Genomic DNA, 44,565 nt, shown 5'->3' on the forward strand with positions numbered 1-44,565 from the left:
GGGCTTTTCCCTTCGGTCTTGCGTTTCCGACTCTATCAGACTCTTTCGTGTCCGATTCCCGGTCGAAGCGGGGTCGCTTTCCAGTTCTTCGCTTTTGCGTTTCCCTTTCCGGCGGTTCCAACCTTACCAGACTTCATTTCCGTTCCGTTTCCGGTCCGAATTTGAATTCCGGTGGCCTTTGGAGTGGCCTTTGCCTTTCGGCTGACTCGACTTTACCAGAAGCATTCAGCTGATTTGATCGGCTGCGTGATTCGGAATCAGAGAATCAATGGCTCTGCGGAAATCCAGTTTCCGGTGAGAGCGAGGAAGACGTTAACCGTTGGGATCGGACCTGTCCAGTCCGACGCAACCGTTAAAATCTACCTCCCCTGGCCGACCATGTCAACGGTCTTTCGGGGCGAAGAGGAGACTAGCAGGTCAGCGGGGTCGTACGCACATCAGGCAGCGACCGGGAGCTCGGCGCTGCGCTCCGTGGCATCGACGTCGCCCCGGTCGCCTGCTCGCGCTGCTCGGCCGCCCAGGATGTAGACGTACGCGAGGAAGGCCAGCTCGGCCGCAATGCCGATGGTGATGCGCCCCCAGGTCGGGAGATCGGAGGGGGTGACGAAGCCTTCGATGACGCCCGAGACGAACAGGACCAGTGCGAGGCCGATGGCCATGCCGATCGCGGCCCGGCCCTGTTGGGCGAGGGCTGAGCGGCGGGTGCGCGGGCCCGGGTCGATGACCGTCCAGCCCAGGCGCAGGCCCGTACCCGCTGCGACAAAGACGGCAGTGAGTTCGAGCAGGCCGTGTGGGAGAACCAGCCCCAGGAAGGTGTCGAGCCGGCCGGCTGAGGACATCAGGCCGAGGCCGACGCCAAGGTTGAGCACGTTGACGAAGAGGATCCAGATCACCGGGATGCCGAGGAACGCTCCCAGGACCAGGCACATGGCTGCGGCCTGGGCGTTGTTCGTCCATACCTGGGCGGCGAACGATGCGGCCGGGTGGCTGGAGTAGTAGGTCTCGTACTCCCCGCCCGGGCTGGTCAGGCGGCGGAGGTCGTCCGGAGCCGCGATGGCCGACTGGACTTCTGGATGCGTGCCGATCCACCAGCCGATGACTGCGGCCAACAGCGTGGAGAGGACGGCCGTGGGTATCCACCAGTGCCTGGACCGGTAGACGGCGGCGGGGAAGCCGGCCGTCAGGAAGCGTGTGGCGTCTCGCCAGGAGGCGCGGCGGGTGCCTGTGACCGTGGATCGGGCACGGGCCACGAGCTGGGTGAGGCGCGCGGTGAGCATCGGGTCCGGGGCGCTGGACTGGAGGAGGGAGAGATGGGTGGCCGTGCGCTGGTAGAGCTCGACGAGTTCGTCGGCTTCCGCACCGGTGAGCCGGCGCCCGCGGTGCAGGAGATGGTCCAGGCGGTCCCACTCGGTGCGGTGGGCGGTCACGAAAACGTCGAGGTCCATGGTCGGCTGCTGCTCCAGGCATGGGTGCGTACGGGTTCGTACTACGGGCGGCGCGCTGCGGGTCAGCTTGGCAGACTGAGGTCCCCAGGGGCAGGGAAGATCGGCGAAGGATGGGGCGGCGATGAGTGAGCTCGTGACCGGGGACGCGGTCGTACTGGGGTTGCGTCCGGCGAAATTGCCCAGCCGAGCGCTGGCGCTGGCCATCGATCTTGCCGTGGTGGGGGCGGCGTTCGTTCTGATGTCGATCGGTTTGGCCATCGCGACGGCGACGCTGGATGACGCGGCACTCGCGGCCGTATCCGTCGCGTCCTTTCTGCTGGTGCTGGTGGGCGGGCCGATCGCGGTGGAGACGCTCAGCCATGGGCGTTCACTGGGGAAGCTGGCGTGCGGGCTGCGGGTGGTCCGGGACGACGGGGGGCCGATCCGTTTTCGGCATGCGCTGGTGCGCGGGGCCATGGGGGTCGTCGAGATTCTGATGACGCTCGGGGTTGTCGCCTGTATCGCCTCGCTGGTGTCGGCCCGGGGGCGGCGGCTCGGGGACGTGTTCGCGGGGACGCTTGTTGTACGGGAGCGTGTGTCGGCGGGACGAGTTGCTGCTGTGCCACCTCCGCCGCCGTGGCTGGTCGGGCGGTTCACGGGGCTGGATCTGTCAGCGGTGCCGGACGGTCTGTGGCTGGCGATACGCCAGTACCTGACGCGGATGCATCAGCTCGACGCGCAGGTGGGCCTGTCCATGGCTGAGCAGCTGGCTGTTCAGCTGGCGACGAGGACCGGGGTTCCGGTGCCCGAGGGGGTGCCCGCCGGGGCGTACCTGGCGGCGGTGGTGAACGAGCGGCAGGCGCGGGATGCGCGGCGGGTGTTCGTCGCTGCGCAGACGGGGAGCGGAGTACAGACGGGGAGCGGAGTACAGGCGGGTGGGGCTATTGCTTCCGTGCCGGTGGGGTCCGGGCCGTCCACGGGAGGTGCGGCAGCGGGTGTTCCCGTGGTCCCGGCAGCGGAGGCGGGCGGAACAGCACCCGCTGCAACGGGGTTCGCGCCGCCTGCCTAGCGGGGCGAGGGCGGGGACTCCAGGTCTTCGAGCTCGATCCCGGGGGCCGACAGGACCACGTCGCCGGCAATGTGAATGGTGTGCTGCTCGCCGGTGTCCAGGGCGCTGACCTGGTATTCGTCCACCGTCAGAGGGCCGTTGTCAGTGGCGTGCGCTTCACTGTTGACCAGGGCCCAGGACTGGTCGACGGTGCGGGGAGCGAGGACCGGGTCCGTGAAGGCGACCAGGCGGACGCGGGTCGCGGGGGAATCGGGGGTGAGGCGCAGCAGTCGTGAGGTCGCGATGAGGAATGCGGGGGATGTGCCGGTGAAGGCGTGGGCGCGCACATTGCCTTCGGTGGCATGAGTGCCGGTCGGGTCGGTACGGACCCAGGTGACGCCTTCGAGGGCGGCGCCGCGGACCTGCCAGCTCGCGGCGTGGAGTTCGAGCCGGATGGGGCGGCCCAGTTCGTCGAGGGTGAGGTCGACGGAGCCGAGGTGGTCGCCGGAAGGGGCGGTGGTCCGGGAGACGTAGCGCCAACCGGAGGGGCCGGGGGCGCACTGGAAGTGTTCTTCGCCGAGGAAGGTGTGATCGTGAAGATCATGGAGCGAATATCGGCCGCGGGGCATGGGGTCCTTCGAGGTTCCTCGGGCGGAGCGGGTGCGGTACGGGGCAGGCCCCCGACACGGGGGTGCGGGGGCCTGCGCTCGTAGCTGCTGCTGAGGCTGTTCCGTCTGCCAGCGGCCGGTCGTCACTGACCGGTGGTGACGTGCGTGGTCGCTGGCGGGGGGGATCAGTAGCGGTAGTGGTCGGGCTTGTACGGGCCTTCGACCTCGACGCCGATGTAGGCGGCCTGCTCCGGGCGGAGTGTCGTGAGCTTCACGCCGAGCGCGTCGAGGTGGAGACGGGCGACCTTCTCGTCGAGGTGCTTGGGCAGCACGTAGACGTCGGTCGGGTACTCCTCGGGCTTGGTGAACAGCTCGATCTGGGCCAGGGTCTGGTCCGCGAACGAGTTGGACATCACGAACGAGGGGTGGCCGGTGGCGTTGCCCAGGTTCAGCAGACGGCCCTCGGACAGCACGATGAGGACCTTGCCGTCGGGGAACGTCCAGGTGTGGACCTGCGGCTTGACTTCGTCCTTGACGATGCCGTCGATCTTCGCCAGGCCGGCCATGTCGATCTCGTTGTCGAAGTGGCCGATGTTCCCGACGATGGCCTGGTGCTTCATCTTGGCCATGTCGGCGGCCATGATGATGTCCTTGTTGCCCGTCGTGGTGACGAAGATGTCGGCCTGGGCCACGACGTCGTCGAGCGTGGCGACCTGGTAGCCGTCCATCGCCGCCTGCAAGGCGCAGATGGGGTCGATCTCGGTGATGATGACGCGGGCGCCCTGGCCGCGCAGGGACTCCGCGCAGCCCTTGCCCACGTCGCCGTAGCCACAGACGACGGCGGTCTTGCCGCCGATGAGCACGTCAGTCGCACGGTTGATGCCGTCGATCAGGGAGTGGCGGCAGCCGTACTTGTTGTCGAACTTGGACTTGGTGACGGCGTCGTTGACGTTGATCGCCGGGAAGAGGAGGGTGCCGTCGCGGTGCATCTCGTACAGCCGGTGCACACCGGTCGTGGTCTCTTCGGTGACGCCGCGGATCTCGGACGCCAGCTGGGTCCACTTCTGCGGGGACTCGCCGAGCGTACGGTTCAGCAGGGTGAGGATGTGGCCGTACTCCTCGCTGTCCGCGGTCGACGGGTCCGGGGCCGCGCCGGCCTTCTCGAACTCGACGCCCTTGTGCACGAGGAGGGTGGCGTCACCACCGTCGTCGAGGATCATGTTCGGGCCGCCGGTGGGGGTGTTCGGCCAGGTCAGTGCCTGCTCCGTGCACCACCAGTACTCTTCGAGCGTCTCGCCCTTCCAGGCGAAGACCGGGACGCCCGCGGGGGCGTCCGGGGTGCCGTTCGGGCCGACGGCGATGGCCGCGGCGGCGTGGTCCTGGGTGGAGAAGATGTTGCAGGAGGCCCAGCGGACCTCTGCGCCGAGGGCGACCAGGGTCTCGATCAGCACGGCCGTCTGCACGGTCATGTGCAGCGAACCGGTGATGCGGGCGCCGGCCAGCGGCTGCGCGGCGGCGTACTCCTTGCGGATCGACATCAGGCCGGGCATCTCGTGCTCGGCGAGGGTGATCTCCTTGCGGCCGAACGCCGCGAGGGAGAGGTCTGCGACCTTGAAGTCCTGTCGATTGGCGACCGTCGTCATAACGGGCTGCTCCTCGTGATGGGTGTCGAGGTGGGCACGGCTGGCTCTGCGGCGGCGGGCACACGAATGCCCGGGCGCTCGCAGCGCAGTCCGTCGGAGGCCCTCTCTCCCTCGGCCGGTCCCCGTATGAGGACCGATCGACCGCCATCAGCAGCGACGTCTGACACTGCCATCGAATCTACACCGACCGGCCCAGTCGCTCCCAGCCCGCCCTGGACGGTCACTGGCCGGAAGGGCGATGCCGGGAGCGCGCGGGAGGGCCTGTCGGAGGTGGCTGGGAGGTGTAGGCGGGTTGGTCAGTGGCCGGAATCCGTCGAGGTGTCCGGAGTTCCGTCGGGGGTCGCGCGGGGAGCGTTGTCGGGCGCTCCACCTGGGGCCTTGCCGGGGTTGGTGCCGGCTGCGGCGGCGGCCTCGCTGTAGATGTCCGGTTCCAGATAGATGACCCGGGCGATCGGGACGGCTGCGCGGATGCGGGTCTCGGCGGCGTTGATGGCGTTGGCCACTTCGGTGGCCGTGTCGTCGTGCTGCACTGCGATCTTGGCGGCGACCAGCAGCTCTTCCGGGCCGAGGTGGAGCGTACGCATGTGGATGACCGCGGTGACCGTGTCGCCGTCGACGACCGCGGCCTTGATCTTCTCGACCTGATCGGCGCCGGCGGCCTCGCCGAGCAGCAGGGACTTCGTCTCGGCGGCGAGCACGATCGCGATGACGATCAGCAGGACACCGATGCAGAGGGTGCCGATTCCGTCCCAGACGCCGTTGCCGGTCCCGAGGGCCAGGCCGACACCTGCGAGGGCGAGGACCAGACCGATCAGCGCGCCGAAGTCCTCCAGGAGGACGACGGGGAGCTCGGGGGCCTTCGCGCGGCGGATGAACTCCCTCCAGGAGAGCGATCCGCGGGTCTCGTTGGACTCCTTGATGGCCGTACGGAAGGAGAAACCCTCGGCGATGATCGCGAAGATCAGCACACCGACCGGCCAGTACCAGGCCTCGATCTCGTGCGGGTGCTTGATCTTCTCGTAGCCCTCGTACACCGCGAACATGCCACCGACCGAGAACAGCACGATAGAAACGAGGAAGGCGTAGATGTAGCGCTCGCGGCCGTAGCCGAAGGGGTGCTGGGGGGTGGCCTCGCGCTGGGCCTTCTTGCCGCCGAGCAGCAGCAGGCCCTGGTTGCCCGAGTCTGCGAGCGAGTGGACGCTCTCCGCGAGCATCGACGACGAGCCACTGAACAGGAACGCCACGAATTTGGCCACTGCGATCGCGAGGTTGGCGCCGAGTGCCGCCACGATCGCCTTGGTTCCGCCTGACGCACTCATGGGTGCCTGGTGTCCCTTCTTCGGTGCTGCGGCCCTGGCGCCGCGGTACGGCCGGACATTGTTGCAGTCGCTGATGGGGACGTTACGTCAGGCCACCACAGTGGCGCGGAACAGGGTTCCCGTACCGGACACTTCGACCTTCTCGCCGGAGGGTACGAAGACCGAGGCCCCGGGGGTGAGACCGACCGTGCCCGCCTTCGGCGCGCCCGCGGTGCAGAGCAGGATCTGCGGGGTGTCCCTGGTCAGCTCCACGGAGTCGGCGCCGGGCGACAGGTCGAAGCGCGAGAGCCGGAATTCGTCCACGGGCGTCTCGTACAGCTCCTCGCCGGACGGGGACGCCTCGGGGCGCAGGACGCCGGGGTCGGTCGCCTCGAAGCGGACGATGCGCAGGAGTTCTGGCACGTCGATGTGCTTGGGCGTGAGTCCGCAGCGCAGCACATTGTCCGAGTTGGCCATGATCTCGACGCCGAGGCCGTCGAGGTAGGCGTGCGGAACACCCGCACCGAGGAACAGGGCTTCGCCGGGCTGGAGTTCTACGTAGTTCAGCAGCATCGCCGCGATGACACCGGGGTCGCCGGGGAAGTGGTGGGCGATCCGGGCGTACGGGGCGTGGGCGCCGCCGAGGCGTTCGGCGGCAGCCGCCGCCAGGTTCACCGTTTCGGCCATCTCCGTCGGGTCGGCGCTGAGGATCGCGGTGAGGACCTCGCGCAGGGCTGCCTCTTCGGGGTGGGCGCCGAGGAGGTCGACGTACGGCTTGAGGGAGTCGACGCCGAGTGCCGCCATCGCCTCGGCGGCCTCGGTGGGCCTGCGGAAGCCGCACAGGCCGGCGAAGGGGGTGAGCGCGCAGATCAGCTCGGGCTTGTGGCTGGCGTCCTTGTACGTGCGATGGGGTGCGTCGATCGGGACGGATCGGCGCTCCTCGTCCTCGTAACCCTGCTCGGCCTGTGCGAGGTCGGGGTGGACCTGGAGGGAGAGTGGGGCGCCTGCGGCGAGCAGTTTGAGGAGAAAGGGCAGGCGGGGGCCGAACCTCTCGACGGTGGCCCGGCCCAGTTCGCGCTCCGGGTCAGCGGCGATGACCTCGGTGAGAGGCTGCTCGGGGCCGGTCTCTCCGGTGCCGGTTGCACGGGTGAGGCGGGAGGGGGCTCCGGGGTGGGCGCCCATCCACATCTCGGCCTGGGGTTCGCCGGTGGGGGCGATGCCGAGCAGCGCGGGAATGGCGGTGGTGGAGCCCCAGGCGTAAGGGCGCACGGTGTTGGAGAGCCGGTCCATGAGTTCGTCCTTGTGAGATGCGTGGATCGGGAGGTGTGCAGGTCGGCCCGGGCGGTCAGGCGCGAGCTGCCGAGGCGAGTGCCAGGTAGACGGCGGCGAAGTCGGTGACCGCGAGGAGTTCGGCGAGGGCTTCGAGCTCGGTGCCCTCGTCCGGTTCGAGTTCGCTGATCGCCGTGTCGTGGCCGAGGGCCAGTTCGCGGGCGGCTGGCCCGGCGCTCAGGCCGCCGGTGGGTCGGTCGCGGAGCAGTACGACGCGGGCGTGCAGGGGCTCCGGCTCGTCGACCCGGTCGCGGAAGAAGTCGTCGGGGTCGGCGCCGGCGGCGAATGTGCCCGCCAGCAGTGCGCCGTGAGCGGGAAGCGCCTCGGGGAGTTCGGCGGCGAGGGCCGGGCGGCCTGACAGCTCGGCCAGGACGGCGGCGAATCTGCGGCCGACCGGGGCCGCGGCTTCGCCCTCCGTCCAGATGAGGGGCAGGCTGTCGGCGAGTTCGGCAGCGAGGGTCTTGGCCGGGTTGCTGTACGTGGCGATGGCGGGACCGCAGCGTTCCGCGGTGCGGTCGAGGCGGTCGGCGACACCCTGCAGCGCCTCGGCGGGCGCGGTGACCAGGCCGACCCGGTCGAGCAGCGCGAGTAGCGGGGTGAACAGGGCCCAGAGCGTGCCGGGGCCCGCGGCCGACGTCTCGGCGTCGTACTCGCCGTGCGGGGCGGAGGCCATCGGTACCACGAGTCCGTGCGCCCCGTCGATCGCCTCGCGCAGCGGTGACTGGCGGGGGGCGACGGCCACGACGCTGCAGCCGCGGCGGTACGCCTGTTCGGCGAGAAGGGAGAGGCCCGGCTCGGAACCGTCGGCCGTGACGATGAGCAGCAGGTCCACGGAGCCGGCCCAGCCGGGCAGCGTCCAGCGCATCGCGCCCGCGGCGGGGGCGACCCCGGAGGGGTGGATACGGGTGACTGGCGCGGAGGCGCCTGCCAGGGCGGTGATCAGGTCGGCGACGCCGGACGCGGCGGTGCCGGAGCCCGCGACGAGTACGGCGCGGGGACGGCCTTCCGGGTTCAGTGCGGCGATCCCGGCCTCCGCCGCGTGCCGGGCGGCGGTACGGACCCGGGCCCCGGCCTCGGCGGCGCCGCGGAGCAGGCCGCGGCGGTCGGCTCGGGCCAGGGCTTCCGGGGCGTCGAGCAGCGACTCGTCGAGCATGGGGACGGTCCTCCGATCACGTGCTGATCACCGTGCGGGGCGCGGGGCGCGGATGCCGTTACGCGGGGCGGCGGGCCTCGTCGACGAGGAGGACCGGGATGCCGTCCCGTACCGGGTAGGCCAGACCGCAATCCGTGCCGGTGCAGACCAGCTCGGGGCTGTCGGCTGCCGACCGGTCGTCGAGCGGAGAGTGACAGGCCGGGCAGGCGAGGATCTCCAGAAGGCCGGCTTCGAGCGGCATGGGGTGAGTCCCTTCAAGCATTCGAACAAGCGGTTCGGGTTCGCGCGGATCGGGCGACGTCAGCCTACCGCCGGGGTGCGGGGGATGCGGCCCGGGCCGGGGGCGGGGTGGGCGCCTGCGGCCGGCCGTTCCCCTGCCTGCTCCTTCCCGAACCGGCCCGGGCCGGTTCCCGCTCCTCAAACGCCGGGGAGGCCGGCATTGCCGGGCGGGCCGGAATCGCCGGACAGGGCGGAACCGCCGGGCTCGCCCTACGAGGCCCGTTCCCGGACCAGTGCCAGCACCTCGTCCCGTACCGCCGTCATCGTCTGCTCGTCCCGGGCCTCGACGTTCAGGCGCAGCAGGGGTTCCGTGTTGGAGGCTCGGAGGTTGAACCACCAGTCCGGTCCCGTGACCGTCAGGCCGTCCAGGTCGTCGGTCGTGACACCGTCGCGGGGTGCGAAGGATTCACGTACCGCTGCTGTGCGGCCCGGCTGGTCGGCGACCGTGGAGTTGATCTCGCCGGATCCGGTGTAGCGGTCGTACTGGGCCACCAGTTCCGACAGCGTGCCGTCCTGGCCGCCCAGCGCGGCCAGGACGTGGAGCGCGGCGAGCATGCCCGTATCGGCGTTCCAGAAGTCACGGAAGTAGTAGTGCGCGGAGTGTTCGCCGCCGAAGATCGCGCCGTGCTCGGCCATCTCCGCCTTGATGAAGGAGTGGCCCACGCGGGTACGGACCGGGGTTCCGCCGTTCTCGCGGACGACCTCGGGGACCGAGAGGGACGTGATCAGGTTGTGAATGACGGTGCCCTTGCCGCCGTTACGGGCGAGTTCGCGGGCCGCGACCAGGGCGGTGATCGCGGACGGGGAGACGCCCGCGCCCCGCTCGTCGACGACGAAGCAGCGGTCGGCGTCGCCGTCGAAGGCGAGGCCCAGGTCGGCGCCCTCGGCCACGACGCGGGCCTGGAGGTCGACGAGGTTCTTCGGGTCGAGGGGGTTGGCCTCGTGATTGGGGAACGTGCCGTCGAGCTCGAAGTACATCGGCACGAGGTCGACGGGGAGCTCCGCGAAGACGGTGGGGACGGTGTGGCCGCCCATGCCGTTGCCCGCGTCGACGACGACCTTCAGCGGGCGGATCGATGCGAGGTCGACCAGGGACAGCAGGTGCGCGGCGTAGTCGGGGAGCGTCTCGCGCTCGGTGACGGTGCCGGGGGTGGCGGCCGGTTGCGGTGTGCCGGTCTCGGACCACTTCTCGACCAGGGCGCGGATCTCGGAGAGTCCGGTGTCCTGGCCCACGGGTGCGGCGCCCGCCCGGCAGAGCTTGATGCCGTTGTACTGCGCCGGATTGTGCGAGGCGGTGAACATCGCGCCGGGAAGGCCGAGGCTGCCGGAGGCGAAGTACAGCTGGTCGGTCGAGCAGAGGCCGATCAGTGTGACGTCCGCGCCGCGCACCGCGGCGCCGCGCGCGAAGGCTCCCGAGAGACCGGGCGACGAGGGCCGCATGTCGTGGCCGATCACGATCGCGTCCGCGCCCGTCACCTCGACGAACGCCGCCCCGAACTGCTCGGCCAGCGATTCGTCCCACTGGTCGGGCACCACTCCGCGCACGTCGTACGCCTTGACGATCTGCGACAGATCAGCAGCCACGGGCCGGTCCTCCTGAGATTTCTGCGGACCGCCCAAACTACCCGGCGGCTGTTCGGGCGGGCCGTGGGGTCTTGCGGCTGTGCGGTTGCCCGGCTGTGCCCACGGTGACCGGGGCGGCGGTTGCCGCTTTGTCCTCATTGCCAGGCGGGGTTGAGTGCCGTGCCGCTCAAGGCAGCATCCAGCCCAGCGCCGCCGTGCTCTGTGCCAGCACGATCAGGCACATCACAAGCAGCAGTCCCAGGCTCCACGGCAGCACCTTGCGCAGCAGGGAATCGGCTACGGGTTCGAGTTGCTGGACAAACACGCAGACCTCCCCGGATTCCGTGATGCGGAAAGCTGCTTTTCATGAGAGAGGGAATAGCCGTGTCCACGACAAGCTTCGGTCAATGACTCGTACGCGAAAACTTGAACGGGACATCATGGGCGGGACGCGCCGAACGACACGGCGTGCTCAGGAGTCCGGTGAGCGCAGCACCCGCAGATGGCCACGGCGACCGACCTCCATCGGGTCCGCGGCCTGCGGGCCGCCGCCCCTGCCGTCGGTTCCGCGGTCGTGCGGCCGCGCCGCTTCCCGTACGGCGTTGGCAAGCGCTTCGAGGTCGTCGCCGCTGGGGCGCGTGGGAGCGGAGGGGTCGGAGAGCCTGACGACCTCCCAGCCACGTGGTGCGGTCAGCCGCTCACTGTGCTCGGCACAGAGGTCGTAGCAGTGGGGCTCGGCGTAGGTGGCGAGCGGGCCGAGGACCGCAGTCGAGTCGGCATAGACGTACGTCAGTGTCGCGACGGCAGGGCGGCCGCACGCGGTGCGCGAACAGCGACGTACAGGGCTCACGATGTTGGACGGTACCGCACTCTTGAGCGGGCTGCGACGACTCTCCCTCAGGTCACCCCACCGTGTCGCCCTGTGACCTCCGGCACAACCGCCTTCCGGACAGTCCTCCTGACCTGCGGAGGAACCCGGAGGCGCAGACCGTATCGGCAACGATTCCGGTCACCACTCGACACAAAAGCTGTCATTCAGCAGGAGATCAATGGTCAGGAGCTGGGCCTGAAACGGCCTCCCGTCTGGCCGGATTGTTCAGGATTGGACATGCCGACGCCCCGTCAGGGAGCAGCGATCCACCTGCGCCGCAGAGAGTTACCCTGCGTCAGTGATGGACAGTCCCGTACCTCCCCACCAGTCCGAGCCGCGCCCCCGCCGTCGTGACCGCCATGGCCGCGGCATGCGCGGGCCCGTCGCCCCGCCCCAGGTGCCGCTCTCGGCCAGCAGGGCGGAGAACTTCCGTGATCTCGTGCAGGATTCGGTGGAACGGCTGGAGCGGCGCTGGCCGCAGCTGGCCGATGTCGACTTCATGGTGCTCGATGTGCCGGGGACTCAGGAGGAGACCGTACCGCTGGGGCGTGCGGTCTCGGCGGAGAAGGACCAGCCCGCACAGGTCATCATCTACCGGCGGCCCGTCGAGATCCGCACCAAGAGCCGCGACGAGCGCGCCCTGCTGGTGCACGAGGTCGTGGTGGAGCAAGTCGCGGACCTGCTCGGTCTTTCGCCGGAGTCGGTCGATCCGCGGTACGGGCAGGAGTAGGAGCGGCGGTACGAGCGGGCCCGGCGCCCGGTCCCACCCGTACCGCCCGCTCAGTCGTCCAGGACCGACAGGTCCTGCTCGACCGCGGGCACCTCGACCGTTCCGCCGTCGTCCGGCAGGGTCTGCACGGTGAACATCTGGATGCCGTCCTGCGGCAGGGCGAGCGTGCGTGCGGCATGGACCGGGCCGCCCGACTGTGTCTCCACCGTCAGCGCGTAGCTGCCCTTGAGCCCGGACGGTACGGGCGGGGTGACCGCGAGCGTCGTACCGCCCTTGACCGTGTACGTCTTGACGGCCGGTTCGCCGCCCCCGCTGCCGGCGGAGGCGGTGACCTTCACGGTGGCGGTGGCGCCCGGCGCGGTGAGCGAGAGGGTGGAGCCCTTGGCCCGGTTGTCGGCCGCGGTCGCCTGTGCGCCCACCGGGCCGGTCGCCGGGATGTAGCCGACCTCCTGTGCGTCGCCCTTGCCGCGGACCACACGCAGCGCGGCCACCACCGGGGTGCCCTTTCCGCCCCGGGCCGGGGTGAGCAGCAGGGAGCCGGCTTCGCCCCTGGTGACGTCCTTCAGGTCGACGCCCGCGGTCATCCTCGACTTGACGTGGAGTTCCTCGTGTCCGGCCGGGGAGATCGCGCCGTTCTTGGCGAGCAGTTTCACCTTCAGATCGGCGTCGTCGTCGCCGGATGCAAAGACCACCAGGCGGACCGAGGTGGCGTCCGCCGGGATACCGGGGAGCACCAAGGTGCCCGTCGGGTCGGCCGAGGCGGCCAGCCAGTCGCTGCCGACCTCTTCGTCCGCGGCCCTGACGACCGCGCCGACGCGTCCGGTACGGGTGGTGACGTGGACGGTCACGTCCTCGGCCACCTTGCTGGTCAGCGTGGAGATCAGGACCGGGACGCTGGACCGGGCGGGCACCGTGATGCCCTCGCCCACATCGGACTTGAGGGTGCCGTCCGGTCCGTACAGCTCGATGTCGGCGACGGCCGCGGTGTCGTCGGGGTTGGTGAGGTGGACGTAGTCCTCGCGGGACTTCGCGGTGCTCGCGGCCGGGAACCAGAAGTCCGTGTCGGGTCCGGTGCAGCTGACGCCGAGCAGGCCGCGGGCGCCGCCCGCCTCGACCGTGGTGGTCTGCTGGGTGGTCCAGCCGGGGGCCAGGCGGCCGGTGGCGGTGCCGACCAGCGCGGGGGCGTCGGAGCCGGACTCGTCGGCGGTGGCCGGCTTGCCGGGCTCCTTGAGGGAGACGACCGGCTTTCCGGGATCCGCCTTCGCCTTGTCCTTCTTGTCCTTGTTCCCGTCCTTGTCCGTGGCGTCGCCGGCCGTCGTGGACGTGGACTGCTCCAGTTCGGCCGTACCGGCCTCCCCGCCGCTGCCGCCCGCCGGGGTGAACGACGTGTATGTCGTCTCCGCGAGGTCCGAGAGACCGGGCGCCGGGCAGAGCAGGCTGGACCGTTCCACCGGCAGCCGGGTGGCGGCCTTCGTCTCCGTCGTGCCCCCGTCGCCGGGCGCGGTGAACGCGGCGAAGCCGGTGACGGCGGCGAGGGCGACGGTGCCCGCGATGAGGGACAGGCTGGTGGACTTCACTCGGACTCGCCTCGCGATGCGTTACCGGTCGGCCACGGGTTCTGGCCCGGGGCGGGGTTCTCGTCGGGGTTCTGCGGGTCGTACTGGCCCTGTTGGCCGTAGTGGGCCTGGGGGTCGTACGGAGCCTGCGGGTCGTACTGCGGGGGTTGGGGGGCGTACTGGGCCTGCGGGTCGTACTGCTGTTGCTGCTGCGCGTAGCCGTACGGGTCGTAGGCGTTCTGCTGGTACGGGTCGGCGGTCGCCTGGTGCTCCTGCTGCGTGCCGTACTGGCCGTCCTGGTACTGCTCGCCCTGGTACTGCTGGTAGTCGGCGCCCTGGTACTGCTGCGCGTCCCATTCGCCGTACTGCTGCTGCGGCACCGCCGGGTACTGGCCGCTGTCGGCCTGCGTGGCGAACACTTCCTGGTCGTCGGTCTGCTGCGGATGCGGTTCGGCCGTCTGCTGTGCGGGGATGTACTCCCCCGCCTCCGCCTCGGCGCCCCCGCCCGGCTCCGACTCGGCCTCCGCCTCCGCCTGGGCGGCCGCGCGCAGCCTGCGTGCCCGGCGCCCCTCGCCCGCGACCGGCTCCGCGGCGACCGCCACGTCCTCCTCGGGCAGGTCGTCGTCGATCTCCCGGCGGCGGCCGGGCAGGGCGAGGACCACCAGGACCACGGCCAGCGCGGCCTGGGCCCAGATCCAGGCGGTGTGGGTGAGCGGGGTGTTGTACGTGAGGTCCAGGGTGCCGCCCTCGGCGGGAAGCTCGAAGCCCTGGGCCCAGCCGTCGACGGTCTTCCGGGTCAGGGCGCGCCCGTTGAGCGTGGCCTCCCAGCCGGGGTCGGCGGCATCGGCGATCCGCAGCACCCGGCCGGAGCCGCCTGCCGGAATCTTTGTGTGCGCCTCGACGGGGAGGGAGCCCACGGGCAGCGGTTCCTCGTCGGCGCCGGACGGGATGATCATGACGCGGGCGACCTGCCGGTCGACCCGCCACAGCGCACTCCCGTCCAGCTGGCTCAGCCGACTGAGGCCCGGGGTCGCGTCGAGGACCCGGCTCATCTCCTTCGGAGCGCCGTCCCGTACCAGTATGTAACGGATCGCGAATCCGCTGAGCTGGCTGCCCTGGTCGGCGCCGGAGCCCGCGACCAGATTGGCGACGACCTTGTCGAGGTGGCTGTTGCTGCCGCCCGCCTCGACCAATTCTGCGTCACCGAGCCGCGCGCCGGAGCCGCGTACCAGGGTGTACGAGACGGCAGCGGGCGATGTGCCGCCGAGGACCAGGGTGCGCGGCTGGTCGCGGGTGGTGCTCTCCTCCGCGACGAACGCGGGCACCTGCACCGGGTCGCGGCGCTCCAGCGGGCCCGCGGCGCCGCCGATCATCCAGCCGGCGGCGGCCAGCACCGGGGCGAGGCCCGCGGCGAGAGCGATCAGTGCGGCGACGGGCTGGCGCCAGCCGAAGCTGAGCTCGGCGACGCGTACCCGGGCGCCGTCCGCGCCGACCAGCGCGGCGACGATCAGCGCGATGCCATAGACGAGGGTGGCGGGGCCCGCCCAGCCCGAGCCGTTGGCGAGAGCGGCGAAGACCAGTGCCACGAGCGCGACCGCCCACGCGGTGCGTACCGCGAACTGCCGCTCCCCGCGCAGCAGCGCCGCCAGCGCGGCGAACACGATGCCGAGCAGCAGCACACCGCCCGCGGCCTTGGGGCCGCCGGGGCTGATGCCGAGCAGGTCGAGTGCGGAGGCCGTGCCCGTACCGATCTCCGGGCCCGCCTCCTTCAGGAAGCCGGACGGGCTGGTGAGGAGCGAGAGCGACCAGGGCGCGAGAACCAGCAGCGGGGTGCCGATCGCGGCGAGGAAGCGGAGCCCGTACGCGGCGATGTCGTCGCGGCGCAGTGCGAGCACCCCGATGCCGAGGACCACGGCGAGCGGCCAGACGATGGGCGTGAAGGCCATCGCGAAGGTGAGGAGCAGCGTGTACGCCCAGGTGGCGCGCCAGCTGCCGCGGGCGTCGCCGACGGCGCGCATGCCGTGCGCGGAGACGGCGGCGCGGGCGATCAGTGGGAGCAGGACGGCCAGTACGGCGGTGCCGAGGCGCCCCGTCGCCAGTGCGCCGGTCGCGGCGGGCAGGAAGGCGTACGCAATGCTCGCCCAGGCCCGCAGCAGTCTTGATTCGAGCAGCGGCCGGGAGACGAAGTACGCGGTGAGCCCGGCGAGCGGGACCGAGCAGACCAGCAGCAGCGTGAGCGCGAAGCCGGTCGAGCCGAGGAACAGCGCGGACAGGGCCGAGATGACGGCGAGGTAGGGCGGTGCGGTCTGCGTGCCGCCGGTACCGACCGTGTGCCAGCCGTCCGCGTACCTGCCCCACAGGTCGGAGACGTCGGCGGGCGCGGGCAGCAGTGCGCCGCCCGCCAGCGCTCCGCCACCGAGCAGGCTGCGGCAGGCGACGAGCGAGACGAACAGCAGAAGGACGAAGAGCACCGGGCCCGGCTTGCGCCCGATCCGCTTCAGCCGCGCGAACTGCTCGATCTCCAGGAAGTCGGCGTCGTCGCCACCGGGACCGGACTCCACGGCGCCGTGCCGTGAGCCGCCCGCGTCGGCATCGGAACCGCCGCCGAAGTTTCCTGCGACCTGCTCGACGGTGGCGCGGACGGTGGCTCCGGGCGGCGGGAAGAGGCCGCGCAGTTCGGCCTGGTCGACGGCGCCCTTGCCGCGGCTGCGCCTGGCCGAGAGGATCCGCCCGGGGCGCAGCAGGGTGCCGAAGAGCCCGGCGACCTCGTCGAGGGCCTGGCCGGGCACCTTGCCGACGAGATAGGCGAGGGTACGCAGCAGGGTGCCGAGGACGAGCCGGAGCATCACCCAGGGCAGGGCCTTGGCGCGTGCGTTGACCAGCATCGTGTAGACGGCGCCTGCCTTGTCGACACGGTGCGGTGAGGCGACCGAGCGTCCTGCGCAGTCGATGGGGCGGCGCTCGCGGGCGGAGGCCTCGGCGTGCCTGAGGATGGCGTCGGGGGCGACGAGCACCCGGTGTCCGGCGGTGTGCGCGCGCCAGCACAGGTCGACGTCGTCACGCATCAGCGGGAGCCCGCGGTCGAACCCGCCGAGCTCCTCCCAGATGTCACGGCGGATCAGCATGCCCGCGGTGGAGACGGAGAGCACGGTACGGACCTGGTCGTGCTGGCCCTGGTCCTGCTCGCGCCGGTCGAGTCCGGTCCAGCGGCGACCGCTGTTGGCGATGGAGACGCCGACTTCGAGCAGCTGTTTGCGGTCGTACCAGCCGCGGAGCTTGGGGCCGACGATCGCGGCGTGCGGGTCGGTATCGACGACGCGCAGCATCTCGGCGAGCGCGTCGGGTTCGGGTGCGCAGTCGTCGTGGAGCAGCCAGAGCCACTGCACCGGTTCGCCGTGCGGCAGTTCGGGCAGGTCGTACGCGTCGTCGCGCCAGGACCTGCTGACGGGGTCCCAGCTGCTGGGGCGCTTCAGGTACGGCAGGTCCTCGGCGGTGAGGACGCCGGCCGTGCGGGTCGCCTCGTCGACGGCGGTGCCGAAGCTCGTACGGCGCGCGAGGTGCAGGACGCGTTCGGCGCCGAGGGCCTCGGTGACCAGCCGCGCGGAGTCGTCGGCACTGCCGGTGTCGGCGGCGACGACGTTCTGTACGGGGCGTTCCTGCCCGAGCAGCCCGGCGAGCGCGTCGGGCAGCCAGCGCGCGCCGTCGTGGGAGACGAGCACGGCGGTGACGACATGCCGGGGGAACTCTGGGGCGGCGGCAGCCGCGTACGGCGCCGTCGATTGGCTGTGCACGGACATCGAGGTACGGGCCCTCCGGCCGGGTCCGGGGGGCGTCCCCCCGGGGGCTGCATCGGTGTACACGCGCGCTCCGTCGGGGCGTTGGCGCGTCTCGGACGGGGCCCCACACTAACGGTACGGACAGCCGCGGTGCCGCCGAGCGGTTGAACGAGGACGGTGGTGGAGCGGTGGTGGGCACAGCAATGGCCCGTCGCCTGCGGGGGGAGTGCAGGCGACGGGCCGTGATCGGTCGCGGTCCGGTGGGCGGCCGGTGCGCGCTTCGTACGCGGTGCTCAGTTGTTCCGGTGGTCCGCGGTCAGACGGCGGCCTTCTTCAGGCGGCGCCGTTCACGTTCCGAAAGGCCGCCCCAGATTCCGAACCGTTCATCATTGGAAAGCGCGTACTCAAGGCATTCGGACCGGACTTCACAGGCGAGACAGACCTTCTTGGCCTCGCGGGTGGATCCGCCCTTCTCGGGGAAGAAGGACTCGGGATCGGTCTGGGCGCACAGTGCGCGCTCCTGCCAGCCGAGTTCCTCGTCCGCGTCCTCGACCAGCAGTTGCTGGAACAGCTCGGTCATGTGCGCCCCTCGTCTGTCTCTTGCGTCCCCGTGATGCAGCCGTTGCTGATTGCGGCCGAACGACACGAGTGAAATTACAAGTGTGTAGCTCCAGGCCAGTCAAGCGAAGATCTGCTATTGGCCCCGGTATTCACTCTGCGGAACCAAGGGTATGCGGAAAGTGTGCAAATCACCAAAAACCTGACATATGCCACGGGGCTCACCGCGCCCCCTCTCTCACCGAGTGAGACGACCGGGGCCACCCTCATGTTTCGATTCGATCACCGAAGCGATCAAGATCACAGTCGGGTCACGAGGCCCCAACGACGTTTGGGGACGCGGTTGATGCGCCACATCTCCGCCGTGACGGCCGCACAAACCTTTCCCTGTCCGCAGTAACCGGATGAGGTGAAACATTACCCCCAAATCGGGCATTGGGTTGACAGCGGAGGATCGAGCCGGTCTCCTTGACTGCATGCCAGCGACCGCAGCGATGTACGCCACCCACATCCGTGGGTTCCGCACCGCTGTCCAGGCGCGCTGTTGCTGTTCCAGCTGTCACAGCTGTTGATGCCGTAGGGCACCCGCTCTGATCCAGCTCCTCCCTTGCAGAGCTTCTCCGTAGAGCTTTCTCTCTGCGCCTCCGCGGCTCTCCGGTCTCCGAGACACCCCGCACATGCACCCCCATGCCGAGGAACCACCGCTTCCATGAACAGCGACAGCGACCTTCAGATCGCCGGCGACATCCTTGAGGTCCAGCACCTCCTCCAGCCGCCCCGCGAGCACCCCTCCACCGTGGCCGAGTTCGTCGGACTCGCCCGCAGCATCGCCGCCGACCGCGCGCTGTGGGCCCCGCTCGTCCGGTACGACACCACCACCCGCTGGTACCGCCGGCTGCGCACAGTTCCCCAAGCTCTCGGCCCCGCTCGAGCAGGGGAGACCCCACTCGGTTACGAGGTCTGGCTGCTGAGCTGGGTGCCCGGCCAGGGCAGCGGGCGCCACGACCACGGTCCGTCCTCCGGCGTACTGACCATCCTGGACGGTCAGTTGACCGAGCAGACCGAGCGCGGGACGCGGGCGCTGGACTCGGGCGCGCAGCGCGTCTTCGCACCCGGCTATGTGCACGAAGTGGTCAACGACTCTCTCGAACCGGCCGTCAGTCTGCACATCTACTACCCGGGTCTGACCGAGATGCCGATGCACGCGGCACAATGCGCCCCGGCGGCCATGGATGTCGTACCCGCCTGACAAACTGCTGTACATGCGCATTGTGGTTCTGGCCGGCGGTATCGGTGGTGCTCGTTTTCTGCGTGGCCTCAAGCAGGCCGCGCCCGACGCGGACATCACGGTGATCGGCAACACCGGTGACGACATCCATCTGTTCGGGCTGAAGGTCTGCCCCGACCTCGACACCGTGATGTACACCCTCGGCGGTGGCATCAACGAGGAGCAGGGCTGGGGGCGTACGGACGAGAGCTTCCAGGTCAAGGAGGAGCTCGCGGCCTACGGCGTGGGGCCCGAATGGTTCGGGCTCGGCGACCGCGACTTCGCGACGCATATCGTCCGTACCCAGATGCTGGGCGCGGGCTATCCGCTGAGCGCCGTCACCGAGGCGCTCTGTGCGCGCTGGAAGCCGGGGGTCCGGCTGCTGCCGATGTCCGACGACCGGGTCGAGACGCATGTGGCGGTCGACATCGACGGCGAGCGCAGGGCGATCCACTTCCAGGAGTACTGGGTGAAGCTGCGCGCCTCGGTCGAGGCGCAGGCGATCGTGCCGGTCGGCGCCGAGCAGGCCAAGCCGGCGCCTGGCGTACTGGAGGCCATCGCCGAGGCCGACGTCATCCTCTTCCCGCCGTCCAACCCCGTCGTGTCCGTGGGGACGATTCTTGCCGTACCCGGCATCCGGGAGGCGATCGCCGAGGCCGGGGTGCCGGTCGTCGGCCTCTCCCCCATCGTCGGGGACGCGCCCGTGCGCGGTATGGCGGACAAGGTGCTCGCCGCGGTGGGCGTCGAGTCGACGGCTTCGGCCGTGGCCACGCACTACGGTTCCGGGCTGCTCGACGGGTGGCTCGTCGACACGGTGGACGCCGGGGCGGTCGACGAGGTGGAGGCCGCGGGCATCCGCTGCCGTTCCGTGCCGCTGATGATGACCGATGTCGACGCGACGGCGGAGATGGCCCGGCAGGCGTTGGTGCTGGCCGAGGAGGTACGGGCGTGAGCGCCGAGTCCTCCGGTTCTTCCCCGGCGCCGTCCTACCGGGTCTGGGCGCTGCCCGGGATGCCCGAGGTGCGGGCCGGGGACGATCTGGCGAAGCTGATCGCCGCCACCGAGCCGGGGCTGGCCGACGGCGACGTCCTGCTGGTCACCTCGAAGATCGTCTCCAAGGCGGAGGGCCGGATCGTCGAGGCCACCGACCGGGAGGCGGCGATCGACGCCGAGACGGTACGGGTGGTGGCGCGGCGCGGCACGCTGCGGATCGTCGAGAACCGGCAGGGTCTCGTCATGGCCGCGGCCGGGGTCGATGCCTCGAACACCCCCGCCGGAACAGTGCTGTTGCTGCCCGAGGACCCGGACGCTTCGGCGCGCGCCATCCGGGACGGGCTGCGGGACGCCCTCGGCGTCGAGGTCGGGGTCGTTGTCACGGACACCTTCGGGCGCCCATGGCGCAACGGGCTGACCGATGTCGCGATCGGGGCGGCCGGGGTCCTGGTGCTGGACGATCTGCGCGGCGGTACGGATGCGTACGGCAATCCGCTGAGCGCGACCGTGGTCGCCACCGCCGATGAGCTGGCCTCGGCCGGTGATCTGGTCAAGGGCAAGGCTTCAGGGCTGCCGGTCGCCGTGGTACGGGGGCTCGGCCATGTCGTGGACCCGACGGACTCCGCGGGCGGTGCCCGGGCGATGGTGCGGGTCGCGGCCGACGACATGTTCCGGCTCGGTACGTCGGAAGCGGTACGGGAAGCGGTGACCCTGCGGCGTACGGTGCGCGAGTTCACCGACGATCCGGTGGACCCTGGGGCGGTGCGGCGGGCCGTGGCCGCGGCGGTGACGGCACCGGCGCCGCACCACACGACGCCGTGGCGGTTCGTCCTGCTGGAGTCCGAGGAGTCGCGGACCCGGCTTCTCGACGCGATGCGGAACGCCTGGATCGCGGATCTTCGCCGGGACGGCCGGAACGAGGAGTCGATCGCGAAGCGGGTGCGGCGGGGCGATGTGCTGCGCCGGGCGCCGTATCTGGTGGTGCCGTGTCTGGTGATGGACGGCTCCCACACATACGGGGACGAGCGGCGGGACACCGCGGAGCGCGAGATGTTCGTGGTCGCCGCGGGTGCGGGTATCCAGAACTTCCTGGTGGCGCTGGCGGGCGAGCGGCTCGGCTCGGCGTGGGTGTCGTCGACGATGTTCTGCCGCGATGTGGTGCGTGAGGTGCTGGATCTGCCGGGGTCGTGGGATCCGTTGGGGGCGGTCGCGGTGGGGCGGGCGGCCGCCCAGCCTGTGGCTCGGGTGGGGCGGGACGCGGAGGGGTTTGTCGCGGTGCGGTGAGGTGACCCGATGGAGATGCCGCGCCGGATGAAGATGCCGGACGGGGCGACGGGGCCTCTGCCGTTACAGGCGCGCGATGTCGCCTCGAGTCATTCGAGGGGCCCGGCGGGGCGGGGTGTGACCCGACAGGAGGATGAGGCGGGTGGCTCGGTGGCGTTGGCCCTCGTAGGGGGTGAGGAGGGCCAGCATCTCTTCGTCGTCGGCGTTTCTGTTGCCTGCCAGGGCGTGGCCGACGATGCCGGGGAGGTGGAGATCGCCGACCGTGACCGCATCCGCCGCGCCGTTTGACCGTTGGAGGGTCTCGGCCGAGGTCCAGGGGCCGATGCCGGGGATCAGTTCCAGGCGGGCCATGGCCTCCGGGAGTTCCATGGCGGCCGCCTCCTCCAAGCGGCGGGCCACGCGTACGGCGCGCAGGATCGTGGCCGAGCGTTTGGCGTCGACGCCTGCACGGTGCCATTCCCAGGACGGGATCAGGGACCAGGTGCGGGCGTCCGGCATGACGTGCAGGCCGAGAGCGGTGAACGCGGCGTGGTTCGTGGGGCCGGGCGCCGGGGTGCCGTGCTTGCGGACCAGGTAGCGCCAGGCGCGGTAGGCCTCGTCCGTGGTGACCTTCTGTTCGAGGACCGATGGGATCAGGGACTCCATGACCAGGCCGGTGCGCAGCAGGCGCAGGCCGGGGCGGCCGTGCCGGGTCAGGGCGAGCAGCCGGTGGCGCGGGCGGAAGGCGTCCGGGTCGTCCGTCGCGCCGAGCAGTGCCGGGAGCTGGTCCAGCAGCCAGGGTGCGCCCGGTCCCCAGGCCGCCGCCTCGATCCGGCCGTCCCGGGCCGTGACGCGGAGGGTTCCGGGGCCCGCGGGTGTGCGGCCGGCCCGCCAGACCGCGCCGTCCCGGGTCATCCGGAAGGTGGGGTCGGCGGGGCCGCGGCGCAGCGGGCCCAGGACCAGGCGCAGGTCGAGCGGGCCGGGCGGGGTCCAGTCGCGGGTCAGCGCGTCCGTCGCCGGAGCCGCCGCCTGGTGGGGGACGGCCGCGCGAGGGGCACTGCGGGGTGCGAATCGTCCTGCCACGATGAGGTCCTCAGTCGTCGGGGGTGCCTGTCGAGGGTAAGCGCAGTGGCGGGTGCCCGGTTATTCGTCGGACGAGAAGCGCACCGCGGCGTCCGGCAGGACAGCCCCGCACCAGATGCGGATGCCGTCGCGCAGTTCGTTGTCGGCGCCGACCCGGGCCCCGTCCCCGATGACCGCGCCGGTCAGCACCGTACGGCTGCCGATCCTGGCACCGGCTCCGACCAGCGAGTCCGTGATCACGGCTCCCGGTTCGACGACCGCGCCGGCCAGGACCGCGGAGCCGTCGATCCGGGCTCCTTCGCCGATCAGGGCGCCCTCTCCGATGACCGTACCGCCGCTGAGTTTGGCATCGGAGGCGACGGAGGCCGTCGGCAGGACGAGCTGGTCGCCGCAGCGGCCGGGGACGGCCGGGGAGGGTGCGCGGCCCAGGACCAGGTCGGCGGAGCCGCGTACGAAGGCCTGCGGGGTACCGAGGTCCAGCCAGTACGTGGAGTCGACCATTCCTTGAAGGTGTGCGCCGGAGGCGAGCAGTCCGGGGAAGGTCTCGCGCTCGACGGAGACCGGGCGGCCGGCCGGGATGGTGTCGATGACCGACCGGCGGAAGATGTACGCCCCCGCGTTGATCTGGTCGGTGACTATCTCCTCGGGCGTCTCGGGCTTCTCCAGGAACGCGGTGACCCTGCCGCTGCCGTCCGTCGGTACGAGACCGAACGCGCGCGGGTCCTCGACCCGGGTGAGGTGGAGGGAGACATCCGCTCCGGATGTGGTGTGGGAGGCGACCAGCGTCCGGATGTCGAGGCCGGTGAGGATGTCGCCGTTGAAGATGAGCACCGGTTCGTCGGGGCCTGCGGTGAGCCGGGACGCGACGTTGCGTATCGCTCCGCCGGTGCCGAGCGGTTCGCGTTCGGTGACGTACTCGATGTGGAGACCGAGCGACGAACCGTCCCCGAAGTACGGTTCGAAGACCTCCGCCAGATATGACGTCGCGAGCACGATGTGCTCGACCCCGGCGGCCCGGGCGCGCGCCAGTTGGTGCGTGAGGAACGGGACGCCCGCCGCCGGAACCATGGGCTTGGGAGTGTGCACCGTGAGCGGGCGCAGCCTGGTTCCCTTGCCGCCGACCAGGAGGATCGCTTCTCTTGCCTCTGTCACAGCACTGACTCTGCTTCCTGGTGGGGCCTGGCCTGGTTTCGGCTGGCCAGTGTATGCAGACCGGTCCGGTCGTCCCCGGTCAGCAGCTCGCAGCGGTCCGCAGCAGCCTTCCGCGGTGTTCCGTTCAGCGGCCCTGCAGATGGGCGGAGCTGGTCCGGGCCGAGCCGAGCTTCTTGTAGAGACGCGCTCCGGGACATTCGGTTGCGAAGGCGTCCCGATGGCCGGAGATGACGTTGAGTTCGGCCTTCTTTCCCTTCTTGAACTTGTTCCCGCCGCCCGAGACGAGTGTGGTCCTGCCCCGCGGGTCGGCTCCGAACAGGCCGAGCTTCCATGCGGTGAGCTTCGCGATGGCGTTCACCGCGGCGGCGGGCGGGTTCGAACCGGTGAAGGTTCCGAGCACTGCGATGCCCGTGCTGTTGCTGTTGAAGCCGCGCGTGTGCGCGCCCAGGACGGCCTTCGTCACGCCTCCGGCACGTGCTTCGTAGATGTTTCCGCACTTGTCGACGGCGAAGTTGTAGCCGATGTCGCGCCAGCCGGCGCTCTTGACGTGGTAGCGGTAGACGCCTCGCAGGACGGCGGGCGCCTGGGTGCACTTGTAGTTGTTGCCCGTGGCGCTGTGGTGGATGAACGCGGCCTTGACGCTCTTGGTGTACACGAAGCCGCGCTCCCTGAGCTTCTCGTCGGCTCCCCAGCCCTTACGGGTGATGATGCGCGGCCGGGGTCCGATGTACGGCTGGGCGCCGGGCGCGAGTCCGGCCTCCGCCTCGCTGCGTGCCTCGGTCTCCGCCTTGCTCAGGGCGGGGAGCACGCTTCCGTCGAGCGGTGTGGTTCGGCCGTCGCCGGTGTCCCCGGCCCCGGCGCCCGCCGCGGGGAGTGGCTGCGGGTCCTTGCCGGGGTCGACGAGTTCGAGGCGCAGACCGGTGGGCAGCGGCACGGCGGGGGCATTCCGGTCCTGCGGGTCGGTGGATTCCGGGCGTACGCGGACCGCGACGCCGTCCGAGTCGCCCACCCAGAGCGGGGCGGTGGAGCCCCGGACGGTCCCGGACTCACGCTCGGCGCTCCCGGGGTCCGCGGCGTGCTCGGCGTTGTGCGTCTCCAGGTCCTGCCAGTCCGACCAGCGGGTGGTGCCGATGGCACGGGTGCGGACCTGGACGGTGCCGTGGAGCTCGGTGTCCACGTCGTCCCAGACGACGCCGACCAGGGAGAAGGGGCGGACCTCGTGCTCGGACAGCCCCTGTTCGGCGGCCTCGGCGGTCCGGGTGGATTCGCCGGTGGCCCGGCCGGACGGTGCCGGCAGCGGCGACAGCGGCAGGGACTGCGTCGAGCCCGGCACATCGGGGGGCTCGACGGACTCGGCGGGGGCGGTGTCGGGGACGGCGCCCGCGGGCACGGCCGACGGCAGTGCGAGAAAGACCGCACAGGTGACACCGATCGAGGATGCAATGAAGGCACGCATACAAACGATCCTGGGCACATTCCGACAACTCCGGCTACCGGGGTATCTCTGCACAATTGACGGGCCGTCTGCCGAACCGGTGTACCCGGCGCCCGTCGGCCCCACTGGGCCCGGCACCGCCGCGTACCCTTGCGCGGATGAACGCCACCGACCGCACCCCCGCCGACCTGCTGCGTTCCGCGCTTGCCGCGGACCCGGCCCGCCCCCTGGTCACTTTCTACGACGACGCCACCGGAGAACGCGTCGAACTGTCGGTGGCCACCTTCGCCAATTGGGTGGCCAAGACCGCCAACCTTCTGCAGGGCGACCTCGCCGCGGAACCCGGCGACCGGCTCGCCCTTCTGCTGCCCGCGCACTGGCAGTCCGCGGTCTGGCTGCTCGCCTGTTCCTCGGTCGGCGTGATCGCCGACGTGCAGGGCGACCCGGCCGGCGCCGACCTCGTCGTCAGCGGTCCGGACACGTTGGAGGCCGCGCGCGCCTGCCGCGGCGAGCGGGTCGCCCTGGCACTGCGTCCGCTGGGCGGCAGGTTCCCACAGGCACCCGAGGGTTTTGCGGACTACGCGGTCGAGGTGCCGAGCCAGGGCGACCGGTTCACCCCGTTCGCACCCGTGGACCCGGACGCCCCCGCGCTGACGGTGGGCGGTGTCGAGCTGACGGCGGCGCAACTGCTCGCGCGGGCCCGCGAGGATGCGGCCGGTCTCGGCCTGACCGCCGGGTCGCGACTGCTGACGGGACGTACGTACGACACCTGGGAAGGCCTGAGTGCGGGGCTGTTCGCGCCGCTGGCGGCCGGGGGGTCCGTGGTCCTGTGCCGGCATCTGGGGCAGCTGGGCGAGGACGGACTGGCGAAGCGCGTCGAGAGCGAACGGGTCACCGACACCGCTGCATGACAAGCGCCCTGAGGACCACTCGTCCGGCCCATACCGGGTCGAGCCCTCAGGGCTGCGCTTCAACTCCGGTACATGATCGGCGGTACAGACCACTCGGGACACAACCAAGCGTGAGGTTCAGCCGTCTACTTCTGCGACCGGCGGCCCAGCGCGCCGCCGAACGTGAAGGATGGACGCAGACGTGAGCGAAAGCGCCGGCCCGCCGGACGAATCCGACGACTCGGCTGTGGGCGAGGGCACGTCGCAGGCCGGGGACGGCTCCGGCGCCGTCCCGGAGCCCCTCGCCGGGCACAGGCGCCACTGGCTGCGCTGGACCGCGCTCGGCGTCTCGTTCGTGGTCCTGGCCTCCGCGGGCGTCGGCTGGTGGCTGTACAGGAAGCTCGACGGAAACATCAGGACCGACACCTCGGCAGCCGCCGAACTGAAGGTGTACGAGCGGGAGCGGCCCGCCTCCGTGGTGCACGACGCGGAGAACATTCTGCTCATCGGCTCCGACAGCCGGGCCGGTGACAACCGCAAGTACGGTCGTGACGACGGCGGCAGCCAGCGCTCGGACACCACGATCCTGCTGCACCTCGCCGCGGACCGGAAGAGCGTCACAGCGATGTCCCTGCCGCGCGATCTGATGGTGGAGATCCCGGTCTGCCACAAACCGGACGGCACGGCCACGAAGAAACAATTCGCCCAATTCAACTGGGCCTTCGAGTTCGGTGGCACCGCCTGCACGACCCGTACGGTCGAGAAGCTGACCGGCGTCCGGATCGACCACCAGATGGTCGTCGACTTCAACGGCTTCAAGGACATGGTCGACGCCGTGCACGGTGTCGAGGTCTGCCTCAAGAAGCCGGTCGATGACGCCGACGCCCATCTGAAGCTCCCCGCCGGGCGCCAGAAGCTCAACGGCGAGCAGGCGCTGGGGTACGTACGGGCCCGCAAGTCCATCGGCAACGGCAGCGACACCGACCGGATGGACCGCCAGCAGCAGTTCCTGGGCGCGCTGGTGAACAAGGTGCAGAGCAACGGCGTCCTGCTCAATCCGACCCGTCTCTACCCGGTGCTGGACGCGGCCACCAAGGCGCTGACCACGGACCCGGGCCTGGACAGCCTCAAGGACCTGTACGAGCTGGTGCGCGGCCTGCGCGAGGTACCGACCGACAAGGTGCAGTTCCTGACCGTGCCCCGGCAGCCGTACGTTGCCGACCCGAACCGGGACGAACTCGTCCAGCCCGACGCGAAACGTCTTTTCAAGCGGCTGCGCGAGGACACTCCGGTCGCCGTGGTCCCGGCGGACCGGCTCAAGGGTGACGACGGGAAGAACAACGGGAAAAACAATGCCGCGACCGATACGCCGGACGCTGCGGGCCCGAGTCCCACACCGACCTATTCGGGCAACAACGCGGCGGCCGACCTGTGCAAGCAGTAAAGCAATTCCCAAGCAGAAGCCGGTGATCGGCGTGTAATGGGCAGAATGACCAGTTGTAAGGACCGTGGAATTTGTCACGCTCGTCGCTCGACGCCGAACCGGGCCGATAGTGTGACGCGATCCGGTGCTTCCGGCCGCCAGGCCGCGCACTTCTGGAGCGAAAGATCGAGCGCCTGATCGGGGGAGGCGCCTCGCGTGGCACCGACGGAGGACACAAGAAACCGTGGATGCGCAAAGCCGTGGGCGGGCGGATGAATTCGACCCCGCAGACCAGTGGGTCCTCAACCCGCACACCGGCGATTACGAACTGCGACTGAATAATTCCGGAGCGGATTCGGCCGGCGCTTCCCAGGCGTCGGGCCCGCGCATCCCCCGTCGCAGAGAACCGGTCCGCGACGGTGGCGACGAGCGCGGAGCCACGACTCGTGACGGCGATGGTGAGCGCCGGGGTCCGGCCCGTGACAGGCACGGGTCCGCTCCGCGCCGCGAGGTGCCGGGGCAGCGCAGCCGTCGTTCGGCCAATGGCCCGCGCGGCCAGGAGGGTTCGGGCCCCGGCGAGAGCACGGGCCGCCGCAGCCGCAAAGCCCCCAAGGCGCGCCGCAAGAAGGCGTTGCTGTGGACGGGCGGCACGATGGCCTTCGTACTGGTCGGCCTGTCGGTGGGCGGATACGCGCTCTACCAGCACTTCAACGGCAACCTGAACACCGTCGACATCGGCGGCGCCGGCAACAAGAACGTCTTCGACAACGACGCCCCGGTCAACATATTGATCATCGGGACCGACAAGCGCACCGGTAAGGGCAACGAGGGATACGGCGACAAGGGCAGCGTGGGCCACGCCGACACCAACATCCTCTTCCACGTCTCCAAGGACCGCACCAACGCGACGGCGCTCAGCATCCCCCGCGACCTGATCACCGACATCCCGGACTGCACCGCCGTGCAGCCGGACGGCTCGAAGAAGATCATTCCGGGTACGCAGAACGTCCGCTTCAACGTCAGCCTCGGCCAGGACGGCCGCGACCCGGGCTGCACCATGCGTACGGTCGAGGAGATCACCGGCCTGAAGCCCGACCACTTCATGATGGTCGACTTCAACGCGGTGAAGGAGCTGTCCACCGCGGTTGGCGGGGTCAAGGTCTGCCTGGCACATCCGGTCAAGGACAAGGACTCGCACCTGGACCTGCCGGAGGGTGAGAGCAAGATCCAGGGCGAGGACGCGCTGGCGTTCGTACGGACCCGGCACAGCTTCGGCAATAAGAGCGACCTGGACCGGATCAAGGTGCAGCAGCAGTTCATCGGCTCGATGATCCGGCAGATGCAGTCGGACGACACCCTGACCAGCCCGACGAAGCTGTACAAGCTGGCGGACGCGGCGACCAAGGCCCTCACGGTCGACAAGGCCATCGGCACAGGGACGAAGCTGGTGTCGCTGGCCACGGAGCTCAGCAAGGTCGACACGAAGAACATCACCTTCGTGACGGTCCCGGTGATAGACAACCCGGCCGAGCCGAAGCCCATCACGGTGGTGCTGCATCCGGAGAAGGCGGACCAGCTCTTCGCGATGATGCGCGAGGACACCTCGCTGACCGAGGTGAAGTCGCAGAAGAAGGACGCGAAGAGCAAGCAGAACGCGCTCCTCAAGGGCCCCAAGGCCGCCGCAGCCGATGTACGTGTCGATGTGTTCAACGGCGGCAAGATCGCCGGTGGCGCGCAGAAGACGGTCACCTGGCTGCAGACCGAGCAGGGCGTGCTCAAGTCCACGAACAAGGCCAACGCCCCGGCGAAGATCGACAAGACGACCCTGGAGTACGCGCCGAACCAGGCGGACCAGGCCCGTGCGCTGGCCGCCATGATGGGCCTGCCCGGCTCCGCCATGAAGAAGGGCACCACGGACGCCGAGGGGCTCCAGGCGATGGTGCTGACGCTGGGCGCCGACTTCGAGGGCCCGGGCGTTCCCATCACGGGACCGGCAAAGGTGCCGACGGACATTCAGCAAGCAAACGCCGACAAGGCAGAGTGCGCCAAGTGACACCGGGTCACTGCGCCAAACCACGAGTCTGAGCAGCAGGGGGGTCCTGGTGGGACGGAGCAGTACACCCGGGGAGGGGACGCGACCACGCGTCCGGCACGCCGGCCAACTCGGCTGGGACGACGGGCTCTATGAGGACGCCCCGGAGAAGGGTCCGGACTCCGGCGCGTCCGGCGGACGGTCCGCCCTGGCGGACAGCGGCCATCGGCGCGGCGGTTCCAAACGGCGTGGCAAGAAGGGCAAGCGCAGAGTACTGCGCTGGGTCGCCGCGGTTCTCGCGCTGTTCATACTCGGCGGCGCGGGCGCCGGATACCTCTATTACGAGCACCTCAACGGGAACCTCAAGAAAGAGGACCTGAACATCGGCGACAAGAAGATGGCCGAACACAAGGCCAATGCCGCCGGTCAGACCCCGCTGAACATCCTGCTCATCGGCTCGGACGCGCGGGACTCCAAGGAGAACCAGAAGCTCGGAGGGGCCAAGGACACCTTCGGGGCGCCGCCGCTGGCCGATGTGCAGATGCTGCTCCATCTCTCCGCCGACCGCAGCAACATGTCGGTGATCAGCATGCCGCGCGACACACTGCTGAAGATCCCGAAGTGCACCGACCCGAAGACGAAGCACGTCTACCCCGCGACCACGGGCCTGGCGATGACCAACGAGACGCTCGGCCGCGGCGGTCCCGGCTGCACCGTGGCCACCTGGTACGAGCTCACCGGCATCACCATCGACCACTTCATGATGATCGACTTCGCCGGTGTGGTCTCGATGGCCGACGCGATCGGCGGCGTCCCGGTCTGCGTCAAGGGCAACGTCTACTCCCACACGCGCGCCGGCAAGGGCTCCGGGCTGAAGCTGGAGAAGGGCACCACCAAGGTCAAGGGCAAGCAGGCCCTTCAGTGGCTGCGCACCCGCTACGGCTTCGAGGACGGCACCGACCTCGGCCGCACCCACGCCCAGCACATGTACATGAACTCGATGGTCCGTGAGCTGCGCAAGGGCACCAAGCTCACCGACCCGGGCAAGCTGACGGACCTCGCCGAGGCGGCGACCAACGCGCTGACGGTCGACAAGGGCGACAAGGGCCTCGGCAGCGTCACGAAGCTGTACAACCTCGCGGAGGAGCTCAAGAAGCCGCCCACCAAGCGCATCACGATGACGACGATGCCGAACGTCTACGGAACGGGCGTGAACAAGGGCCGGGTGCTCCCCAAGCCCGTCGAAGCCGATCAGCTGTTCCAGATGGTCCGCGACGACATCCCGCTCGACGGCAAGGCATCCAAGCGCAAGGCCCCGGCCGCCAAGAAGCCCACGTCGCCCGTCGCCGAGATCCCGGTCAGCATCCGCAACGGAACCCGCACCGACACCGAGTACCCGGTCAAGGGCCGCGCGACAGCGGTCAAGGAGCTGCTGACCGGAAAGGGCTTCGTCCAGACCACGGTCGACACGCAGAACACCGCGGCGGCGGCGCGCACCGGGGTGCTCTTCCCCAGCGTGGACATGGAGGGCAATGCCCAGGCCGTCGCCAAGGCGCTCGGCATCCCGCTGACGGCGGTGAAGAAGTCGACCGACGTCTCGGGCATCACGCTGACCGTGGGGGCCGACTGGCGCGAGAACGGGGACTACCCCGCGTCCAGCGCCAAGGAGAAGACTCCGGAGAGCGCCCGCGCCCTGAACGGCGACGACGAAACGGCCTGCATGGACATCCAGCCGGGCTTCGGCTGGTAGCTCGGGACCGGGCACAACGCACTGTGGGGGCCTTCCGGCACATCGGAAGGCCCCCACACCGCGTCGGCGGCTGTCCCTACACCGTGACGGCCGGGCGCCGGCTGGCGATGACCTTCTTCGCCAGCGAGCGCGGGCTGGTCAGGAAGCCGTACCCCCACGACATGTGCATGGTCGCGAGGGCCACCGGGATCTGTGCCCGCGCCTTCAGCGACAGGCCCTTGCCCGCCGGGACGGACCCGGCGACGATCGCCGCGGCATACCCGGCGGGGACGACGAACGCCCACGGGGTGACGGCCGCACCGACCACGATGCCCGCCGCGATCGCGCAGACGGCGGTGGGCGGCGCCAGGTAGCGCAGATTGATCGAGCCGGAGTGGTAACGGGCGACGACATGCCGCCAGCGCCCGTAGTCCTTGTACTGCTTGGCGAGCGCCTTGGTGGAGGGCCGCGGCCGGTACTGCACCTTCAGCTCGGGCGAGAACCAGATCAGACCGCCCGCCTCGCGGATGCGGAAGTTCAGCTCCCAGTCCTGGGCGCGGATGAACTCCACGTTGTAGCCGTCCGCCTTCTCCAGGGCCTCACGGCGGAACACACCAAGATATACGGTCTCCGCAGGGCCTGCCTGGCCGCCGGTGTGGAAGGCCGCGTTGCCGACGCCGATCTTCGACGTCATGGCCGCGGCCACGGCGTCCTCCCAGGCGTTCTCGCCCTCGGCGTGCATGATGCCGCCGACGTTCTGCGCACCGGTCTCCTCCAGGAGGCGGACCGCGGTCGCGATGTAGTTCGGCGAGAGCATGCCGTGACCGTCGACCCGCACGACTATGGGGTGGCGGGAGGCCTTGATCGCGGCGTTGAGGGCGGCGGGAGTGCGGCCGGTCGGGTTCGGGACGGTGTGGACCCGGGGGTCCTCGCGTACCAGCTCCGCGGCGATCTCGTCCGTACGGTCCGTGGAGGGGCCCAGCGCGATCACCACCTCCATCTCACCCGCGTACTCCTGCTCCAGGATGTGCCGGACGGAGTTCCTGAGATGGCGTTCCTCATTGAGCACCGGCATGATCACGGAGACGGCGGGGTGCTGCGCGGCAGACATGGTGATCCTCGGGTGATCCTCGGGGGCGCCGGGGGTTCGCACCCCACCAGGCGGCGTTATTCGGCCGCCACGTTACCGCGAATGGGGGACACCGGCGCGCGCCACCGGGTCGCTTCGCGGGCTGCAGATCGTATGGGCCTACTGTGCGAACGGTCCCCCTTGCACCGCGGAGGTTCCCCCCGTGCCCACGCCGCACCCCTCCCCCCGTTCGCCGCGCTCCCGCCCGGTTCCGCCGCGGCGCAGGTCCAGAAAGCGGGACGGACGGCCGCACTGGGGCATGCGGGTGGTGACCGGTATTTCCGTGCTGGTGCTCGGGGCCGGCGGCATCGGCCATGCGGTGGTGACCAGCCTGGAGACCGGGATCGACCGGATCGACCCGTTCAAGGACATGAAGAACCGGCCCCGGGCCGGCTATGGCACGAATCTGCTGCTCGTGGGCACCGACGGCCGCGACAAGATCACCCGGGAGGAGAAGGAGAAGTACCGGCTGGGCGGTGTGCCCTGCAACTGCACCGACACGGTCATGCTGGTGCATCTGTCGGCGGACAAGGAGCGCGCGAGCGTCGTCTCGCTGCCGCGGGACAGCTATGCCGAGATCCCCGCGCACAAGGACCGGACCACCGGCCGGATCCACACCGCCCACCCGGTGAAGCTGAACGCCGCCTACGCCGAGGGCGGGCCCGGTCTGACCGTGCGGACCGTCGAGCACATGACCGGCATCAAGATCGACCACTACCTGGAGGTCGACTTCACCAGCTTCATGAAGACGGTGGACGCCCTGGGCGGGGTGCAGATCTGCACGGCCCGGCCACTGAAGGACTCGTACACCGGCCTCGTTCTCCCCGCGGGCACCCATCATCTGGACGGCGGACAGGCGCTCCAGTACGTGCGCTCCCGGCATATCGACGGGGCCGCCGACCTGGGCCGGATGCAGCGCCAGCAGAAGTTCCTCGCCTCGCTGATCAAACAGGCGACCGGCAGCGGTGTGCTGCTGAATCCGGTGAAGTTCCGGGACATCGCCTCGACGATGCTGAGGTCGGTCCGGGCCGACAAGGGGTTCGATACGGAGCAGATGCTGGAGCTCGGCCAGGCGATGCGCGGCTTCTCCCCCGCCTCGTCCGAGTTCGCCTCCGTACCGGTGGGGAACGTCGCCTACCCGGTCAAGGGCGTCGGCACCACGGTCAAATGGGACGAGCGGAAGTCGAAGAAGCTCTTCCAGGCACTGCGCGACGACCGTCCGCTCGCCCCGGTGCGGCCCGAGCAGCCGAAGGACGCGACGAAGGTCGGTGTCGCCCCGCGGCAGATCCGCGTCCAGGTCTACAACGGGACCTCGAAGGACGGGCTCGGCAAGACGGTCGACGACGCACTGCACGCCACCGGTTTCGACACCACGCGGGCCCCGCTGAACGGGGAGCCGCAGGATCTCAAGCGCACCCTGATCACCTACGACCCGCGCTGGGACCTGTCCGCGAAGTCCCTGGCCGTGGCATTGCCCGGGGCCGAGCTACGGGCGGTGCAGGGGCAGGGCCCCACGATGAAGGTGACGGCGGGCCCGGACTTCGAGAAGGTGAAGCGGGTGCGGGCCGAGGAGACGAACCGGGGCGAGTTCGGCACGGTCACGGGCGATCAGGAGGTCTGCCCGTGACCGCGGGTACGTCGGGACTCAGTCCTCGATGCCGTCCGCCGCGCGCTTCTCACGCAGTTCCTTGATCGCGCGGCGCCTGGCGAGGCGGTGGGTGCGCCGGATCTGCGCCTCCTGGTAGCGCCGCTTGTCGCGCTCCGTCTCCGGGATCACGTGCGGTACGGGGCGCGGCTTGCCGTCCGCGTCGACCGCGGCGAACACCAGATACGCGCTGCCGACCTGCTGGGCGGGGGTGGATTCGTTCCACCGCTCGGCCATGACCCGGACGCCGACCTCCATCGAGGAGCGGCCCGTCCAGTTCACCTGGGCTCGGACGTGAACAAGGTCACCCACGCGGACCGGCTCCAGGAAGACCATCTCGTCCATCGAGGCCGTCACCGCGGGTCCGCCGGAGTGCCGGCCGGCCACGGCGCCCGCCGCGTCGTCGACCAGCTTCATGATCACTCCACCGTGCACCGTGCCCAGCAGATTCGTGTCGCTGCCGGTCATGATGTGGCTGAGGGTGGTCCGGGAAGCGGCGGTCGGCTTGCCCGGAATGTCGCCCTCCGGGCGCGGGGCCTGATCTGTCATACCGTCCACCTTATGCGGGGGCTTCCGCCCGGCAGCAATGCATCAGCTTCGCAACAGCCCTGATGCGATTTCCCGCACCCCCTGTAATAGCAGGGCGCCCGGCCTGCACACTGGACCGCATGAACGATTGGCCCGAGGGCTGGACCGACGACAACCGCAGCGGCAACCGCTACGGACAGGGAAGCAACAGTGACCGGCCCGAGGGCGCCCGCGTGATGCCGCATGTCCAGCGGCGTCCCGCACCGCCGCAGCAGCGCCCCGCACCGCCCCGGCAGCGGCAGCCGGAGCCGCCGCAGTACGCCGGCGGCTACGACGACAGCGCAGCGTACGACAACGGTTACAACACGGGCCAGGTCTATGGCGGCGGTGGCAACGGCGGGGGCCGGGGCAACGGCCACGGCGGCGGCCGGGGTGACGGCGGTTATGTACAAGGGCGCCCGGCGCCCAACTGGGGCCGCCGAATAAAGATAGGCACGCTGTCCCTGGTCGTCGTGGTGCTCGCGGTCTCCATCGGCACCTACTTCTGGGCCGACTCCAAGCTCAAGCGCGAGGTGGACCTCTCCAAGGTCATCGAGCGGCCGAAGAGCGGCGACGGCACCAACTACCTGATCGTCGGCTCCGACAGCCGCGCGGGCATGACCGCCGAGGACAAGAAAAAGCTCCACACGGGCTCCGCGGAGGGCAAGCGGACCGACTCGATGATGATCCTGCACGACGGGTCGAACGGGCCGACGCTGGTCTCCCTGCCGCGTGACTCGAACGTCGAGATCCCCTCGTACAAGGGCTCCGATTCCGGCAAGCTCTACCCGGCCCGCGGCCGGTTCACCAAGCTGAACGCCGCGTACGCCGAGGACGGTCCCGAACTCCTCGTCCGTACCGTCGAGTTCAACACCGGGCTGCACATCGACCACTACGTCGAGATCGGCTTCGGCGGCTTCGCCCAGATCGTGGACGCGATCGGCGGGGTGGAGCTGGACATCCCCAAGGCGTTCAAGGACAAGAAGTCCGGCGCCGACTTCAAGGCGGGCAAGCAGACGCTGAACGGCGAGCAGTCACTGGCCTTCGTCCGCACCCGGTACGCGTTCGCGGGCAGCGACCTGGACCGTACGAAGAACCAGCAGAAGTTCCTCGCGGCGTTGGCGAGCCAGACGGCGACACCGTCCACGATCCTCAACCCGTTCAAGCTGTACCCGACGATGGGCGCCGGTCTCGACACTCTGATCGTCGACAAGGACATGTCGCTGTGGAACCTGGGCAACATGTTCTTCGCCATGAAGGGCGTCACGGGCGGTGACGGCACATCGATGAACATGCCGATCTCGGGCTCCACCGGCGGCAATCTGGTCTGGGACAAGGCCAAGGTCAAGCAGTTGGTGGAACAGCTCAACAACGACGAGAAGGTCACCGTCTCCGGCAACTGACGGCGGCCAGGAGCGGGGCCCGTACGGTGAACCGTACGGGCCCCGCTTCATGCCGGGCGCGGGCCGGGGGATCCGGCCCGTCCGCGCCGTCACCCTCCCGGCCTGCTCCCCCGGGCCAGCAACGCCACATGCGGGAGCGCCAACCGGCCGTCGTCCGCCGCGAATTCGGTACACAGCGCGTCGTACTCCCGCTTGGCCGCAGCCACCCCCGCCGGCCCCCGGCTGTTGACCAGCTGCCCGATCGCGGCCACACCGGCGGCCGGCCCGGCCCACCAGTCCTCCGCCCCGACGCGGTGGTCCCAGGCCATTACCTCGCTCCGCACGTCCCCGAGGCCGGCCGTCTCCAGCAGCGTGCCCAGCCCCTCCCGGGTGCGCGGGAAGTTGTGTTCGGGGTCGACGGTGGCCAGCCACTGGGGCCGGGTCAGCCCCGCCGCCTCGGCGGCCCGCCCGATCAGCGCCTGGCCGGGGGCGCCCGGCGCCTGCCAGATGGTGACGGCGACCCGGCCGCCGGGACGGGTGATCCGACGCATCTCGGCCAGGGCGTCCAGCGGCCGGCCGACGTGATTGAGCACGAAGTTCGCCACGACGGCATCGAACTCGTCGTCTTCATAAGGAAGTTGCGGAAGCGAGCCGCACCGGACATCGACCCCGGGCACGGCACGCCGGGTCAGCTCCACCATTCCGGGTTCGGCGTCCATGGCCCGTACGAGCGCACCGCGCCCGACGGCCGCCGCCGTCACGCTGCCGCTGCCGCACCCCACATCGAGCATCCGCGTGCCCGGCCCGACCGCGGCGGCATCCAGCAGGGCGGGCACCGTGTGGGCGCAGAGCCGGGCGAAGGTCCGGGCGTAGCTCTCGGCCCGCCCTTCCCAGATCCGCCGCTCGCTCACGTCGAACGCGGTCATCGCACGCCTCCCACGGGCCCCTGCGGCTCGACCTCGTCCAGGTCCTCGTACAGCGCGTCCAGAATCCGTCCCGTGGGCTCACCCGTCGGTGTCAGCTCCGCCAGGCACCAGCCGGGCAGCTGCTGCTCCACCTCGGGCGGAAGGTCGCCGTCGGCCGGGTCGGCCAGTCCGTAGAGAAGGCCGAACGCGGTCTCCTTCGCCACCTCGCGGGCTATCTCCCCCAGGTCGCCGGGGGCCAGCCCGAGAGCCAGCGCCCGCTCGACGGCGCCGCCCGCGAGCCCCTCCTTCCGGTAGGCCTCGACCCAGTCGGGGGCTGCCGCACTCCACCCGTCGATGTCCTGCCAGACCATGCGCAGGAACCGGTAGCGGGCGAGCTGCGGAATGTTCTCCTCGGCCTCGGAGTCGGCCCAGCCCTCGGCGTCGTCGGCACCGAGCGCGGTGAACAGGCCGGTGAGTGCGGTGATGTCGGTCATGAGAAGGGAAGCTACGCCACGGCGCTGCTCGGCGATGTCGAAGAGCGGTCCCCGGACCGGCGCGCGGGCCGGCCCCGAGGGGTCGGCCCGCGCTGTTTCACGGAAACAGGGTCATGAGGCCTTCTTCAGCGTGAAGTTGCCGATCGTCGTCTCCCCCTTCTTGAGCTTCACAGTGGTGACCACCGGCTGGTAGCCGTCCTTGGCCACGATCACGGTGACCGGGTTGTTGCGGGTGTCGAACCACAGGGCGAAGGTGCCGTCCTTGGCGGTCCGCAGCGTGTAGCTGTTCGCCCAGCTGTCGATCTGGACGGTCGCCCCGGCCAGTGGCGCGGTGCTGCCCTTGCCGTCGGCGCCCAGCACGGTGCCGGCGTACTTGCCCCAGTTCTTCGGCGGGTTGACGTGCATCTTCACGTCGATCGGGACGCCGGCGTACGGGGTGTCGGTCTGGACAGTCAGCGCCGCGGTGTAGTCGCCGGGCTGGGTGACCTCGGGGACCGTGGCGTCCAGGCCGACGGTGATCGTGGTGCTCTCCCCGGGCTGGAGTGTCACCTTGTCCTTGCTCGTGGACAGCCAGCTGACGTCCGAGGACTCGCCGCCCTGGTCGTAGCCGGGCAGCACCTCGACGGTGGACACCGGCGGCGTCGAGCTGCCGCCGGTGTTGCCACCGACCTTGTAGAAGCCGGAGGCAGCTCCCACACGGTAGACGCTGGTGTTGGCGTTGGGCAGGGCGGTCCAGCTGCCGGTGCCCGGGTCGAAGGCGTAGCCCTGGTTGGTAATGGCGGCGCTGTCGTTGACGACACCGCTGGAGACCAGCAGCTTGCCGTTGCCCACGCTGTACGCCGAACCCCACAGGTCGGCGGGCATGTCGGCGATGGGCGACCAGCTGTCGGCGCCCGGGTCGTAGACGTAGGCGTGCTTGGTCGAACTGGTGCCGCTGTTGCCACCGGCGCAGTAGAGCTTGCCGTCGATGCCGCCGCAGGACTGCCAGGAGATCGGCTCCGGGTAGGAGGCGATCTGGGACCAGCTGTCCGACGACGGGTCGTAGACCGTGGCGTCCGTGGTGCCACAGCTGTCGGTGCAGCCGCCGACGACGTACAGCTTGCCGCCGAGCACCGCGCTGCCCGAACCGGCGTACGGCTTGGGCGAGGACGCCTTGGTGGACCAGCTGTTCGACGCCGGGTCGTAGACCTCCAGCTTGGCGTCGGGGTCGCCGCTGGCACCCCAGCCGCCGACCACGTACAGCTTGCCGCCGATGAAGCCGTGGGCCGGGTGGCCCTCGCGGGTGTCGGCCGCGGAGGCCAGCTTGGTCCAGGAGCCACTGTCGGGGTCGTAGGCGTACAGCGCGTTGATGTCCTCGCTGCCCGTGTAGCCGAAGGCGGAGTAGACCTTGCCGTCGTAGACGGCGACCGCGTTGTCCTGCACAGCGGTCGGCAGGTTGGCCACCGGCTGCCAGGCGTCACCGGCCGCGTTGGCCGCCGGAGCCGCATCCGAGGTCTTGCCCTTGCTGAGGGCCAGCGGGGAGTAGTTGCCCTTCACCAGGTTGAGCGGCGCGCCGCCCTTGACCTGCTGGGTGAAGCCGCCCGGCTGCTCGCCCAGGGTGAGGCTGGCAGGCGCACCGCCGGTGTTCTTCACCGTCAGGTTCTGGGTGGCCTTCTTGCCCCAGTCGACCGTCTTGTCGATCGAGCCAGGGGTAAACGCCAGCTTGCCGGCCTTCAGGTTGAAGACCGCCTGGGTGGTGCTGTCCGGTGCCACGTTCACCGTCTTGGCCAGGTCGGCGTATTTCGACTTGGAGGCGGTGTAGGTGTGGCTGCCGGTCTTGGAGGTGAACATCCAGTAGAAGCCGCCGCCGAGTGCCGGGTCGTCCGGGGTGGCCGCGGTGATGGCCTTGTCCTGCGAGGCGTCGGTGTTGACGACAGTGGCGCCGACGACGCCGTCGTCGGTGTTGGCGTCCTTCACGGTACCGGCCACCAGACCACCGGTGACGGGCTCGTAGGTCCGCTTGCCCACGAACACGTTGTCGAGTTCCCACCAGTAGCCGTAGCTGCCCGTAAAGTGGAACCGCAGCTGCACGCCGGGCTTCCCGGCGTAGTCGGTCAGCGGAAGCTCGACATGGGCAGGGCCGGTCAGGGTGGTGGTGCGGTTCCAGATGTTGGTCCAGGTCGCACCGCCGTCAGTGCTGACGTCGATGTTGCCGGTCTGGTTGGTGTAGCTCTTGTAGTCGGTGTCGAACTCCAGTTGCGGGCTGTCGTTGCCGGTCAGGTCGAAGACCGGCGTGATCAGCGAGCTGTCCTGCTTCTTGCCGCTGCCGATCTTGTCACTGTCGACCATGGCGAAGGCGCCGGAACCACCGGTCTTGTTAACCCGGTTACCGAAGTCGTCGAAGACCCAGCCGCCGGTGGTGCCGTCGGCGTTGACCACGCTCCAGCCCTCGGGGGCGCCGGCGGTGGAGTCGAAGGGCTGGGTCGGGCCGGACCGCTTGACCTGGTAACCGGGCGCCGTGGCCGCCTCGGCGTCCACCGGGACCGCGACGTTCACGGTCTGCGCCGCGTCATTCACGGTCACCTGCTTGGTGACTGCCTCGTAGCCGGGGTACACGGAGGTGAAGCGCAGGGTGTAGTCGGCGCCCTGCGGCAGGTCGACGCTGTACGCGCCGGTGTACGGGTCGGTGAAGACCGGGGCGCCGGGCACGTCATCGATGGTGATCTTCGTGTAGAGCGGCCAGCCGTGGCCGGAGCCGTCGGTCACCTTACCGGTCACGGTCTGCCGGGCCACCGCGGCCAGCGCGAAGTCCATCGTGACGGTGCCATCGTCGACGACGACGCCGTTGGCCTTCTTGGGCGCGTACCCGTAGGCGTACGCGGCCATTTTGTAGGTGTCAGGCGGCACCGTCAGGTTGTAGTGCCCCTGGGCGTCGGTGGTCGACCGGTAGATTCCGGCTACGACGGAGGCGCCGGAAAGCGCCTTGCCTGAGCTGTCGGTCACGGCTCCGGAGATCTCGCCGTGCGAGCCGACGCTGGAGGCGGCGAGACCGCCCCCGGGATGCGTCGCGGTGGCGATGGTGCCCGGAGCGGCTGCCTCGGCGCCGGTGGCAGCCTGGGCTGCGGGTAATCCCGCAGCCATGACTGCGACAGCCGCCGCGGTGAAAGCGGCCAGTCGCGCGGAGATCCTCCGCGCGGCCGGTCTGGAATGCCTCGAAGTGCGCAATGTGTGACTCCCATGCTGCTGAGCTGGGGTCGACCCGTGCGCTGGTTCTCGGTCGACAGCAGATGGATTCATCCGCCGCGACAACTAAACATCGCTGCCATGTTCTCGACAAGACCGCCATGGCGGCTACACGACATGACATGGACCCGCACATTTGTGATGATCCATCAGCTTCGGCCCGGCAGTCCTGGCTCGGACACCAGGGAGCAAGTAACCCACCGGTACGTTCTGGAGGTTCACCGACGGCGGCGGACGGCCGGATCGTGCTCGGCGACGTGTCGGGCGACAGCGCCGCGTCATCCCATCCGCAACCGCTGCACCCAGCCACAGCCAGGTGCAGCAGTTGAGATGGTGAGACCCGCGGGGTCTCCGCACCAGGTGCGTGCGCTGCCGGTTCGACCTTCTGCGCCCGGAGTTCCCTGACCTCAGCCTGAAGGTCGGTGAGTTGCCGGTGAAGTGCCTGAATCGCCACAATCGCGACGCCGTTGGCATCGGTGCAGCAGATCGTCTTGTCGTCGGCTCCCAGGCCGAGATGGGCCCGCCAGTCCTGTGCCATCGGCCCCAGGTGGCGCACTTCGTCGTCCTCCCACCGGTACCGCCATGTGCCTACCGGCAGACGGAGCACTCGGGCAAGGACGTCGAACCCGTTCACGCCGTCACCCGCCTCGGCGACCGTTTCCCCGGAGGCCGTGGACGTCATTCCGGCGGGGCTGGGCGTGTCGGGGTGCAGGCGCGCCCGGTAGGCCCGAATGCCGACGGTCCGGGCGCTGTGGAGGCGTTCGGTCAGCGATCCCATCGCACCGGGCTCACGCTGGTCTTTACGGCCCGGTCGGAGAACAGCAGACTGCCCAGCGGGACGAACTGAGTGGAGACCCCGGGGTCGTTGTCGGCCGGGGCGGTGCTGTGCTCCACCGCCCGCACCTGCGCGGGCTCCGCGGGCGCTCCGGGGTAGTCAGAGATCAGATCAACCAAGCAACGACACCGCCCCCGTCGGTCACGAGCCGCACGACCAGACGTTGACCAGACCCGGCCGACGAAGCACCCAGCGCCAGGAAACAGCAGCGGCCAAGCCCTCGGAACCTACCGACGGGTTACTTGCCCCCTGGTGTCCGAGCGGGGACTACCGGACTGTTGACCGGGGGCCTGGCTGGGGAGTTGCAAGGTTCTTCTGACAGCAGCGCACCCCACCCCTGCATCAACCAGGCACGGGGCGCAAGTGCGTGTGGATCAGTGACGGGCGGTGTGCGAGACGAAGCCCACCCACGCGCCCGCACCGAAGGCGAGCCGGGGCCCCGGCAGGTTCTTTGAGTCGCGGACGTGCACCGCGCCTGGGGTGGTCGCGACCTCGACGCATTCATTGCTGTTGCTGCTGTCGCTGTAGCTGTTCTTGAACCACTCCAGCCGGGAAGCGTCTCCGGCAGAGGTCTCGCTGATCATGTCTCTCCCAGCACTTGCTCGATGAAGGCCAGCGACTCCCGAGGCGTGAGAGCCTGAGCCCGGATGATCCCACACCGCAGCTCAACGATCCGGAGATACTTCGGGTCAGAGACCGGGCGACTGCCGAAGTCTCCCTCGGAACGCCCCACCGCCGAGCCGTCCCTGAACTTCAGCACCTGCATCTCGCCGCCCATTCCGGCGTGATCGTCGCGGCCGGTCGGCATCACCTGGATCTCGACGTTCCGCAACTGCCCCACTTCCAAAAGGCGTTCAAGCTGTCGTCGCAACACCATTCTGCCCCCAAGGTGGCGCCGCAGTGTCACCTCTTCCTGGACGAAGCTGAGCTCCGGGCCAGGCGAGCGGTCAAAGATGGACTGCCGGGCTACACGAGCAGCCACCAGCCTCTCCACCTCATCCTGCGAGAACGCGGGCCGCCGCATCCCGAACAGCGCCCGCGCATACTCCTCCGTCTGCAACAGACCGTGAAGGTTGTGGCTCCCGTACGCCGAGAGTTCGTCCGCCTGCGCCTCCAGCTTCGCAAGCTCCCGGATCTTCTTCGGGTACCGGACTTCCGCCACATCCCGCTTCATCGCCGCGAGCTTCCCGCCCGCCCGCAGCACCTCGTCCGCCTTCTCCAGGAACTCCGGCCGGGGGATCCGCCTGCCGCCCTCCACCTTGTAGACCAGGTCCTCCCCGTACCCGATCGCAGCGCCGAACCCGCCGGCCCGCAGCCCCGCCGACTCCCGCCACGCCTTGATCTGGCGGCCCACCGCAGCGACCACCGCCACCCCCGACTCGTCGTCAGGATCGACGTCCCAGCCGGGCTCGTCCGCTCCGTAGTCCCCGCGCCCCGCACCAGCCTCATCCACGCTCATCCGTGCCCCACTTCCGATGTGCATGCCGTTCTTGCTCAACCCTGCTCGTCCCCAGCACGTCACCCCGGACAGCCGGGACAGCACTGGACAAGCGCGGGACAATCACCGTACGTAAGCGGCTCGTCGCTATTCACGGTACGCAGACGCGGCCACGCTGAGTGACGTGACTCAAGAAATCATCCGAACCGAACACTCCACTCCCACCCGGCAGTTCACGGTGCTGCTCTCCCCCACCCGCCGGGGCGCGCGGCTTGCCCGTCTGCTCGCCACGGCTCATCTCGGGGTTTGGGGGCTCCCCTCGGAATCAGCCGCGCACATCGTCGCCGAGCTGGCCACGAACGCCACCGTCCATGGCCGCGTAAGGGGCCGGGACTTCCAACTGAGCCTCACCGTCCACCGCGACGCACTCCTGCGGATCGAGGTGACCGATACCCGGGGCGAGCAACTACCTCCCACGCCCGGTACCACGTCCGCCCCTGCCGACGACGCGGAATCAGGGCGCGGCCTCCTCATCGTCGAGGCACTCGCCGACCGCTGGGGCATCGACCTCGGGCCCGTCCCGCGCAAGACGATCTGGGCCGAACTCAACCTCGTACCGTGACCACCATCACCGGGTCGCGGACACCCACAACCCGGTGAACCACGTCGCCGCGCCCCACGACGCATAAAGCTTTGAAGAACTTGGGGAAATCACCCTCCCCACCCAAACCCGACCCCATCCCGGCCCCGTCACTCGCCCGGGTGACATAGGGCAACTGGGCTGGATTTCATACGGGTTGGCTGGCATATGCTCGCCGCGACAACTACAGACATGCGACGGCCCCCGACGAGACGCCAATCTCGACCGAGGGCCTGACCACCGAGGAAGTTAGGCCCTTCCCGATGGATACCCAGCAGATTACCGCGCCCCCGTGCGCCCCGCCCCCCGCATCCGGGGGCGACACACCGTCATCCGGTGTCATCCACATCAACTTCCGGCACGCCGCAGGCTTCACCGTCATCGGCAACCACCTCGCCCAGCACCGCGGACTCTCCCTCACCGCGATCGGGCTCGCCACCCACATCCAGTCGCTCCCCGCCGGAGCCAAGATCGGCATCAAGCACCTCGCCGACCGCTTCCCCGAGAGCGAGACCCGCATCGCCGCCGCCCTGCGTGAGCTCGAAGCCCACGGCTACCTCCACCGCAGCCGAGTACGCCTCGCCGACGGCCGCATCATCACCCGCACCGTCTCGTACAACCAGCCGGGCGCAACCCGTCAGCCCCGAACGGTTCCCAGCGAGCCGGCCCCGCTGCCCACACCACCGCCGCCGCCACGCGTAACCGCTCCCGAACCGCGCCCCGCACCAGCCCCGGTGCCCACGCCACGGCCGCAGCCGCAGCCCGCCCTCGTACCGGCCCCCACAGCGCGCACATCGCCGCCTCCGCCGCTCCCACAGCCGCAGGAGCTCACGCCGGAGCTTCAGTGCGTGGCCACCGCGCTCCTCGCCGACCTGCGCCGCCACACACCCCAACTCACCCTCGCCGAGCACGACATCCACACCCTCACCCCCGGCGTCGCCACGTGGCTCGAACGCGACGCCCACCCCGACACCATCCGCCACGCCCTCACCACCAACCTCCCTGCTCCCCTCAAACACCCGGCCAAGCTCCTCCGTCACCGGATCACGACACTCCTGCCGCCCCCGCTGCCCGGAACCCAGGACCTCGCACCCGCACACCGCAGCGTCGTCGTCATCCCCCTCCAGAACTGCGACCACTGCGACCGCGCCTTCCGCTCCCACCACCCCGGCCACTGCCGCGACTGCCGCACCGAACTGCACACA

General features: G+C 70.0%; 37 protein-coding genes and 1 pseudogene. 13 read left to right on the forward strand and 25 right to left on the reverse strand.

Annotated elements, in window-relative coordinates; all coding sequences use genetic code 11:
• Positions 1-437: 437 nt before the first annotated feature.
• Positions 438-1,445, reverse strand: coding sequence for a stage II sporulation protein M (locus tag ACIPEK_RS37735; RefSeq protein WP_402005908.1), 1,008 nt, complete (start codon positions 1,443-1,445; stop codon positions 438-440).
• 121 nt (positions 1,446-1,566) lie between these two features.
• On the opposite strand from ACIPEK_RS37735, the gene ACIPEK_RS37740 reads away from it, so the two are divergent.
• Positions 1,567-2,493, forward strand: a complete 927-nt coding sequence (locus ACIPEK_RS37740) for an RDD family protein (RefSeq protein ID WP_402005911.1) — start codon at positions 1,567-1,569, stop codon at positions 2,491-2,493.
• Here ACIPEK_RS37740 and ACIPEK_RS37745 read toward each other — a convergent pair.
• From ACIPEK_RS37745 to ACIPEK_RS37785, 9 genes are all read right to left on the reverse strand, one after another.
• A complete protein-coding gene (locus tag ACIPEK_RS37745; RefSeq protein WP_402005914.1) occupies positions 2,490-3,101 on the reverse strand; it encodes a hypothetical protein in 612 nt (203 codons plus the stop codon). The genes ACIPEK_RS37740 and ACIPEK_RS37745 overlap by 4 nt on opposite strands.
• A gap of 164 nt (positions 3,102-3,265) precedes the next feature.
• Positions 3,266-4,723 (reverse strand): adenosylhomocysteinase, encoded by a 1,458-nt coding sequence (ahcY, locus tag ACIPEK_RS37750; protein ID WP_402005916.1) that lies wholly within the window; start codon positions 4,721-4,723, stop codon positions 3,266-3,268.
• Between the two features lie 296 nt (positions 4,724-5,019).
• On the reverse strand, positions 5,020-6,042 hold the full coding sequence (locus ACIPEK_RS37755) for a cation diffusion facilitator family transporter (protein ID WP_402005918.1): 1,023 nt from the start codon (positions 6,040-6,042) through the stop codon (positions 5,020-5,022).
• Between the two features lie 87 nt (positions 6,043-6,129).
• The gene (gene manA / locus ACIPEK_RS37760; protein WP_402005921.1) at positions 6,130-7,311 is read right to left on the reverse strand and encodes a mannose-6-phosphate isomerase, class I; all 1,182 of its coding nucleotides are present in this window, start codon (positions 7,309-7,311) and stop codon (positions 6,130-6,132) included.
• A gap of 55 nt (positions 7,312-7,366) precedes the next feature.
• Positions 7,367-8,503, reverse strand: coding sequence for an SIS domain-containing protein (locus ACIPEK_RS37765; protein ID WP_383067974.1), 1,137 nt, complete (start codon positions 8,501-8,503; stop codon positions 7,367-7,369).
• A gap of 58 nt (positions 8,504-8,561) precedes the next feature.
• Entirely contained in the window at positions 8,562-8,744 is a 183-nt protein-coding gene (locus ACIPEK_RS37770) for a Trm112 family protein (protein ID WP_030927015.1), read from the reverse strand.
• A gap of 248 nt (positions 8,745-8,992) precedes the next feature.
• Complete coding sequence (locus tag ACIPEK_RS37775; protein ID WP_402005925.1) at positions 8,993-10,366, reverse strand: phosphomannomutase/phosphoglucomutase; 1,374 nt, start codon at positions 10,364-10,366, stop codon at positions 8,993-8,995.
• Positions 10,367-10,532: 166 nt separating this feature from the next.
• Entirely contained in the window at positions 10,533-10,670 is a 138-nt protein-coding gene (locus ACIPEK_RS37780) for a hypothetical protein (protein ID WP_402005997.1), read from the reverse strand.
• Positions 10,671-10,817: 147 nt separating this feature from the next.
• Complete coding sequence (locus ACIPEK_RS37785) at positions 10,818-11,195, reverse strand: DUF3499 domain-containing protein (protein WP_402005928.1); 378 nt, start codon at positions 11,193-11,195, stop codon at positions 10,818-10,820.
• Positions 11,196-11,517: 322 nt separating this feature from the next.
• Here ACIPEK_RS37785 and ACIPEK_RS37790 point away from each other — a divergent pair, with 322 nt between their 5' ends.
• Positions 11,518-11,946 carry a metallopeptidase family protein gene (locus tag ACIPEK_RS37790; protein ID WP_383067978.1) on the forward strand — a complete coding sequence of 143 codons (429 nt, stop codon included), beginning with the start codon at positions 11,518-11,520 and terminating at the stop codon, positions 11,944-11,946.
• A gap of 50 nt (positions 11,947-11,996) precedes the next feature.
• Here ACIPEK_RS37790 and ACIPEK_RS37795 read toward each other — a convergent pair whose 3' ends face one another.
• The 3 genes from ACIPEK_RS37795 to ACIPEK_RS37805 form a co-directional block, all read right to left on the reverse strand.
• The gene (locus ACIPEK_RS37795; RefSeq protein ID WP_402005931.1) at positions 11,997-13,523 is read right to left on the reverse strand and encodes a DUF5719 family protein; all 1,527 of its coding nucleotides are present in this window, start codon (positions 13,521-13,523) and stop codon (positions 11,997-11,999) included.
• Complete coding sequence (locus ACIPEK_RS37800) at positions 13,520-17,299, reverse strand: glycosyltransferase (RefSeq protein WP_402005934.1); 3,780 nt, start codon at positions 17,297-17,299, stop codon at positions 13,520-13,522. The genes ACIPEK_RS37795 and ACIPEK_RS37800 overlap by 4 nt, the downstream gene beginning before the upstream one ends.
• Before the next feature lie 295 nt (positions 17,300-17,594).
• Positions 17,595-17,858 carry a WhiB family transcriptional regulator gene (locus ACIPEK_RS37805; protein ID WP_030927001.1) on the reverse strand — a complete coding sequence of 88 codons (264 nt, stop codon included), beginning with the start codon at positions 17,856-17,858 and terminating at the stop codon, positions 17,595-17,597.
• A 687-nt stretch (positions 17,859-18,545) separates the two neighbouring features.
• Here ACIPEK_RS37805 and ACIPEK_RS37810 point away from each other — a divergent pair.
• Genes ACIPEK_RS37810 through ACIPEK_RS37820 form a run of 3 tightly spaced genes read left to right on the forward strand, consistent with a single transcriptional unit; the run spans position 18,546 to position 21,380 of the window.
• Positions 18,546-19,085, forward strand: a complete 540-nt coding sequence (locus ACIPEK_RS37810) for a cysteine dioxygenase (RefSeq protein WP_402005937.1) — start codon at positions 18,546-18,548, stop codon at positions 19,083-19,085.
• A 13-nt stretch (positions 19,086-19,098) separates the two neighbouring features.
• Positions 19,099-20,055, forward strand: a complete 957-nt coding sequence (gene cofD / locus ACIPEK_RS37815; RefSeq protein WP_402005940.1) for a 2-phospho-L-lactate transferase — start codon at positions 19,099-19,101, stop codon at positions 20,053-20,055.
• Positions 20,052-21,380 (forward strand): coenzyme F420-0:L-glutamate ligase, encoded by a 1,329-nt coding sequence (locus ACIPEK_RS37820; RefSeq protein ID WP_402005943.1) that lies wholly within the window; start codon positions 20,052-20,054, stop codon positions 21,378-21,380. Before cofD ends, ACIPEK_RS37820 begins: the two co-directional genes overlap by 4 nt.
• Before the next feature lie 63 nt (positions 21,381-21,443).
• Here the strand turns inward: ACIPEK_RS37820 and ACIPEK_RS37825 are convergent, their stop codons facing one another.
• From ACIPEK_RS37825 to ACIPEK_RS37835, 3 genes are all read right to left on the reverse strand, one after another.
• A complete protein-coding gene (locus ACIPEK_RS37825; RefSeq protein ID WP_402005945.1) occupies positions 21,444-22,442 on the reverse strand; it encodes a DNA-3-methyladenine glycosylase family protein in 999 nt (332 codons plus the stop codon).
• A 60-nt stretch (positions 22,443-22,502) separates the two neighbouring features.
• Positions 22,503-23,594 (reverse strand): sugar phosphate nucleotidyltransferase, encoded by a 1,092-nt coding sequence (locus tag ACIPEK_RS37830; protein ID WP_402005948.1) that lies wholly within the window; start codon positions 23,592-23,594, stop codon positions 22,503-22,505.
• A gap of 124 nt (positions 23,595-23,718) precedes the next feature.
• Positions 23,719-25,050, reverse strand: coding sequence for a peptidoglycan recognition protein (locus tag ACIPEK_RS37835; protein ID WP_402005951.1), 1,332 nt, complete (start codon positions 25,048-25,050; stop codon positions 23,719-23,721).
• Between the two features lie 137 nt (positions 25,051-25,187).
• Here ACIPEK_RS37835 and ACIPEK_RS37840 point away from each other — a divergent pair, with 137 nt between their 5' ends.
• The 4 genes from ACIPEK_RS37840 to ACIPEK_RS37855 all read left to right on the forward strand — a co-directional run bounded on the left by ACIPEK_RS37840 (position 25,188) and on the right by ACIPEK_RS37855 (position 31,124).
• Positions 25,188-25,940, forward strand: coding sequence for a TIGR03089 family protein (locus tag ACIPEK_RS37840; protein ID WP_402005954.1), 753 nt, complete (start codon positions 25,188-25,190; stop codon positions 25,938-25,940).
• 169 nt (positions 25,941-26,109) lie between these two features.
• The gene (locus ACIPEK_RS37845; protein WP_402005956.1) at positions 26,110-27,363 is read left to right on the forward strand and encodes an LCP family protein; all 1,254 of its coding nucleotides are present in this window, start codon (positions 26,110-26,112) and stop codon (positions 27,361-27,363) included.
• A gap of 223 nt (positions 27,364-27,586) precedes the next feature.
• Positions 27,587-29,395, forward strand: coding sequence for an LCP family protein (locus ACIPEK_RS37850; protein WP_402005958.1), 1,809 nt, complete (start codon positions 27,587-27,589; stop codon positions 29,393-29,395).
• 49 nt (positions 29,396-29,444) lie between these two features.
• Positions 29,445-31,124 carry an LCP family protein gene (locus tag ACIPEK_RS37855; protein ID WP_402005961.1) on the forward strand — a complete coding sequence of 560 codons (1,680 nt, stop codon included), beginning with the start codon at positions 29,445-29,447 and terminating at the stop codon, positions 31,122-31,124.
• A 76-nt stretch (positions 31,125-31,200) separates the two neighbouring features.
• On the opposite strand, the gene ACIPEK_RS37860 is transcribed toward ACIPEK_RS37855, so the two are convergent.
• Positions 31,201-32,214 (reverse strand): glycosyltransferase family 2 protein, encoded by a 1,014-nt coding sequence (locus ACIPEK_RS37860; RefSeq protein WP_402005964.1) that lies wholly within the window; start codon positions 32,212-32,214, stop codon positions 31,201-31,203.
• A 277-nt stretch (positions 32,215-32,491) separates the two neighbouring features.
• Here ACIPEK_RS37860 and ACIPEK_RS37865 point away from each other — a divergent pair, with 277 nt between their 5' ends.
• The gene (locus ACIPEK_RS37865) at positions 32,492-33,859 is read left to right on the forward strand and encodes an LCP family protein (RefSeq protein ID WP_402005967.1); all 1,368 of its coding nucleotides are present in this window, start codon (positions 32,492-32,494) and stop codon (positions 33,857-33,859) included.
• An 18-nt stretch (positions 33,860-33,877) separates the two neighbouring features.
• Here ACIPEK_RS37865 and ACIPEK_RS37870 read toward each other — a convergent pair whose 3' ends face one another.
• A complete protein-coding gene (locus tag ACIPEK_RS37870) occupies positions 33,878-34,426 on the reverse strand; it encodes an acyl-CoA thioesterase (RefSeq protein WP_114244866.1) in 549 nt (182 codons plus the stop codon).
• Between the two features lie 119 nt (positions 34,427-34,545).
• On the opposite strand from ACIPEK_RS37870, the gene ACIPEK_RS37875 reads away from it, so the two are divergent.
• Positions 34,546-35,847: an LCP family protein gene (locus ACIPEK_RS37875; protein ID WP_402005970.1), complete on the forward strand. Its 1,302-nt coding sequence runs from the start codon at positions 34,546-34,548 to the stop codon at positions 35,845-35,847.
• Positions 35,848-35,936: 89 nt separating this feature from the next.
• Here the strand turns inward: ACIPEK_RS37875 and ACIPEK_RS37880 are convergent, their stop codons facing one another.
• From ACIPEK_RS37880 to ACIPEK_RS37910, 7 genes and pseudogenes are all read right to left on the reverse strand, one after another.
• Positions 35,937-36,752, reverse strand: coding sequence for a class I SAM-dependent methyltransferase (locus tag ACIPEK_RS37880; protein WP_402005973.1), 816 nt, complete (start codon positions 36,750-36,752; stop codon positions 35,937-35,939).
• Positions 36,749-37,225, reverse strand: a complete 477-nt coding sequence (locus ACIPEK_RS37885; protein WP_402005976.1) for a hypothetical protein — start codon at positions 37,223-37,225, stop codon at positions 36,749-36,751. Before ACIPEK_RS37885 ends, ACIPEK_RS37880 begins: the two co-directional genes overlap by 4 nt.
• Before the next feature lie 111 nt (positions 37,226-37,336).
• Positions 37,337-40,345, reverse strand: a complete 3,009-nt coding sequence (locus ACIPEK_RS37890) for a carboxypeptidase regulatory-like domain-containing protein (protein ID WP_402005979.1) — start codon at positions 40,343-40,345, stop codon at positions 37,337-37,339.
• A gap of 631 nt (positions 40,346-40,976) precedes the next feature.
• A pseudogene (locus ACIPEK_RS37895) lies at positions 40,977-41,225 on the reverse strand (tail fiber domain-containing protein); the annotation flags it as partial.
• Positions 41,213-41,341 (reverse strand): hypothetical protein, encoded by a 129-nt coding sequence (locus tag ACIPEK_RS37900; protein WP_402005982.1) that lies wholly within the window; start codon positions 41,339-41,341, stop codon positions 41,213-41,215. The pseudogene ACIPEK_RS37895 and the gene ACIPEK_RS37900, both read right to left, overlap by 13 nt.
• Positions 41,342-41,656: 315 nt before the next feature.
• Positions 41,657-41,866 (reverse strand): DUF397 domain-containing protein, encoded by a 210-nt coding sequence (locus ACIPEK_RS37905; RefSeq protein ID WP_402005985.1) that lies wholly within the window; start codon positions 41,864-41,866, stop codon positions 41,657-41,659.
• Positions 41,863-42,741, reverse strand: a complete 879-nt coding sequence (locus tag ACIPEK_RS37910; protein ID WP_402005994.1) for a helix-turn-helix domain-containing protein — start codon at positions 42,739-42,741, stop codon at positions 41,863-41,865. The genes ACIPEK_RS37905 and ACIPEK_RS37910 overlap by 4 nt, the downstream gene beginning before the upstream one ends.
• Before the next feature lie 163 nt (positions 42,742-42,904).
• Between ACIPEK_RS37910 and ACIPEK_RS37915 the strand changes: the two genes are divergently transcribed.
• Together ACIPEK_RS37915 and ACIPEK_RS37920 are read left to right on the forward strand one after the other, a co-directional pair.
• Positions 42,905-43,342 carry an ATP-binding protein gene (locus tag ACIPEK_RS37915; protein ID WP_402005988.1) on the forward strand — a complete coding sequence of 146 codons (438 nt, stop codon included), beginning with the start codon at positions 42,905-42,907 and terminating at the stop codon, positions 43,340-43,342.
• Positions 43,343-43,623: 281 nt separating this feature from the next.
• Positions 43,624-44,565, forward strand: a 942-nt coding sequence (locus ACIPEK_RS37920) for a helix-turn-helix domain-containing protein (protein WP_402005991.1), incomplete at its 3' end; no start/stop codon positions are given.

The sequence above is a fragment of the Streptomyces sp. NPDC088246 genome (assembly GCF_044741025.1).
Classification (GTDB): Bacteria; Actinomycetota; Actinomycetes; order Streptomycetales; family Streptomycetaceae; genus Streptomyces.

Bases quoted from the DNA above. Each gene is read 5' to 3' on its own strand.
- ACIPEK_RS37800 (WP_402005934.1), bottom strand. From the start codon at position 17,299: ATGTCCGTGCACAGCCAATCGACGGCGCCGTACGCGGCTGCCGCCGCC.
- ACIPEK_RS37770 (WP_030927015.1), bottom strand. From the start codon at position 8,744: ATGCCGCTCGAAGCCGGCCTTCTGGAGATCCTCGCCTGCCCGGCCTGT.
- ACIPEK_RS37745 (WP_402005914.1), bottom strand. From the start codon at position 3,101: ATGCCCCGCGGCCGATATTCGCTCCATGATCTTCACGATCACACCTTC.
- ACIPEK_RS37790 (WP_383067978.1), top strand. From the start codon at position 11,518: ATGGACAGTCCCGTACCTCCCCACCAGTCCGAGCCGCGCCCCCGCCGT.
- ahcY (WP_402005916.1), bottom strand. From the start codon at position 4,723: ATGACGACGGTCGCCAATCGACAGGACTTCAAGGTCGCAGACCTCTCC.
- ACIPEK_RS37885 (WP_402005976.1), bottom strand. From the start codon at position 37,225: ATGACCGACATCACCGCACTCACCGGCCTGTTCACCGCGCTCGGTGCC.
- ACIPEK_RS37865 (WP_402005967.1), top strand. From the start codon at position 32,492: ATGCGGGTGGTGACCGGTATTTCCGTGCTGGTGCTCGGGGCCGGCGGC.
- ACIPEK_RS37755 (WP_402005918.1), bottom strand. From the start codon at position 6,042: ATGAGTGCGTCAGGCGGAACCAAGGCGATCGTGGCGGCACTCGGCGCC.
- ACIPEK_RS37910 (WP_402005994.1), bottom strand. From the start codon at position 42,741: ATGAGCGTGGATGAGGCTGGTGCGGGGCGCGGGGACTACGGAGCGGAC.
- ACIPEK_RS37835 (WP_402005951.1), bottom strand. From the start codon at position 25,050: ATGCGTGCCTTCATTGCATCCTCGATCGGTGTCACCTGTGCGGTCTTT.
- ACIPEK_RS37765 (WP_383067974.1), bottom strand. From the start codon at position 8,503: ATGCTCGACGAGTCGCTGCTCGACGCCCCGGAAGCCCTGGCCCGAGCC.
- ACIPEK_RS37735 (WP_402005908.1), bottom strand. From the start codon at position 1,445: ATGGACCTCGACGTTTTCGTGACCGCCCACCGCACCGAGTGGGACCGC.
- ACIPEK_RS37890 (WP_402005979.1), bottom strand. From the start codon at position 40,345: ATGGCTGCGGGATTACCCGCAGCCCAGGCTGCCACCGGCGCCGAGGCA.
- ACIPEK_RS37875 (WP_402005970.1), top strand. From the start codon at position 34,546: ATGAACGATTGGCCCGAGGGCTGGACCGACGACAACCGCAGCGGCAAC.
- ACIPEK_RS37905 (WP_402005985.1), bottom strand. From the start codon at position 41,866: ATGATCAGCGAGACCTCTGCCGGAGACGCTTCCCGGCTGGAGTGGTTC.
- ACIPEK_RS37880 (WP_402005973.1), bottom strand. From the start codon at position 36,752: ATGACCGCGTTCGACGTGAGCGAGCGGCGGATCTGGGAAGGGCGGGCC.
- ACIPEK_RS37805 (WP_030927001.1), bottom strand. From the start codon at position 17,858: ATGACCGAGCTGTTCCAGCAACTGCTGGTCGAGGACGCGGACGAGGAA.
- ACIPEK_RS37840 (WP_402005954.1), top strand. From the start codon at position 25,188: ATGAACGCCACCGACCGCACCCCCGCCGACCTGCTGCGTTCCGCGCTT.
- cofD (WP_402005940.1), top strand. From the start codon at position 19,099: ATGCGCATTGTGGTTCTGGCCGGCGGTATCGGTGGTGCTCGTTTTCTG.
- ACIPEK_RS37740 (WP_402005911.1), top strand. From the start codon at position 1,567: ATGAGTGAGCTCGTGACCGGGGACGCGGTCGTACTGGGGTTGCGTCCG.
- ACIPEK_RS37845 (WP_402005956.1), top strand. From the start codon at position 26,110: ATGGACGCAGACGTGAGCGAAAGCGCCGGCCCGCCGGACGAATCCGAC.
- manA (WP_402005921.1), bottom strand. From the start codon at position 7,311: ATGGACCGGCTCTCCAACACCGTGCGCCCTTACGCCTGGGGCTCCACC.
- ACIPEK_RS37860 (WP_402005964.1), bottom strand. From the start codon at position 32,214: ATGTCTGCCGCGCAGCACCCCGCCGTCTCCGTGATCATGCCGGTGCTC.
- ACIPEK_RS37870 (WP_114244866.1), bottom strand. From the start codon at position 34,426: ATGACAGATCAGGCCCCGCGCCCGGAGGGCGACATTCCGGGCAAGCCG.
- ACIPEK_RS37810 (WP_402005937.1), top strand. From the start codon at position 18,546: ATGAACAGCGACAGCGACCTTCAGATCGCCGGCGACATCCTTGAGGTC.